The organism is Aeromonas sp. QDB31 (genome assembly GCF_027707605.1).
Classification (GTDB): domain Bacteria; phylum Pseudomonadota; class Gammaproteobacteria; order Enterobacterales; family Aeromonadaceae; genus Aeromonas; species Aeromonas media.
Genome location: NZ_JAPCIX010000028.1, coordinates 1 through 41,951 on the forward strand (window position 1 = coordinate 1; position 41,951 = coordinate 41,951).

The following is a 41,951-nucleotide window of genomic DNA, read 5'->3' on the forward strand; positions in this document are numbered from 1 at the left end:
CTCATGATGAACCCTGTTCCATGGCTCCAGATGACAAACATGATCTCATATCAGGGACTTGTTCGCACCTTCCCTAATACTATCGGGGTGATATCTTCACTAGATGCATCTAAAAATTCAAACATATCTCACCATAGAAATCTAAAACCTTCGATAGGAAGGTAAACAGAGCCGCATTACTTTTAAAGAAAAATTTAAAAATGAAATTTTACGTGTCGACTGGTTCATACGCTGTGCGGACAAACTCGTCGGCATCGCCCGCTTCGAAGGGGCGAATGACGAGATAGGCGCTGGCAAGGCGCTGGAATGGCATCACTTATCCTGCTTCTTCAAGAAATAACTCACATGCCCAGGCGGCATATCGGGCAGCTGGCCAAAGACTTCGTAACCCTGCTTCTGGTAGAAGGGGAGAGCCTGAAAGCTGGTAGTTTCCAGATGGTAATTGGTGATGCCTTTGCTCTGTGCGTACTGCTCCATGGCGCCGAGCAGGCGGCCGCCCCAGCCATCCTTGCGGATGCGTTCGTCGATCCAAAGCCAGTCGACGTGAAGCCAGCCCCACTTGATATCGGCGATGATGCCGCCGTGGACCTTGCCCTCTTCATCCTTGATAAAGCTGGCGATCCGTTCGCGCAGATGGGTGCCTGCGTGATCCAGGTTGTAGCCTGAGAGGCCAACTCGCAGCGCTTCGATCTCATCGTCCTGAGGGGGTTGGGGTGTGGTCAATTGCATAGTGCTTCCTGTTTGATTGTGGCTAGGGGATGGCTTCCAGCGCGGCTACCTGCCCGCTGCTGATCAATGCCACCTGTGAGCAGATCTGTTTCACCAGGTATAAAAGAAGGTGGATATCCCAACATGACAGTCCTGCGTATGGATGTGAATGAATGGTCAGGTTTTTTCGGCAGCCATTCGCTTAAGCCCCATACCAACACTGGCAGGAGCCGTGAGCGAGAAACCGAATTGTTGATAGAGTCGGTAAGCCTCCCCATCTGCCAACAAGCTGACATTGCCTGACTCCGGTACCTCGCGGGCGATATAGTCGGCGATCTCCGTCATGATCTTTTTGCCTACCCCTTGACCCTGATATTCAGGCAGCACTGCAATATCAACCACTTGATAAAATGTCCCGCCATCTCCGATGATGCGACCCATGCCGATGGCGGTCTGACCGCAAAACACCTGGACGGCAAACAGCGTATTGGGCAGACCACGCTCTGCGGCTTCAAGCGTCTTTGGGCTAAGTCCGGCTGAGGTTCGAAGATAGCGATAGGTTTCGACGGGCGGTGTTGAGTGGACGACAGTGAAAGCGGGTGTGGTCATGTTGATAACTCCAGTGGGACCTGATTGTTTTAAATGCCCATGTAACGCACTGATCTGGTGATGGATCCGTGCTCTCCAGGGCTGTTTGGGGAGGTTCTCCCGATGCCTCCAGGTGGGCAGCTATCACCCCGCCCTCTCCAACTCGCCAATTTCCCCACCGCCAATCAATTTCAAATTCCGGCTAATCTGCTTCACTGGCCAGTCCCACCAGGCGAGGGCGTTGAGGCGGGCTATGGTGTCGTCATCGAAGCGGTAGCGGATCAGCTTGGCGGGGTTGCCGCCGACGATGGCGTAGTCGGGTACGTCGCCGGTGACCACGGAGCGGGCGGCGATGATGGCGCCGTTGCCGACTTTGACGCCGGGCATGAGCAGGGCTTCGAAGCCGATCCAGACATCGTTGCCGATGACAGTATCCCCCTTGTAAGGAAGGGTGCCCGGTGCGGGGGCGGCGCTCTCCCAGCCGTTGCCGAAGATAAAGAAGGGGTAGGTGGAGAAGCCGGAGCTCTGGTGGTTGGCGCCGTTCATGATGAACTTGACCCCGCGGGCGATGGCGCAGAACTTGCCGATGATCAGCTTGTCGCCAATGAAGGGGAAGTGATAGAGGACGTTGCGCTCAAAGCCTACCGAGTCTTCCGGGTCGTCGTAATAGCTGTAGTCGCCCACCTCGATATTGGGCCCCTTGATGGTGTTCTTGATAAAGCACAGCTGGGGGAAGCCCTTCATGGGGTGGGGATTGGCGGGGTCGGGTCCGTGCATGGGGTGCTCCTCTGGGATTTGGGCTCAGGCTACCCTAACGGAACCGGACGGACCCTTGCCACCTTTTTGTACGCCCCGGTTCGCCAGCCTTTGTCGCCCCCGGCCCATGTGCGCATCGACCCGGAGCCGGTTTGTCTCTAGCATGGGAGGGATGCGGGGCTGGTGCTCCGCCCCCACGGGCTTTTGGCGAAGTCCGTCCTGCGGACTTCTGGTGGAGAGAAAAGATGAAGCTGCGTTCCTTGTTGATGGTGGGTGCCCTCTTGCTGGGCGGCTGTGCGGTCAATCCCTATGGAAGCACCCCGGCGCCGGTCGGCGAGCCGGACAAACCGGTGAGCCAGCCACAGAAACCGGTGGCCGAGCCCGACAAGGCTGAGCCTGTGCCTGCGCCCGAACCCGTGGCCCCGACCGGGCTGGCGCTCGCCATGGCGGATGCCTTTCTGAAGGCCCCGGAGGTGCAGGCGTTGAGCCAGGATGGCAGCCCTGTGCTGCTGCTGATGGCGCCCCAGAACGGCACGGGTGAACCCTTCAGTACCCAGCCCATGGCGGTGGCCATGAGCCAGCGCATTCAGGCAAACAGCGGCTTTCGCTTCGCCGATCCCGGCCAGGTGGCGGCCATCACGGGTCAGCTCGAGTACCAGCAGGGGGGCATGAACCCCGCCTCTTTGGTGCGTTTGGGTCGTCAGACCGGGGCCGGTTACATGCTCTACGGGGATCTTCTCTCCGAGGGGAGCCGCTACCGCCTCGCCATGAGCCTGATGGATCTGAAGAGCGGCGAGCTGCTCTGGAGCGGGAGCCGCTCCGCCAGCCGCTGATCCCGCCATCCCGGCCACCTAAAACGCCATCGAGCCTCTCTCGATGGCGTTTTCGTATCAAGGCTCCGTGGGCCTGGGGAAGGGCAAGGCGCCCACCTCGTGCCCTAGTCCCGCCGTTTCTTCAGGAAGTAGGTGATATGCCCGGGCGGCATGTCCGGCAGCTCGCCGAAGACGGCGTAGCCCTGTTTCTGGTAGAAGGGCAGCGCCTGGAAACTGGTGGTTTCCAGATGGACATTGGTGATGCCCTTGCTCCCGGCATACTGCTCCATGGTGGCGAGCAGGCGGCCGCCCCAGCCCTCCTTGCGAATGCGCTCGTCTATCCAGAGCCAGTCGACGTGCAGCCAGCCCCACTTGATGTCGGCGAGGATGCCGCCCAGCACAAGCCCCTGTTCATCCTTGATAAAGCTGGCTACCTGCTCGCGCAGATGGCTGCCGGCAACCGCCTGGTTGTAGCCCGACAGGCCGATGCGCAGGGCGTCGAGATCCCGCTCAATGGGGGGCAGGGGTGGGGTCAGTTTCATCTAGGGGCCTCCTGGGGCAGGCAAATCCCATTAATATCCAAACGGCATCCACCAGGTCAAGGCTGGCGGCGGTTTGCCACGGCATTCTGGCCGTATGCGATACTGAACGGGTCGTGTATAACAGACGACACAGGGCCCTCCCCGCAGATAAAAAGGAGCACCTATGGCTCTCTCAGTGGCACAACTCTATGAAGTGATGACCCAGTTGCCCGACCCCGTCTTCATCCTCAGTGAAGATGGTCACTACATCGAGTACATAGGCGGGGTGGAGCAGCAGTCATATCAGGATGGCAACCCCCTGATCGGCAAGCGGTTGTTCGATGTGCTGCCGGCAGACAAGGCGTTCTGGGTGATGGAGGAGGTGGCGCGCGCCCTGGCCAGCGGCCAGGTGCAGGTGGTGGAGTACGATCTCTCTCCCGCCGAGGTGGAGGGCATAGATGCCGAGGCTGGCCCCCAGGGGATGCAGCGCTTCGAGGGCAAGATAGCGCCGCTGCCCTCCCTCTATGACGGCAAGCGGGCGGTGGCCTGGATGACCCGCAACATCACCCGCCAGCACGAGCTGCAACTGCGGCTCAAGCGGCTCGGCGAGACGGATCAGCTGACCGGCCTCTACAATCGCCACTTCTTCTTCGATCAGTACCACCAGAGGGTGCAGGGTCAGCCGCTCACCGGCCTCATCATGCTGGATCTCGATCACTTCAAGCAGATCAACGATCGTTACGGCCATCAGGCCGGGGACAGGGTGCTGTGCCGCGTCTGCGACTGCGTGTCCGCCCAGTTGCGGGGAGAGGATCTGTTCGTGCGCAGCGGCGGCGAGGAGTTTCTGATCCTGCTGCCGCAGATAGACGAGGAGATATTGCTGAAGGTGGCGGAGCGGATCCGCGCCGCGGTGGCGGCCATGGAGCCGGATCCTGCTCCCGTCACCGTGAGTCTGGGCACCACCCTGATCCGGCCGGGGGAAGATCTCGGCACAGTGCTGGCCCGGGCGGACGAGTGGCTTTATCGGGCCAAGCGGGGCGGGCGCAACCAGGTGGCCCATGACGGGGATCCCTGAAAATCACCCAGGCTTGCAACGAAGGAGGGCGACCCTGTGTCGCCCTCCTTCATTTGTCTGTGTCTGCGCCCGTCTCAGCCAAACAGCGTCGAGATGTTCTGGCCCGCCATCAGCAGGCCGATGGCCAGCACGCTGAACCAGACCAGGGTGGCGCTGACCAGGGCGTAGCCGAGGGCGACGAAGAGGCCGTCCCGTTGCAGCATGCCGATGGCCAGCAGCAGTATGGCCCAGGCGGGCATGGCGTTGGTGAAGGGAATGGCGCCGAGCGGCAGCATCAGCAGCAGGGCCGCCAGCATGATCAGCAGGCCGTTGCAGCGATTGATTGTGGAGCTGCCGGTCAGCAGCAGCAGGCGCGGCCGGATGAAGCGGTCGATGCGGGCCAGCAGATCGGCCCCCTTGTGCAGGGCTGGCTTGAGGTGCTCGGCGGCGAAGCGGCGCTCCATCAGGATGGCGGGCAGCCAGGGTACCCGGTTGAGGGTGATGCCGATGCCGATGAAGAGGATCAGCAGGCCAAACGGCGTACTGACGCCCGGGATGGAGACCGGCAGCAGGAAGGGGACTGTGAGCAGCACGCAAAACAGCAGCATGCCCTGTTCCCCCACCAGAGCCAGCATCTGGCGCAGGCTGATGTGGCTCTCCTCGATGGCGTGGGCGGTGGCCCTCAGGGTATCGGAGAGCGTGCTTTGTGGGTCGTTGAGTTGCGCGGCAACCATTCCTGAGATCCTCGTCCTGTTGATGCCACCGCTGTGGCGCCGTCAGCTTACGTGGCAGAGGTTAATCCCAGATGAATAATGTGAGCCGGCGCAAGCTTTGATGGAAAGAGAGGGCAGGGAAGGGGGGCGGGTCGCCAAAATGGGGCGATACAGCCTCCGTCAAGGGTTGGATGGAACAGGCTCTGATATGCTTTTGACGCCATCCATGCAACCAGGGAGAAGAGCGTGACGCGAGCGACTATGATGCTGCTGGGACTGGGCTTGCCGCTGACGGCCTGGGCGGCCGAGCCCGCCGCCTCGGGCTGGCAACTGACCCCTTTCCTGGGGTACAGCTCCTCCATCGACTTCGAGGCCATGGATGAACCTGCCCCCACGCCGAACTCGACCGGCATCGACTCGCTGCAAGGGGAGAGCTCGGGCAACTGGGGCCTCTTCATCAGCCGGGAGGTGGATGATCCCGGCATGGTGGAGCTGCTCTACAGCCATCAGTCCACCCCCATCTCCCCGGATCAGCCTGACAGGCTGAGGGTGGATACCCTGCACTTCGCCGGGGCCCTCACCCTCTCGGACAACCTGATGGCGCCCTATCTGGGTGCCGGGATCGGGGTGACCCGCTTCGATGCCTACGACAGCGAGACGGCCCCCTCCATGTCCCTGGCGCTCGGGGTGCAGCCGCGCCTGGGGGAACATCTGGCGCTGCGGGCCGAGGTGCGCGGCTACGGCTCCCTGCTCAATGACGATAGCGCCTTTCTCTGCAACCCCGAGGTCTGCGCCTTCAGAGTGCGGGGGGATCTGCTCACCCAGTGGCAGGCCAATATCGGCTTGACCCTGAGGTTCTGAGCCCGTTTTCCGGGCCGGTTTATGGGATGCCCTTGGTGATGCGGCTCAGGGGCTCGTTGACGTCGAATACCTTGAACTGCACCGCGCTGGCGCCCATGGCGAGCACCCGCTGCTCGTGCATGGTGGCGTAGGCGAGGGCGCTCTCCTCATCTTCGAACAGATAGATGCCCCCCGCCTCGCCGGTGCGCGGATTCTCGGTCCAGATCTTGGAGATGAAGCCCGGCTCCCGGGTGATGGACTCGGCCAGCGGCAGGGCGGCGGCGGTGAGGGCCGGCCCCATCATCTCGGCGGGGAAGGTGAAATGGATCTGCAGCAGGCTGGGCATGACGAACCTCTTGGGCGTTGGATGACGGAGTCCGCATCATAGGAAGCCGGCATTTTGACTGCAAGATGGCACATTTTGGTGGCATAGTTACCCCAAAGTAACCAGTCGCGAGCCATCCCTTGTCCCCACTCCCTTGCCCCGCCTATCAGGTGCTGCGCCTGCTCGCCGGTAAATGGAAACCGGCCATCCTGTTTCATCTGCGCGCCCAGACCCTGCGCTTTGGCGACCTGCGCCGCTGCCTGCCCGAGGTGAGCCAGAAGGTGCTGACCGCCCAGCTCAAGGAGCTGGAGGCGGACGGCGTCATCCTGCGCACCCTCTATCCCGAGGTCCCGCCCCGGGTCGAATACGCCCTGAGCCCGCTCGGGGTAGCCCTTCTCCCCCTGCTGCAACAGATGCACGACTTCGCCCTTGCCCACGCCGACCTGCTGGCCGGGGAGGGTGGATCCGCAGCGGCCAGCGCTAGCCCCCTCAGCGAGCCCGCAGCAGCCAGCCACTGATCCGGTTCGTCGCCAGCAGTCGACAGGCGAGCAGGGAGAGCGTCAGCAGCACCGGCACCTTGACGAGCTCCCACCACAGCAGCTTGCCCTGGGGGCCGAACACCATCAGCCAGACCACCAGCATCATGTGCAGGCAGTAGAGACCCAACACTTTGGGGGCCTGGCGTTCCAGCCAGCTGCCCCGGCCCCAGTTTGGATTGGCCAGCAGCAGGCCGAAGAGGCCGAGCGCCCAGGGCAGGGAGCCCAGCAGGAAGTCGTGACGGTTGAGGGGCACGGCGGCAAAGCGCAGCAGGCCCGCGGCCTCCAGGGCATAGAGACCCATCCCCGCCACCATCAGCAGGGCGCTGCGCCTGGCATCCGGTTGCCAGCCACGCAGGCGCAGCTCGGCGCCAAGCGCCACGAACAGCAGCGAGAAGAAGGGGCCGTTGCGGGTCAGCAGGGCCCACTCGCCCCCTGGCAGCAGCGGGCCATAGGAGCCGCCGATCAGGGCCAGCCCGTAGAGCAGGGCGCCCGCCACCAGAGCCAGTCGGGGCAGCCTGACTCGCCAGCAGAGGGCCAGCAGCAGGACGGCCAGCATCAGGGCGGGCAGGAACCAGAGGTGGATCATGCCACCCACCCACCAGGCGTTGAGAGGATCCCCCAACTGCATCTGCCACTGGCCCGCCATGCTGGTCAGATAGCCTTCCGTCATGGCCGCGACCGGGTTGAAGGGCACCAGTAGATAGAGCAGGCTCCAGGCGAGCCAGAGTCCCAGCAGGGGGCGGCAGTAGCGCAGCGCCACCACAATGGTCTTGCCTGCGGCGAGGGCGGGTTGCAGGAAGTAGCCGGCGCACAGGAAGAACAGCGGCACCGCGAAGCGGCACAGCTGGTTGATGATGGCCCCGAGCCAGAGGTAGGGGGTGCCGTCCCAGAGGGTGGGATCGAACGGATTGCTGAAGGGGGAGAGGTGAATGGTCATCACGGCCAGGATGGCCAGGACACGCCCGCACTCGATGCTGGAGATGCGCATGATGGTTTCCGACGGCTGAAACCCGGCACCCTAGCAGCCGGGCACATGCCTCTTCCAGCCGGGGGGCCGCCAACTGTGACCCCCATCGGTGCCCGGTTACCCTTTGTTACCCGGGGGATGGGCAGGGTTACCCCGGGTGGGAGGTGGATCCCGTTTTGGTGTCGGTAAACCCGTCAGAGCAGGGCCACCAGCAGGGTGACGAGGGCGCCCGTCAGCAGCAGGGTGATGCCACGGCCGGCCGGGCCGTGCAGCTTGTTCCACATCAGCAAACTGGTGAGGGCCAGCAGCAGCATGGAGAGGGCCGCCAGATCGCCGAACAACTGCCAGGAGAGGCCGGTGCCCATGCCGCGATGCAGCCGGTTTAGGCTGGCGGCGAGGTTGGCCTGCTGCAGTTCGGTCTGCACCAGCAGGGTACCCTCCACATAACTGGCGGCCAGGCTCTGGCTGAGGGTGACGCCGCGCAGCTCCCAGCGCGCCGGCAGGGTGAGGGGGCCTGTGGGGGTGGGCAGGGTCCGGGCCGGGGTGATGCTGATCCGTCCCTCCTCCAAGCCCTCGGGGTAGTGCTGTTGCAGCAGGGCTTTCAGCGCGTCCGGGCTCGCCAGCGGCGCGGCCAGCGTTATCTCCTCGCTCGACTTTTCGGTGTGGGGGCCGGGCAGGGGCAGCACGGCCCTGTGCTGGAGCCAGAGGCCGGTCAGACCGTAGAGCAGCATCAGGGTGAGGGTGGCAAAGCCGGCCCAGGCGTGGATGCGGCGCACCCACTTGTTGTTGTGAAGGGGGAGTCTCTTGGGTTTCATCATGGTGGCGCGTCATAAAAAAACTGGCCAGCAGAGGCTGGCCAGTTTGGCTGTGGGTAAGGAGGATCAGAAGCGGTAGGCGGCGGTGAGATTCAGCTGACGGGGGCTGCCCGGCATGATCTGGGCCGCGCTGGTGGCGCTGACGAAGTAGTCGTGGTCGGTCAGGTTCTCCACGCTGAGCTGGGCATCCCAGTGCTGCCAGCGGTAACCGGCGCGGGCGTCATAGCGGGCGTAGCCCGGCAGCACTGTGGTGTTGGCGTTGTCGGCGAAGCGATCCCCCACCGCCGTCACCCCGGTTTCCCCATACCAGCCTCGGGGGCCGCTCTGGTAGCCGGCGAACAGCTGGCCGTTCTCGCGGGAGACGTTCATCGGCCGCTTGCCCTGCAGATCCGCATCCGCCTTGACCTGCTCCGCGTCCTGGATGGCGATGCCGCCGTGCAGGTAGAAGGCGTCGGTGAGCTGGGCGCGGGCGCTCAGCTCTATGCCGTCGGTGCGCTGCAGGCCGGTGAGGAGCACCTTGGTGGGATCCAGCGGATCCTTGCTGCGCTTGTTGTACATCTCCAGCCGGTAGAGGGAGAGGGTGGTGGCCAGGCGGCCGTTCAGCCAGTCGCTCTTCACGCCCCCCTCGTAGAGCCGGGTGTGCTGGGGATCCAGGTTGTTGTTCTTGTCCCCCGGGGTGATGCCGATCAGTTCCCCACCCACTGGGGTGAAGGTCTTGCTGTAGGAGGTGTAGAAGGCGTGCTCCTCGATGGGGTTCCACACCAGGCCCAGACGGGGGCTCAGGCTGGTGACCGAGAGGGTCTCCTCCTTGTCGAGGTCGTTGCGGCGGCTGGTGACGGTGAACGCGTCCCGGCGCAGGCCGCCGAGCAGGTGCCAGTCCCCCAAGCTGAGCTGATCCTGCACATAGAGGCCGTAGCCGCGCACCTTGTGCCTGGCGTCGCTGGAGAGCTTCATGGCGCCGTTGTAGCTGGGCAGTGAACCCGGATCGTACAGGTTGCCCGGGGGGATAGGGCTGGCGTTCTGATAGAGCTTGGGGGTGCGCTCCTGCCAGCTCTGCTCCAGGCCCATCAGCAGGCGATGCTCGATGGGACCGGTCTGCAGCTGGCCTTCCGCTTCCGTGTTGCTGGTCAGGTTGTTGGCCTTGAGATCCTGCTGCCAGCGGGCGCGGGTCACCTGGTCGCCCTTGACGCTGGTGACATAGGTATTGTCGAACTGGCTGTCGAGGCTGGTGTAACCGAGCTGCTGGCGCAGTTGCCACTGCTCGTTCAGATCCCAGGTGAGCTGGGAGCGGGTGGACTGGGCCACGTCATCTATGAAGTCGCGGCTGGTTTCGCTGTAGACGCTCTCGATGGGCACGTCGGCCGGGCGACCGTTGACGCCGGGGATGCCGCGATCCGGTGTGCGATCGCTGCCGTTGCGCTCGTACTGCACCAGCCAGTTCAGCTTGTCGGTGATCTCCCAGTTGGCGGACGGTGCCAGCAAGGTGCGCTTGCTGGTCACGCCGTCGCGAAAACTCTCCTTGTCCTCCTGGGCCAGGTTGAGGCGCAGCTGCACCCGCTCGCCTGCCTCGGCATTGAGATCCGCGGCGAGGCGCTGGCTGTCGAAGCTGCCGACCCGGGCGGTGACGCTGGAGGCCTGGCCCCGTTGCGGCTTCTTGCTGACCCGGTTGATGATGCCCCCCGTGCTGCCACGGCCGTAGAGCACGGCGGCCGGCCCCTTGAGCACCTCGACCCGCTCTATGTTGCCGAGATCCCGGGTGTACTGCATGTCGTCCCGCAGGCCGTCGAGGTAGAAGTCGTTGCTGGCGTTGAAGCCGCGGATGTTGACGCCGTCGAAGCGGGTGTCGCCGCTGGCGTTGACCCCGGGGATGCCGCTCAGGGCCTCGCTCAGGGTCGGTTGGCCGTAGGCGGTCAGCTCGCTGGCGGAGACGCTCTCTATGCTCTGGGGCACCAGCTTGGCCGGGGTGCTGGTACGGGTGGCGGTGGCGACTTCCTCGTGTTGGCTGCGTTTGCCGACCACAGTGAGGGTTTCGTCTTCGGCCTGGGCGCTGGCGCAAAGGGACAGCAAGGCGACGCCCAGCAGGGCGCGCGGGGAGTTGGGATTATGCATCTGCGTGTGACTCTTCTAATCGACCTGTCGGCCTGAACTTATTGATTTATTTGTAGTTATTAGTATCTCCCGTTTCGAGAGGACGCTAATGATATTGATTTTCATTTGTCTTGCAAGGCAAAGATGCAAAAATCCCACACCTACGAGCAGTTGTGCGGTCAGTTGAGGATCATTGCCCTGATGCAACCCATCGGATGAGTCTTGGTTGCGGCAAAGGGCTGGTTTACCATCCGGGTTCGGTGGCGCCTATGCCACCCCAGGGAAACAGGAAACGGAACATGGAAGAGATCATCAGGGCAGACCTTCATAACCGGCAGCACGGCGAGGCGCTGGTCTATCTGCTCAACGAATACGCGAAAGACGAGATGGGCGGGGGCAGCCCCCTCGCCGATGAGGTGAAGGCCAATCTGGCGCAGGCCCTGGCGGTGAGAAGTGGTGCCCATGTGTTGCTGGCCTGGGTCGATGGGCAGCCGGCCGGGGTGGCCACCTGCTTCGAGGGCTTCTCGACCTTCGCCTGCCGGCCCCTGCTCAACCTCCACGACCTTGCGGTGCACCCGGATCATCGCGGGCGCGGCCTCGGCAAACGGCTGCTGGCGCAGGTGGAGCAGCTCGCCCGGGAGCTCGACTGCTGCAAGCTGACCCTGGAGGTGCTGGAGGGTAACAGGGTGGCGCAGGCCGCCTACTTGGCCAGCGGTTTTGCGGGCTATGAGCTAGATCCCGAGGTGGGCCGGGCCCTGTTCTGGCAGAAGAAGCTCTAGCCTCTGTGGCTCAGCCCCCAGGCGGGAGGGGAGAATGAAAAACGGCGCGCAGAGGGATCTGCGCGCCGTTTTGTCTGGGGCCGGAGTTAGAAGTCGTAACGGGCCGCCAGCTGGAAGTCATCCTTGGTGTTCAGCTTGCCGCTGTCATTGCTGTCGAGGTTGTTGATGCGGTACTCGCCGATGACGCGCAGGTTCTTGTTGAACTTGTACTGGGCACCCAGGGTGTAGTAATCGATGGAGTCGTAGTCGGACTTGCCGCTCTGCTCCACCTTCTGCTTGTTCCACAGGGCCATCAGGCCGAAGCCGCTCTCGAAGTTGTAACCCAGCGCCCCTTCCCAACCGGTGTGATCCTTGCCGGTTGCCAGGAAGTCGCTGCCGTCGGCGTAGCTCAGGGCGGCATAGACGGCCTTGTTGTCGTACTTGGCGGAGAGCAGCCACAGCTTGGCATCCTCTTCACCGCTCTTGTCGCGGATACCCACGTTGTAGGCGGTACCCAGGGCCAGGTTGAACGGGAAGGTGTAGGCCAGGGCGGCGCCGTAGGCGGCATCGCTGTCCTTGCTGGTGGTCTCTTCGGTGTCACCGCCGTCGAACTTGTAGCTGGTATCGACCTGGAAGCCGTTGAACAGGCCCGAGTATTTCAGCACCGAGCCGGCACGGTTGGTGGCGAAGGTGTCGGTCTTGGCACCCAGCGCCTCGTTGCCGTAGCCGTCGGAGAGGGAGACGTCGGTCCAATCGGCCAGCAGGCCGGGGGCGCCTTTCTGACGACCAAAGGTGACATTGCCCCAGTCGGCACCCACACCGGCGAAGGCCAGGCGGGTGCGCATGTTGTCGGAGTTCTCGCTGACGGTCTTCTCGCTGTCATTGACGTAGATCTGCAACTCGTACTGGGCCAGGGCCTTGAGACCCGGATTGATCTCGCTCTCTACCTTGGCACCCAGGCGGACGAACTGGTTGGCGCCCTGCTTGTCGCTGTATTCGTTCTTGATGTCGCCATTGGCATCCAGCTCTTTCTTCTCGCCGAAGAACTGGCCGGCGTAGATGCGGCCGTAGAGGTCGAGCAGGGTGCTCTCGTTTTTGTACACTTCAACGGCTTGAGCCTGGAAGGCGGCGGTAAGAGCCAATGCTACTACTGTCAGCTTTTTCATCATGATCCCTTGTGTTGCAAGCTTTTGTTTTAAAAGACGGGGCCATGCTAGAAGTGACAGATGACAGTCGGGTGACCGTGCAATGAACAAACCGTGTCGATTCCATGTCAGCGGGATGAAAACCGGGATTTATGTGGCAAGCCGCCACTTTTGCGCGCAAAGGTTTGCCCTTGTGGTAGAATGCCGCCCGTTTTCGAGCTCCTAAGGTTGGATATGCGATGAGACGTGAACTGGCAATCGAATTTTCCCGAGTGACGGAAGCGGCTGCACTGGCTGGCTACAAGTGGCTCGGACGTGGTGACAAGAATATCGCCGATGGCGCGGCCGTGGCGGCCATGCGTCACATCCTCAATCAGATCCAGATCGATGGCGAGATTGTGATAGGCGAAGGCGAGATCGACGAAGCCCCCATGCTCTACATCGGCGAGAAGGTGGGCACGGGTCAGGGCGACGCCGTGGACATCGCGGTCGACCCCATAGAGGGCACCCGCATGACCGCCATGGGGCAGTCCAATGCCCTGGCCGTGCTGGCCGTGGGCGACAAGGGCTCCTTCCTCAAGGCTCCCGACATGTACATGGAGAAGCTGATCGTGGGTCCGGGTGCCAAGGGCGCCATCGATCTCGATCAGGCCCTGGAGCTGAACCTCAAGGCCGTGGCCAAGGCGCTCGGCAAGCCGCTCTCCCGCCTGACCGTCATCACCCTGGCCAAGCCGCGTCATGACAAGGCGATCAAGGAGATGCAGGGGCTGGGCGTGCGGGTGTTCGCCATTCCCGACGGCGACGTGGCCGCCTCCATCCTCACCTGTCTGCCGGACAGCGAAGTGGACATGCTCTATGGCATCGGTGGCGCCCCGGAAGGGGTGATCTCGGCGGCGGTGATCCGTGCGCTGGACGGTGACATGCAGGCGCGCCTGGTGCCCCGTCATCAGGTCAAGGGCGACAGCCCCGAGGTGCGTGCTCTGGGCGAACAGGAGATTGCCCGTTGCCAGGAGCTGGGCATCGATGTGAGCAAGGTGCTCAAGCTGGAAGATCTGGCCAAAAATGACAACGTCATCTTCTCGGCCACCGGCATCACCAAGGGTGATCTGCTGGAAGGCATCACCAGCAATGGTGTCATGGCGACCACCGAGACTCTGCTGATCCGCGGCAAGTCACGCACCATCCGCCGCATCAAGTCGATCCACTTCCTGGATCGCAAAGACAGCGTGGTGCGCGACATCATTCTCTGATGCGCTGAGGCCCTGCCACTAAAAAGCCCGACCGCTGTTGCCGTCGGGCTTTTTGTTGCCCTGCGTCCGGGTCTGGACTATTTAGCGGGACAGGGCGGATAAGGCTAAGGGGAATCGGGGCCCTTTGATAGACTGCTTCGCCATGCACAGGAATGCATCATATGGAATGTCGTCAAGGTTGCGGTGCCTGCTGCACAGCCCCCAGTATCAGCAGTGCCATTCCCGGCATGCCGGAGGGCAAGCCAGCCGGCGTTCCCTGTATTCAGCTCGACGCGTGGCTGGGCTGCAAGATCTTCGGCCAGCCTGAGCGGCCTGCGGTGTGCAGCAGCTTTCGGCCCATGCAGGACGTGTGCGGCTCTCACCGCCAGGAGGCCGTCTGGCTTATCGGCGAGATGGAGCGGCTGACGGCCTGAGCACTTGACCCTCTCCCTCAGAGATAGGAGGGTGGTTGCTTGTTTCCCCCTCATCCCCAGCCCTTCTCCCGCGAGGGGAGAAGGGCGCTGAGAAACACCCCGAATCAACGCGGGAACACGGAATAGAAAAAGGCCGCAATTGCGGCCTTTTTGATTCTCTCTGTCGAGCTGGGATCAGACGTCGGCCAGTTGCAGGGCCTGACGATAGTACTCGTTGGCCTTGTTGGTGAGACGGCGCTTGTCCATCACCTGCCCGAGGGCATGGTAGAGGGCTGCATCCGGCCGCTTCGCCACTTCCTGCTCCAGCAGGCGCTGGGCATCGTCCAGCTGGCCAGCCAACAGGTAGACTCGCGCCAGTGCCGCCTCGGCGCCCGGCTGATCCTGGATCTTCTTGAGCAGGGTCAGCATGGGCTGATAGTCATCCAGCCTGAGTTTGGGCAGACGGGCGAACAGCTCGGGGGAGGGATCCTTGCGCAGGGCCTCCAGCCAGAGGTCGGCAGCCTCGCTGTCGGCACCGAGTCGGCGCAGACGATCCCCGTAGCTGGCCAGCAGTTCGGTGTCCTGACGCAGCTTGCGGGGCAGCGCCTGCCATACCGGGCGCAGTGTCTCGAGGGCGCCGCTGGCTGCCTCGAGACGGCCAATCCAGGCCTGGTGCAGCAGGGCTTCTTCCTGCACCGACGTCAACTTGCCCACCTTGCGCAGGGCCGGGGCGAGATCGATGAGGGCCACCCAGTCTTCCCGGGCCAGATAGACCTGGCGCAACTGATCAAGCACCATGGGGTGGCGCGGGTGCAGGGCGTAGACGGACTCGAGCCGACCGAGGGCACTGTCGTACTGACCCTGCTCTATCTGCAGCTGGGTCTGGATCAGGGTCAATGCCAGCTCGGCCTTGGGGTTCTCCTCCTGCGCCTTTTGCAGGTAGTGATCCCGGCGTACGTCATCGCCCCGGGCCTGGGCCACTCTGGCGGCACTCAGGTAGTTGAGCAGCGGGGTGTCGCTGTTGTCAGCGCCCTTGATCAGCAGCTTCTCGGCCTGGTTGTAGTGCCCCTCGGCCATGGCCAGGGTGGCATTCACCGTTTGCAGGTTCGCCTTGCGGCGACGGCGCGAGCCGAACCAGCCTTGCGTCTTGCGGCGCAGGCCGAAGACCCGACCGAGCACCCACTCGACGATGAGCAGGGCACCGTAGAAGAGTACCGCCAGGATCACGGCGCTGGTGACCGAAGACTCCACCGTGTAGTTGCCAAGCGAGATGAGCACATAGCCCTTGTTGCCGGACGCTTCTGGGCCGAAGATCAGGCCCGCGACCATCACGGCCACCACGACGATCAGACGAATCATGGTCTCCTCCTCAGTTGCCGGCCAGGATGCGTTGCAGGCGCTCGGTCAGCACCTGTTCCAGCATGGCCTGGGTCTTGAACTGATCCGGGTAGTCAAACTGGATCTGCTCGCTCTTGAGCTTGTCGAGCTCGGACTGCATGTACTGGGTGGCGCTGTTGTCGGTATCGAAGTACTGGGTCAGCCAGCGCTGGGCCTTCTCCAGGCTGTCGGTATAGAGCGCCTGCTGCTCGCGATAGACGGCGAGCTGGGCCTGCAACAGTTTGGTCTTGAGGTTCTCCCGCAGGAAGATCTCCTGCTGCGGTGAGAGCAGGGCCTCCACGGCGCCGTCGCGGCGACGTATGGTGATGAAGTTCTCGGTGAACTTGACCCAGTTCTTCTTCAGATTGCTTTCCCACTCGTCCGGATTGGCACTGACCGCCTGATCCGGTTCGGCCTTGGCTTGTGGCATGCTCACGGTGGAGAGGGGCAGCAGCTCTATCTGGTCGGACAGCGCGGCCAGCTTCAGGGTCAAGCCTTCGCGATCGACTCGCGGCATCCCCTTGAGCTGGGCTATGTCTTCCGCCAGCGCCTTGCGAATGGGCATCAGGCTGGGGTCGTTGAGCGCCTTGATCCGCTCGTCGGCGTTGCCGAGCAGGGTGATGGCGGAGACGATGTCGTGTTCTAGCCACAGCTTGCGGCCCGCCATGCGCACCAGGTATTCGGATTCGGCGAGCATCCAGTCGTTGGGGCGCTTGTCGTCGAGATCCAGCACCTTGGTCTGCAGGGCGTCCAGCGCCTCCTGCAACTGCTGCTGGTTTTTGCCGAGGGCGCCGATCTGTTCGGCATCCTTGCTGTTGCTCTGATCCAGCTTGCCCATGGCCTCGGCCAGTTGCAGCTTGAGGGCGCCGAGTTCGGCCTGCTGGGCGACGGCATTCTGGTGGCCGTGCAGATAGAGGCCGCCGGTCAGCCCCAGGGCCAGCAGGATGGCAACGCCACCGAGGACGACGCCGGCGCCGCCCTTCTTGTTGCTGGCGGCCTTGTTCTCGGGCTTGTTGTTGTCGGCCGCGGGGGCCGCAGCACTCGGCTGGACTTCTTGCTGTTCAGTCATTCCATCTTCCTCAGTTCCAGGGCGGCCACCAGAGCCTGGTTGGATGCACCTTGGGCAATCACGATACGGGTAAAACCAGCTCCCTCGGCCATCTCGGCCACCCGGGGACTGGGCACCACCAGCAGGCGGTCATAAAGCCAGGGTCGCTGCGGGCCGGGCACCAGGGCCAGCAACCGCTGCAAGAGTTCACCACTGGTGATGAGCAGGCTGTCGAGGCCGGCTGCCTGCCAGTGGCGGGTCAATGCGTCCCCGTCGAGCTCGGGGTAGTGGCGCTCGTAGGTGGCACAATAGTGCACCAGTGCGCCGCGTGAGGCCAGCGTTCGGGCGATGAGATCCCGCCCGTCGTTGCCGCGCAGTATCAGCACCCGCTTGCCGCTCACCCCTTGCAGGGGCGGCAGGGCCAACAGGCCTTCACTGCGGGGATCGGTCGGGCAGAGGGCCTGGACACCCACCTCGCTGAAGGCATCCGCGCTCGCCTGACCGACCGCAAAGTAGTCAATATGTGGCCAGGTCAGACCAGTTTGCAACAGAAAATGATGAGCAAATTTAACGGCATGGGCGCTGACGGCGATGATGATGTCCGTTTGGGGCAGCCATTCGGGCAGGTGGGGGAGTTCACTGCCCGGTCGGGTTTCCAGCAGCGGGCAGCACAGTGGTGCATGACCGTGCTGGCGCAGCAGTGCTGCCAGCTCGGCGGCCTGGGCGGCCGGGCGCACCACCAGCGGGACCATCAGGCCACGCTCGGTGGTTGTGACCATGAGTAGACCCGATTCGCACTCATGCCCGGTAGACCTCGGCAAGAATGCCGTCGGCACCATCGGCCAGCAGGCGCTGGGCCAGGGTGTGGCCGAGTGCCTCGCCATCGGTCAGGGGTCCGCGGATCTCGTCCCGGATCACCTGGGTTCCATCCGGGCTTCCCACCAGGCCGCGCAGCCAGATCTCGTCCCCCTGCACCAGGGCATAGGCACCGATAGGAACCTGACAGCCTCCTTGCAGGGCACGGTTCATGGCGCGCTCGGTCAGCACCCTGATCCGGGTCTCGGTGTGTTCCAACGGTGCCAGCAGGGCGTGCAGCTCAACATCGTCCAGACGACACTCGATGCCGACGGCACCTTGGCCGTTGGCGGGCAGGCTCTGCTCCGGCTCGATGAAGGCGGTGATGCGATGGGCCATCTCCAGCCGTTTCAGGCCGGCGGCGGCGAGTATGATGGCGTCGTACTCGCCGGCATCCAGCTTGGCGAGGCGGGTATTGACGTTGCCGCGCAGGTCGCGGATCACCAGATCAGGGCGGGCGGCCCGCAGCTGGCACTGGCGGCGCAGGCTGGAGGTGCCGACCACGGCCCCTTGGGGCAGCTCGTCTATCTGCTTGAAACGGTTGGAGACGAAGGCATCGCGCGGGTCTTCGCGTTCACAGATGGTGTGCAGGCCTAGCCCCTCGGGGAACTCCACCGGTACGTCTTTCATGGAGTGGACGGCGATGTCGGCCCGGCCTTCCAGCATGGCAGTCTCCAGCTCCTTGACGAAGAGCCCCTTGCCGCCGACCTTGGCCAGCGGGGTATCCAGGATCTTGTCACCCTGGGTGCTCATGGGGACCAGTTCGACTCGCAGATCGGGATAGAGGGCTTCCAGCCGATCTTTTACAAAGTTGGCCTGCCACAGGGCCAGTGGGCTCTTGCGAGTGGCAATTCTCAGGGTTCGGGCTGCCATATCAATCAGTTGTTTCATCTTTAGTGAGGAAAACGATCTTACCACCCTTTGCATGGGCTTTCATGACGCAGCCGGCAAAAGCGGGGCCAAGCTCAAAAAGGGTCGCTGAAAATAATTTTCACTCGGTCATTATATGATGGCAACTAATTGAAAATATTATTTTTTATTACTTTCTACTGATACCGTCACTGGGCGTGCCAGAAATAATCCGGTGATTGTGTGCGGGCTTGTTTACCACTGCTGTTTGCATTGTTAACATGATCACACTTTTTTGACGTCTCCCCGTTTTGGTGCGTCATTTCTCTTCCCCATAGGTAGGGCATTGCTGGTAAAACTGGACACGCTGGTGGCGCGCTACGACGAGCTGAATCGTCTCAAGACGCAACGAGCGTTGGATCTCATGAGTCGCTATGGGCAGCAGGTCTTTCAACTGCTGCCTGTCATGCTGCACTTCAATCATCCCCTCCTGCCCGGTTATGTGGCAGGGGACGTGCCTCATGGTATCTGGAGTTTCGTCGCCAACGAGGCCCAGCAGGCCTTCATCCAGGATCTGTGCCAGAACGCGAACTGTCAGGGCGGCCTCAGCACCCACGACAAGTCGATCCAGGGTCTCTACTCCATGGGCAGCACCTCCTCCATCGGCCAGTGCTGCCACTCGGATCTCGACATCTGGGTCTGTCACGTGGCCGGTCTGTCGAGTGAGCGCCTCGCCCTGCTGGAGCAGAAGTGCCAGCACCTCTCCCTGTGGGCCGAGCAGCGCGGAGTCGATCTCAACTTCTTCCTGATCCCCGAAGACAAGTTCCGCCAGCGCAACGATGCCCAGATGCAGGGGGAGAGCTGCGGCAGCGCCCAGCACCTGCTGCTGCTCGACGAGTTCTATCGCAGTGCCATGCACATCGCGGGCAAGCGGCTGCTCTGGTATCTGGTGCCGGCCGAATATGACGATCACTACGACGACTACGTCAACGGCCTGTTCGCCCACGGCAAGTTGAGCCAGGATGACTGGCTCGACCTCGGGGGTTTTGACCGTATCCCCGCCGAGGAGTACTTCGGTTCTGCCCTGTGGCAGCTCTACAAGGGCATAGATTCCCCCTACAAGGCGGTGCTCAAGTCGGTGCTGATGGAGGCCTACTCCCACGAGTATCCCAACACCCGACTGCTGTCGGTGACCAGCCGCGACTGGTTCCAGCACAACGAGGGGATGCACTACCGACTCGACAACTACTGCCTGATGCTGGACAAGGTGACCAACTACCTGAAATCCATCGGCGACATGCAGCGCCTGGATCTGGTGCGCCGCTGCTTCTATCTCAAGGTGTGTGACGGCCTGAGCCACCCCAAGGAGGATCACTCCCCGGACTGGCGCCGGGAGCAGATGGCCCAGCTGGTGGCTTACTGGGGCTGGAGCCCGGAGCGGCTGCATCATCTGGATCATCGCCAGGAGTGGAAGGTCGAGGACGTCAAGGTGGCCTATGCCGAGTTGCTGGAGGCCCTGATGCAGAGCTACCGCAACCTCATCCAGTTTGCCCGGCGCAACAACATCAGCGAGTCCATCAACCCGGAAGACATCGGCATACTGTCGCGCAAGCTCTATGCCGCCTTCGAGAGCCTGCCGGGCAAGGTGCAGCGGATCAACCTCAAGATAGCGCCGGATCTCGGCGAGCCGGATCTCAGCCTGGTGCAGGTGCCGCACGGTCGCCTGAATCGCGCCGGCTGGTATCTCTACAAGCATTCCCTGGAGCCCGCCGACATCATCGGCCGGGCGCCGCTCGAATATAACGGCTACATCAGCAAGCTGGTGGCCTGGGCCTATTTCAACGGCCTGCTGACCCCCCAGTCCCGGGTGCACCTGTTCAATCAGGGCTCGGATCTGCACATCGACAATCTGCACCAGTTCTGCCGCGATCTCTCCGGCACCTTCCCGGTCAAGTATCCCCGCGCCACCAACCTGGCGCTGAGCCGGCCGTGCGAGATCCGCCAGCTCTCCATCTTCCTGAACCTGGAGACGGACCCGTCAAGCCACTGGGTGGGGCAGGTGATCGAGTTCGATGCCAATGCCGCCGACGTCTTCTCCTTCGGCCGCAACCAGGAGTGTCTGGTGGGATCGGTGGATCTCGTCTATCGCAACTCCTGGAGCGAGATCCGCACCCTGCACTTCGAGGGGGAGGAAGCGGTGGTGGATGCCCTCACCACCATACTCGGCAAGATGCACCAGGATGCCGCCGCCCCCGAGATGATAGAAGTGTTCTGTTACAGCCAGCACTTCCGCTCCCTGGTGCGTACCCGCTTCCAGCAACTGGTGGCCGAGTGCATCGAACTGCGCCTGGCCCGGGACAAGCAGCAGTTGGTCAAGACGCTGGCGCTGGGGAAAGAGAAGTACGGCATCTTCTTCGAGCGGCGCGGGGTGTCGGTGAAGAAGCTGGAAAACGCCATCGACTTCTACCGCCACATCTCCCACAACAAGCTGGATCACCTGCCGCTGCGCCTCGACAAGACCCATAGCCAGCATCTGCCCGGCATTGTCGACGCCTACGCGAGCGAAGGGCTGGTGCAGTTCTTCTTCGACACCCGGGATGCGGGCACCAACATCTATATCCTGGACGAGGCGAATCGGGTGGAGATCTACCAGCACTTCGCCGGCAACAAGGATGAGCTGGTGCAGGGAGTGAACCGCTTCTACACCTCGGGCCACGAGCGCTTCAGCGATGCGGGCCAGTTCAGCAACTTCAACCTGCCCCAGTATTACGAGATCGTGCAGATGGGCGACAAGCTGGAGGTGATCCCCTACCGCAGCCAGAGTCCGCAGCGGGACAATCCGGGGGCGGCCCGGGAAGTCGGGTGAGGGAAGCGGGATGATGTGCCGGTGTATCGCCGGAAGGGATGAAAACAAACGGCCTGCTGATGCAGGCCGTTGTCGTATCCGCAGTGCGGGATCAGGCGCCGAGGCGGGCCAGCAGCCAGCGACGGATCTCGTCGAGCTGGGGGCGGCAGATCTCGTGGCGCATCGGGTACTCGTGCCACTCGGGGCTGAGACCCGCCGCCTCCAGCCGGTTCTTGGCATCCCAGCCCATGGAGAGGCTCACCACGTCGTCATAGATGCCGTGCATGTAGCAGATGGGCAGGACGCGGGCGGCCTCGCTCATCTCCTCGACCAGTTGCTCGGGCGTTGCCAGGTAGGTGGACATGCAGAGCAGGCCCGCCAGCTTTGCTTGATAGCGCAGCGCGGTGAAGGAGGCAATCACCCCGCCCTGGGAGAAGCCGGCCAGTACGATATGCTCGGGAGCGAAGCCCTCGGCCACCAGCTGATCCAGCAGGGCTGCGATACGATCGGCGGACTCGCGCACATGGGACTCCACGGCGCGATCCGCCGGATCCTCGAAGCTCTTGATGTCGTACCAGCCACGCATCTTGTAGCCCATGTTGATGGTAATGGGCCGTTCGGGGGCATCGGGCAGCAGGTGGCGCACCGGCAGGTCGGCAGGCAGGGCCAGCGCTTCCACCAGCGGCGCGAGCCCGGCGCCGGAATCCCCCAGCCCGTGCAGCCAGATCACCGCGTGACGGGCGCCCTGGGGATGCAGATCCATCATGGGAGACTCTGCCATCATGGGAACCGGACGGGCTCGCCCGCCTGGGTGGTGCAGGCCCGGGTCAGCAGAGCCTTGAGCTCGTCGCCGAAGCGGTTGTCGATCCAGCTGTCACCGCGCAGCTCGAAGTGGAAGCCGTTCTCCCGAGTGGCCACCCAGATCTGGTGCAGGGGCTCCTGCTTGTTGATGATGACCTTGGTCTTGTTCTCGAAGCTCAGGGTCAGCACACCGCCGGCCCGCTCGCAGTCGATATCCGGATACCCCTCGTCGATAACGTCTTCCACATACTGGAAAAAGGCGTCGGTCAGGGCGTGATACTCGTGATCCTTCATCGGTTTATCCTGTTGCTTTTAACAATGTGAGTGCGATTATAGAGGGCCAAAAATTTTTTCGCAGCGAACCATTATGATTACCCAGTTCACCAAGTGCCTGTTTGCCGCGTCGCTGTCGTTCGGGTTGGCCGCCTGCGGCCTGACGGGGCCGCTCTACATGCCACCGGCCGAGCAGCCCGTCTCCACTGAGCAAACGCCGGCACAGCCCAAGACAGAGAGTACACCGCAAGCCGCCTCGCCTGCGACCGCCAAACCGGCCTCCGAGGCCGCGCCGCAATAATCTAGGAAGGAACCGCCCCCTTGGATCACTTTAACTACGACGCCGACGGCCAGCTTCAGGCCGAGCAGCTTCCCCTGCAACAGCTCGCCGACCAGTACGGTACCCCGCTGTATGTCTACTCTCGCGCCACCCTGGAGCGCCACTGGCACGCCTTCGATCAGGCAGCGGGCGACATTCCCCATCTGATCTGCTACGCGGTCAAGGCCAACTCCAACCTGGCACTGCTCAACCTGCTGGCGCGCCTGGGCTCGGGCTTTGACATCGTCTCCGGCGGGGAGCTGTCACGGGTGCTGGCGGCGGGGGGAGATCCGGCCAAGGTGGTCTTCTCCGGCGTCGCCAAGAGCGAGTCCGAGATGCGCCTCGCGCTGGAGAAAGAGATCCTCTGCTTCAACCTGGAGTCGGAAGCCGAGCTGGAGCGCCTGAACCGGGTCGCTGGCAGCATGGGCAAAAAGGCGCGGGTCTCGGTGCGGGTCAACCCGGATATCGATGCGGGCACTCACCCCTATATCTCCACCGGCCTCAAGCAGAACAAATTCGGCATCCCCATCGAGCAGGCGCCTGCCATCTACCGCAAGGCGGCGGCCATGGCCCACATCGAGATCAAGGGGGTGGATTGCCATATCGGATCCCAGCTCACCGAGCTCAATCCCTTTATGGAAGCGGCCGACAAGCTGCTGAAGCTCATTGACGAGCTGGCGGCCGAAGGCATCCACATCCATCACCTGGACGTGGGCGGGGGTCTCGGGGTCAACTATGGCGCCGAGCAGCCGCCGCATCCGACCGAGTACGCCGAGGCGCTCAAACAGAAGCTGGCGGGCCGGGATCTGACCCTGCTGTTCGAGCCGGGCCGCGCCATCGTCGCCAACGCCGGCGTGCTGCTGACCCGGGTCGAGTTCTTGAAGCCCGGCGAGACCCGCAACTTCGCGCTGATCGACGCCGGCATGAACGATCTGCTGCGTCCCTCCCTCTACGGCGCCTGGATGAACATCATCGAGGTGGACAGCCGCACGATCCACGAGAAGGCGCTGTATGACGTGGTCGGCCCGGTGTGCGAGACCGGTGACTTCCTCGGCAAGGAGCGTACCCTGGCGATTGCCGAGGGCTCCTTGCTGGCGGTGCGTTCTGCCGGGGCCTACGGCTTCACCATGTCATCCAACTACAACACCCGTCCCCGTGCGGCCGAGGTGCTGGTGGACGGTGACCAGGCCCATCTCATCCGTGAGCGGGAACAGTTGGCCGATCTCTGGCGCGGCGAGCACCTGCTGCCGTGAGCCAGCCACAGGAACGCAAGACGGTGACAGATTTTTCCAGGATCCATGGGGCTGTGGACGACCTTCGTGACGGCCTGAACTGCGCAGGGAAAGAAGATGTTGATTGAGTTTTCCAAAATGCATGGCCTGGGCAACGACTTCATGGTGGTGGACGGCGTCACCCAGAAGGTGTTCTTCAGCAACGACGTCATCAAGAAGCTGGCGGATCGCCACTTCGGCATCGGCTTCGATCAGCTGCTGCTGGTGGAGCCGCCCTATGATCCCGAGCTCGACTTCCATTACCGCATCTTCAATGCCGATGGCAGCGAGGTGGAGCAGTGCGGCAACGGTGCCCGCTGTTTCGCCCGCTTCGTGCGCCTGAAGGGGCTGGTCAACCGGGATCGCATCGCGGTCAGCACGGCCCGTGGCCGCATCACCCTGCAACTGGAGGGGGAGAACCAGGTCACGGTCAACATGGGGGTGCCCCAGTTCGAGCCGGGCAAGATCCCGTTCCGTGCCCAGAAGGCGGAAAAGACCTACCTGCTGCGGGCGCAGGATCACACCGTGATGTGCGGTGCCGTCTCCATGGGCAATCCCCACTGCGTCATCGAGGTGCCCTCGGTGGCCGATGCCCCGGTGGAGACCCTGGGGCCCATCATGGAGCGCCACGAGCGTTTCCCCGAGCGGGTCAACGTCGGCTTCATGGAGATGGTCAGCGCCAGTGAGATCAAGTTGCGGGTGTTCGAGCGCGGGGTGGGGGAGACCCTGGCCTGCGGTACCGGCGCCTGCGCGGCCGTGGTGATCGGCATCAGCCAGGGCAAGCTCAGGGAGCGGGTCACCGTCACCCTGCCGGGTGGCAAGCTGACCATCGCCTGGAAGGGGCCGGGTCAGCCGGTCTACATGACGGGCCCGGCCGAGCATGTCTTTGATGGTCAGATAGAGCTGTAAGCCAGTGAGCGGGCCAGTCGAGCATATGACGGGCCCGGCCGAGCACATGTTCGACGGCCAGATAGAGTTATAGGCATCGAGCGGGGACCTCCTCCGCGCAGCCAAACGGTAATGTCGGGGCCCTGTGCCCCTTTTTCGGATGGATCAACCAAGTTATGAGCGAACTCAAACGGCAGGAGTCACTGTTGGACGAAGCCACAGTGCTGGAGTACCTGGCCCGTTACCCCGAGTTTTTCCAGCGCCACGGGGCCATGCTGGACAGGATCCGCATTCCCCATGAGCACAAGGGCACCATCTCCCTGGTGGAGCGCCAGCTCGACAGACAGCGCGAGCGCATCGAGCAGCTGGAGCAGGAGATCACCGAGTTGATGGGGATCGCCAGCGAGAACGAGCGGATCTTCCGGGTCTATGCGGATCTCTATGGCGAGCTGTATGGCTGTCAGACCCTGTTCGAGCTGAGCGCCGTGATGGGCAAGGCTTTCGTGCAGCGGCTGCGGCTGACCGGTCTGCGCCTCTGGCTCAGCCCAAAGAAATTCCAGCTGAGCGGCCCCGAGCAGCGCTTCCTGGCGGACTGCAAGCAGCTCGATCAGCTGCTGGGCCAGCGGCTTCCCGGGACGGATTACTACTTCGGACGGCTCAACCAGAGCGAGAAGCAGGCGCTGTTCGGCAGCGACGTGCTGGTCAACTCGGTGGCCCTGATGCGGCTCGGGGATCTCGGCGTGCTGGCTTTCGCGAGCTCGGACCCCAGCCACTTCACCCCCCACAACGACACCCTGCTGCTGGGTCAGCTGGGCCGTCTGCTGCAGATGCGTCTGCCCGAGCTGGTTCGTGGCTAAGGCCCCCCTTCCTGCCGCCGACCCTCTGCCCCCCGCCCTGGCGGGGGAGCTCACGGCCTTTATCGAATACCTGAGGGTCGAGCGCCAGCTCAGCCCCCACACCCGCAGCAACTATCAGGCCCATCTGGAGGCGATAGCCACCGAGCTGGTCAGGCTTGGTCTGAGCGATTGGGCCCGGCTTGAGGCGAGCCAGGTGCGCAGCCTGGTGACCCGAATGCACAAGGCAGGCCTCGCCCCCCGATCGCTCGCCACCAAGGTCTCCGCCCTGCGCAGCTTCTGTGACTGGCAGGTGCGCCAGGGGCGGCTCCCTGCCAACCCGGCCCGCGGCATCGTCACCCCCAAGCAGGGGCGGCCGTTGCCGAAAAACCTCGATGTGGACGAGATGTACCAGCTGCTCAACATCACCGACGAGCAGGATCCGCTGGCGGTGCGGGATCGCGCCATCATGGAGCTGATGTACTCCTCCGGCCTGCGCCTCGCCGAGCTGGTGGGGCTCAACCTCGCGGACGTGAAGCTCGACGAGCGCCAGCTCAGGGTCACCGGCAAGGGATCGCGGGAGCGGGTGTTGCCCATGGGCAGAATGGCGGTGGAGTGGTTGCACAAGTGGCTCACGGTGCGGCCAGCGCTGGCGGGGGACGAGGGGGAGGCATTGTTCGTCTCCAAGCGCCGTCAGCGGCTGTCGGCCCGCTCGGTACAGGAGCGGCTCGACGGCTGGGGCAACAAGCAGGCGCTCAATGCCCACGTCCATCCCCACAAGCTGCGCCACAGCTTCGCCACCCACATGCTGGAGTCCTCCGGGGACCTGCGGGCGGTGCAGGAGCTGCTGGGCCACGCCGATCTCTCCACCACCCAGATCTATACCCACCTCGATTTTCAGCATCTGGCCAAGGTGTATGACAGCGCCCACCCCAGGGCCAAGCGGGATCCCGACACCCCGGAAGATGAGTGACAGCAGGGAGCCCAGGCGCTCTTGTTGATGACGCAGAGGAGAATGCATGCATTTTTACCGTCGTTGGCAGCCGGTGGCCGCCATCTCGTTCGATCTCGACGACACCCTCTATGATAACGGCCCCGCCATCGCGCGGGCCGAGCAGTGGATGCTGAGCCACCTGCGCAGCGAATACCTGGCCACTGCCATGCTGGACAAGCCGCGCTGGCTCGAGCTCAAGCGCAACCTGCTGCTGGCCCGGCCCGAGCTGGGCCAGGATGTCAGCCTGGCGCGCCAGCACGGCATCCGCGAGGCCATGGTGCAGGGGGGCATGGCCGCCTCCCTGGCGGAACAGGAGGCGCAGCGGGTGTTCGCCGGTTTTCTGGCCGAACGCTCGAAGATAGCGGTGAGCGAATCGACCCATCGACTGCTGACCAGACTGGCGGAGCGCTACCCTCTGGCGGTCATCACCAACGGCAACCTGGATCTGGTACAGGCCGGGCTGAGCGACTACTTCACCCTGGTCTGCAAGGCAGGGGTAGGGGCCAGGATGAAGCCGGCGCCGGACATGTTCGTGCAGGTGCAGCAGACCCTCGGGCTCGCCCCCGGCCAGATCCTCCACGTGGGGGATCATCCCGAGACGGACGTGCTGGGGGCCAGGCTGCACGGCTTTCGAGCCGCCTGGCTCAACGAGCGCCGGCTGCCCTGGCAGTCACTGAAGTTGCTGCCGGATGTGGAGCTCGCCACCCTCGACGAGCTGGACGGGTTGCTGCTCTGATCCACCCCGAGCGGCAGAGAAAGAGGTGCACAGGCGAGGCCATTTATTTATCCTTGGCGCGGACTGACAAGGGAGTGCAGGGCGTGAGTGGAATGAAGAGTGTCATCTGGTTAGCCATCCCCATGGTGCTGGCGGGATGCGATCTGTTTCGCGACCACTACCGGATGGAGTTTCGGGATGGATCCTGGCGGGATATCGCCATTTCGCCTTTCTCGGATGAGGCCCGCTGGCGTGAGGGGTGCGCCACCGGCGAGATACTGGTGGACATGACCCTGCCCCTGAAGCGGGGCAAGGTGGTCGATGGCCGTGAACAGCTGTTGATCGGCGGCGAGCTGTTCGAGCTGGAAGAGGCCAGGCTCTATCGCGGCAACGGCATGGTGCTCGGGCAGGCTCCTGACCATGTCCAGCGGGGCCTCAAGGGGCTGGATGTCTGCCGTACCCTGCGCCCCGATCGCGGGGCCCTGCCCAAGTTGAAAGGCAAGGGGTTCGGCGACTAGCCCGCCCGCTGCCGATACTGGCGACAGGCGTCGCCGAAGGCGCGAAACAGCTTGATGGAGTGGGGGTTCTCTTTCGCCTTCCACTCCGGGTGCCACTGCACCGCCAGGGTGAACTGGGGCAATCCGGGGGCATGAATGGCCTCTATCAAGCCATCCTCGGCATGGGCCAGCGGCGCCAGCCCCTCGCCAAGCCGCTTGATCCCCTGGCCGTGCAGGGAGTTGACCGGGATCTGCGCCTCCCCCATCAGGTCGGCAAACCAGCTGCCGGGCACCAGGCTCACCTGGTGGCTGTGGCCATATTGTTCTTCTACCGGATCGTCCGCATCCTCCCTGTGATCCGCATAGCCGGGCTCGCAATAGACCTTCTGATGAATGTCCCCGCCGAGCGCCACGTTGATCTCCTGCATGCCGCGGCAGATGCCGAGCAGGGGCAGTCCCCGATCGATGGCGGCGCGCACCAGAGCTATGTCGAACAGATCCCTGTCTCTATCCTGGGCCTTCTCCGGGGTCAGGTTCTCCTGGCCGTAGAGGGCGGGATCTATGTTGGATCCGGCCCCGCTCAGGTAGACCCCATCGGCGAGATCCAGATACTGCTCCAGATCAGCTGTCCCGCAGCAGGTCGGCACCAGCAGGGGCACGCAGCCGCTGATCTCTACCAGGGGGGTGATGTATTTGTGGGTCATGACCTGGTAGGCATGGCCGCTGCGGGCCTGGGCCCCCATGGTCATCAGCACGACGGGTTTGGAATGGGAACTGGGGTTGGGCATAGGTCACCTTGGCTATCCTTGGCGGTCTCATCCTGCGCCTTGGGAAGGCCCTTGCCGCGTCACTCTCGCAAGGGCATGCCTCAAGGCATGGTCATGGGATCAGGGTCGTGCCGCAGTGCCAGAATCGTCGGTCAGCCTGGGCGATGACAGCCTGGATCCCGATCCCAGTCTGCCAAGGCCGTTCAATATGTCAAACGAAATGATGCCGCAATGTTAATTTTGATGATGGCAAAGCCAGACTGAGTCCCTTTATAAGGGGCTTTAGCCGCAGTTGGTGAGCTTCTGGGAGAAAGGCGTGGTGGATATATTAAACATTCGACCCTGATGGCCGGATAGCAGAAGGGGCCCGCAGGCCCCTCGTCGATTCAGGCATTGAGGATGAACTGCTCAATCACCCTGGCCACGCCGTCCTCGTCATTGCGGGCTGTGGTGTGCTGTGCCAACGCCTTGATCTCGTCGGTGGCGTTGCCCATGGCGACCCCGAGTCCGGCATATTCGATCATGTGGCGGTCGTTGCCCGCATCACCCACCGCGATGACCTGGGAGGCGTCCAGGCCCAGGTGCTCGGCCAGGGCGGCCACGCCGGTGCCCTTGTTGCTTCGCTTGTTCATGAACTCGAGGAAGTAGGGGGAGCTGCGCACCACTGTGTAGCGCTCATAGAGCTCTGCGGGCAGCTGGGCGATGGCGCGGGAGAGCTGGGGCTCGGGGTCTATCATCATCACCTTCATGATCTGCTCGTCGGCGGGCAGGGTGGCGAAGTCCACCAGGTTGATCGGCATCTTGATCAGTCGGGACTCGTGCTCGGTGTAGGTGCTGACCCTGGGGCTGATGAGGCCCTGGCGGACGGAGAAGCCGTGGACGTTGACCCCCAGCTCAAAGGCCAGATGGGCGATGGCGCTGGCATCGCTGCCGGTCAGCAGCTGGCTGCGCAGGATGCGTTGATCCGCGACCTGTTGCACCAGGGCGCCGTTGTAGCAGATGACGTAGTCATCCTGACCGGTGAGGCCGAGTTCGGCCAGATAGGTCGTCATGCCCTCCAGCGGGCGGCCCGAGGTCAGTACCACGGTGACGCCCTGGGTGCGGGCGGACGCGATGGCGGCATGGGTGCGGGGGGTTATTTGACCGTGCGGGTTCAGCAGGGTGCCATCCATATCCAATGCGATCAGCTTGTACATCTTCTCACTACCTGAGTCTGGCTGGCCCGCCCTATGGGGCCAAGGGGAGGCCGAGTGTAGCGAAAATCGCCGCCGGGATCACGCCACCATCGCCGAAGGGGAGAGTGGCGGCCATCAGCGTTGGCCCTCGTAAGGGGTCAGCTGCAACTGCTCGTCCCGGATGGCGAAGTGGATGGGGCCGTGCTCTATATCGACCCGACTGTGGTAGTGCGCCATCTCCACCTCGACGCCGGGGAAGAGGCGCTGGGTGGCGATGATGTCCATGCTGGCCATCAGGGCCTGCAGCGCGTGCTGTGCCTCGGCCAGTTGCTCGTCAAGGGACTTGCTCTCGTCCAGCTGATGGGTGCGGATCGCCTTGATCTTCTTCAGAGTCTCGGGATTGCGCTTGTCGCTGGGCTGTTGCAGCAACCGCAGGATGAGATCCTGCAGCTTGTCGAGTTGCTCCCGGCAGGCCTGCTTGCGTTGACGCAGGGCCTGCTCCTGCTCCTTGTGGCTGAAGTAGCCGCCGAGGATCTGCAACCGGGTCCGGTTCGCCGCCGAGGCCCCGAGCACGGGGGCCATGATCAGGCGGTTGGCGATGTTGATGCCGCCGATGAGGTGGCCCTTGCGCATAGCGCTGTCCCCGACCTTGAGATCCTGGCCGCTGCGGCAATAGCTGTGGCTGAGCTGGCTCTGGATATGGATGTCGCCGTCTGCTTCCAGCCTGGCGTACTGGGCATAGCTGGCGTGGATCTCGCCCCCGGCGCAGAGGTGGCAGAGGTATTCGTCCCCCTCCAGCTTGCGCCCTATGATGCCGTTGCGCACCGTGATGGTGCCGCCGGATTCGATATAGCCCCCTTCGACGAAGCCCCCTATCACCACATCGCCACTGGTCTTGATCCGCATGCCGGGCATGACATCCCCGGTCACCAGCAGGGAGCCCTCGAACTCGACGTGACCGTGGCGGATATCGACCTGTTTGACGCTCAGCACCTCGTCCACCCTCATGCCGGCCCGCTCCTGGCACGGTAGCCCGGCGCGGGTCGCCAGCAGCAGGTCCGGATCTTCGGGGGAGAAGCAGGTGCCTTCTCCCGCCGTCATGGCGCTCTCCTTGCCGGAGCGGGCCGCCAGCACCTGGCCCGTCACGGTGAAGCCATCTATGCCCTGGGTTGCGGGGTGGCGCCGCATCAGGGGGGCGCCTGCCTTGACGGTGAGCAAGGTACCGAGATCGCGCATGTCTACCCTGCCATGGTCCAGTTCCTGGGGTTTCAGGATCCGCTCGGCTGCGGTCTCCACCAGTCGCTCCAGGCGGGTATCCAGGCCGTGTCTGGCCGCCTTGCCCAGGGCGATGACGGGGTTGAGGCGGGTGCCGGGGGCGGCCTCGCTGGCGGCCTTGATGGCGGCGGCGAGCAGCCGCTCGCTCACTCCCTGCTTGACCGGACTCGTCGCCACGGCCTCCTGCAACTGCGCCAGGGTGAGGGAACTGCCGCCCCAGTCGGCGGTGATCTGGGCGCTGGCGCTCATCTGATCCTTGTCGATCAGGATCAGCAGCCGGGCATCCTGCCGCTGGGCGATGGGCACGGGCGGGTGAGAGGGGGCATCAGGCTGGGTCAGCAGGGTGTTGAGCAGGGTGACGGCCTGCCGGATCCCCTCGCCGAGGGGTTGATAGCGTCGGCAGTTGGAGAGCCGCAACAGGGCCAGGACATGGTGCTCCTGAACGGGCTCGGTGAGACCCGGGGCAATGCGCAGACAGACATAGGTCATGTCTGCCGACAGCTGAAACCACTCTTTGCTTAACACCGGGATCCTCCTTCGTTGTCCCGATCCGGCCAACCTCCCTGTGGCCGGGGGCGGGATCCTTGCCAAAAGCCAATGTCATCAGGGCGGCCCAGAACCGCAGTATTCTGGCATTTCTTCTTCCGGGTCAACGAGCCGAGTGCAAATGGGTGAGCCGGGTTGGGGAAATTGTGTCTGACGGCGGGTGACGGTGCCGTGATGACTTGTTTGGTGTCAAATGAGGTGTGTTTGGCGGTATCTGCTGACTATTTCACCGAAAGCGGACCCCGATGGGTATCAGGTTCAGGGTGGCGATACGATTCACCTTGCCAGAGGCGGTTCAAGGGATTTTAATCTGCCGCCGTCCCGAGGCGCTGATGCGGGTCGCTACCGATCATACTGCCCTCTTGTCCAACCGAACGAGCCCCATGACCGCCCAAGGCCACCTGCTGTTTTCCGTCACCTGCGCCCTGCTTGCCCACAAGGTCGAACTCACTCCGGCTCTGGCCGAAGGCAGCCTGTGGCACATAGTGCCCATGGCCCTGGCCAGCGCGCTGCTGCCAGACCTCGATCACCCCCACTCCCTGCTCGGTCGGCAGCTGCCCTGGATCTCGGGGCCCCTCTCCCGCCTGTTCGGCCATCGCGGCTTCACCCACAGCCTGCTGGCGGTGGGTCTGGGGATATGGGGGCTGGCGCAGTTTCAGGTATCCGGCCCGCTGTCTGGGGTCATAAAGGACGCGCTCATCGTCGGCTACCTCAGCCACTTGCTCGGGGACTGGCTCACCCCCATGGGCATTCCCCTGCTCTGGCCCTGGCGACGGCGCTTTCGGCTGCCCGGCCTGCCCCTCAAGAGCGGCGGGGGCTATGAGAAGGCCTTCTGCCTGCTGACCCTGGCGCTTGCCGGGTACTGGGTGCATGGGAATGGGGGCTTAGGCGCCTTCTAGCCCGGTATCAGTCGATGCGGCTGGCCGTTCTGGTCAGGGTGAGGTAGTCGGCGAGCACCGGCAGCCCCTGCAGGTGGCGGCGCAGCATGTCGAGGGCGGCGAAGGCGAGGATCCGGCGGGCGCTCTCTGGATCCGGGTGACTTAGCTTCACCTGCTGGCCGATTTGCTGCCCGTCGGCGCACAGCAGCAGTGGCACGCCGCCGGGGCCCGCACTGCCTATGGTCAGGCAGGGTTCTTGTCCGCCTCCCGTCAGTTGATCCAGTTCGCAGGGAAGGCAGTGGCTGAAGCTGGCCTCCAGCCCCGGATGCGGGTGGCACATGGCCAGCAGGGCACCCCGGCTCTCCCCTTCTTGCAGGCACAGCGGCCTTGCCCCCAGCAGGGACAGGATCTGCTGCGCCGGCTCCTCGTTGCCCTGTCCTACCAGCCAGGGGGTTATCTCCCCGAGCAGGCGTGCCTCGGCAGCATCCATGTCGGCGGCGCTGGCGCCGTGGCCGATGAGCTTCAGCTCGATGAGGGGCATGGAGGAGCGGTAGCCGAGCTCGATGCCCGCAGGCCAGGGTGTTGCATCCAGCTTGTCCGAGAGGGCGGATTCCGAGATGCCGAAGGTGTAGAAGCGGCGCAGCTCGGTGTCCGTCTCTTCCCCCGCCAGCGCCTTGAGGCGGGGCAAAATCTGCTCGCGCACCATCTGCTTGAACTCGAACGGTACGCCCGGAGTGAAGAAGAGCCGGCTCTGGCCGTAGCGGGCCGGGTGGTTGACCACGAAGCCGCAGGCGGTGCCCACCGGGTTGTCTAGGATCTCGCAGTCCCGGGGCAGCCAGGCCTGCTTGCTATTGCTCTGGGCCATGGTGCGGCCCCGGCTGGCGTAGCGCTCGGCCATGGTGGCGAGCCAGTCGGGGAACAGGGTCAGGGGCTGGCCAAAGGCCTCGGCTGCCGCCTGGGCGGTGAGATCATCCGCGGTGGGGCCGAGCCCCCCGCACACCAGCACCACCTCGGCCCGGCTGGCACTCTCCTGCAAGGCGGCCTTCAGATCGGCGAGGTTGTCCCCCACGGTCAGGCGGCGGCGCACCTGCCAGCCTTGCTCCAGCAGCAGGGCGCTGAGCCAGGCGGCGTTGGTGTCCACCACCAGGCCGGTCACTATCTCGTCCCCCGTGCTGATGATCTCGATACGCATGCAGACTCCTTGGGTGGTGAACCCCGATCAGGGTTTGTTGTGCTCGAAGTAGTAGCTGATCCGGGTGCGCGGGTTGAGGTACTCGAACACCGCCGGCGGCAGTCGCTTGGGGTGGATCACCTTGGCAATCGTCAGCTCGGCCTGCTCGAGATCTATGATGGCCGCCTCCTGGCGCGGGATGCGGGGGTCGTACACCAGCACGGCGGGGTAGAGCAGGCGGGAGGCGTTGACCGACATCACCAGCCCGACCTGGCCGTTGGAGAGCTGCACCACGCTGCCGGGGGGATAGATGCCCATCAGGCGGATCAGCATGCCGAGGTGGTCGGCGTTGAACTGGGCCTTGCGCTGCTTGTAGAGGTTGCCGAGGGCGGAATAGGGCACCTTGGCCTGCAGGTGGCAGAGGTTGTCGTACTCGTTGATGAGAGACACTATCTGGGTCAGCGGGTCGAGCTGATCCCCCCTGAGCCCCTGTGGCCCGCTGCCGTCAAGGTACTCGTGATGGTACTGCACTATGCGCTTCGCCGGCTCGGGGAAGCCACTGGTCAGGCTCAGCAGCTCCAGGCCGTAGCGCGGATGCTGGGCCATCAGGTTCTGCTCGGGTTTGGTCAGAGGGCCTGTCTTGCGCAGAATCTGGCTCGGGATCTTCAGCTTGCCGATGTCGTGGAACAGGGCTCCCATGCCGACCTGACGGATAGCCTCGGCCGGCAACTTGCATTCCCTGGCCAGCAGCATGCTGAGCACGCTGACGTTGAGGGAGTGGAACTGGAGGTTGTTGCCGTCCGCGCTGTCGGAGACCAGGTGCAGCACCATCTCGTCCACCGACAGCAGCTGCTCTGTCATGGCGTTGATCAGCTCCTGGGCCTCATTGATGGCGTTGAGGGGGCGGGACTGGATCTTGCCCATGAGGTTGCGCACCTGGGCCAGGGACTGCTGAAAATGCTTCTCGCACTGTTGCAGATCCCGGCGATAGCGCTGCAACTGCTCGATGCGCCTGGTCTTCTCCTGCTGCATCTCCTGCTGGCGGCCGACCAGATCGTCCGAACCATCCGGTGCGGGTTGTACCTGATCGAGGGGCTTGGGGGGGGCGTCGCTCTTGTCGGGAATGATGGTCACCAGCTTGAGGCCGAGCCGGCGGATGAGCTCTATCTCCTCTTCACTCTTGAGTTTGAAGCTGGAGAACAGGAAGGGGTGCTCACGCCACCCTAGTGGCAGGGAGACATAATTGCCGACTTGCAGCCGGTCTACTGAGATCTTGATTCCTGTCATGGGGTTGGGCACGAGAGACACACAGAGCCGTATGCTAGTCAAAGGCAGGGGTGAATACAAAAGGTATCTGATGACAGGATGAGTGCTTTATTATAGGCTTCTAGATGTCCAGACATATTTACCGATGCAGTACAGGGAGTCAGCATGCCGATCAAGATCCCGGACCAGTTGCCCGCCGCCGAAGTGCTGGGGCAGGAGAACATCTTCGTGATGACGGAATCCCGGGCCGTCACCCAGAACATCCGTCCGCTGCGGGTGCTCATCCTCAACCTGATGCCCAAGAAGATAGAGACCGAGATCCAGCTGATGCGGATGCTCTCCAATTCGCCCTTGCAGGTGGACGTGGATCTGCTGCGCATCGACGATCGGGAGTCGAAGAACACGCCCCAGGCACACCTCGAGAACTTCTATCACGACTTCGAGCAGGTCCGTGGCAACAACTACGACGGCATGATCATCACGGGGGCACCGCTTGGGCTGGTGGAGTTCGAGGAGGTGGTCTACTGGCCGCGCATCGTCGAGATCATCGAGTGGTCTCATCAGCATGTGACCTCCACCCTGTTCCTCTGCTGGGCGGTGCAGGCGGCGCTCAAGGCGCTCTACGGCATGGAGAAGCAGACCCACGGCGAGAAGCTGTCCGGTGTCTATCGCCACCACCGCCTCGATGAGCACGAGCCGCTGCTGCGTGGTTTCGATGATGAATTCGTTGCGCCCCACTCCCGCTATGCGGCCTTTGATGGGGATCTTATCCGCGCCCACACCGATCTGCAGATCTTCGCCGAGTCCGAGGAGGCCGGCGTCTATCTGGCGGCGACCAAGGATTGCCGCCAGGTGTTCGTCACCGGCCATCCCGAATACGATGCCCTGACCCTGGACGGGGAGTACCGGCGGGATCTGGCGGCGGGCCTCACCCCCGTCATCCCGGTCAACTACTACCCGGGCGACAATCCCGATCAGACGCCGCGCGCCACCTGGCGCAGCCACGGCCACCTGCTGTTTTCCAACTGGCTCAACTACTACGTCTATCAGCTCACCAGCTATCGGCTGGAGGACATCGGCAAGGTGTTCACTTACGAGCAGCCCAAGGGCTAGATGTAGGGCCGGCTCACCGGCTATGGTCGGAGGAGATCGGCAAGGTGTTCACTTGTCAGCAGCTCAAGGGTCAGGGCTTCCTTCAGTCGGCCCCGGCCAGTCGTCGTCCCCGGGTGTCGAGCCAGTGACGGTGGCAGGCCAGGGTGAAAGCGCCGGGCCGCCTGGTCCGGATGGTGGCCATGGCCTCCAGCTGGGGCTGGCCCTGGGCCATCAGCAGCAGGGCCGCCACCAGCCCGGTGCGGCCGCTCCCTCCGTGACAGTGAATGGCCAGGTGCCTGCCCTCGCGCAGCAGGGAGATCAGTTGCGGCAGCACGGGGGGCCAGGCTTGCTCGAAGGCTTCATTGGGGGCCTCGTCGTCCGCTATGGGCAGGTGGAACCAGGCCATGCCCCTGGCCTTGACCAGTGAGCCGAGGGACCCTGCGCCGCATGCGGCCAGCTCATCCTTCGTCATCAGCGTGAGCACACCGCCGGCACCGGCCAGTTGCAACTGGGCCAGGGCGAGCGGCAGGGCAACCTGCTGGTTGCCGGGGCAGGGAGTGAGCAACAGCTGGCCGTCGAGGCGCGGGACCTCCAGGCTCCAGAAGGGATGGGCACTGAGCATGAAGATCCTTGTCGGTGCTGAGCGGGTGTCAAAAGAACTTGTTGGCCCCCTGTTTGAGTGCGGCACAGCATAGAGGCGCCGGGGGCGATGTCAATCTGCGTTGTGTTCGGCCCGGTTTACGGGCAGAGTCTAAAAAAATTGAGCGATGGAAGGAGTAGAGATGAGAAACCTGGATCAACTGGACTTGGACATCCTGGCCCATCTGTTTCGCGATGCGGGCATGACCAACAAGGATTTGGCGGCCCTGGTCGGGGTGGCTCCCTCCACCTGTCTGGAGCGGGTGCGCAAGCTGCAACAGGACGGGGTGCTGAAGGGCGCTCACTGCGAGGTGGATTATCAGGCCCTGGGCGGCCATATCCAGGCCATGGTCTCCCTGCAGCTGGCGCGTCACAGCCGGCAAATCATAGATGCGTTTCGCGATGCCATCCTGGCGTTGCCCGAGGTGATCAGCCTGTTTCACATGGGTGGCAAGGATGATTTCCTGGTGCACCTCTGCGTCGCCGACACCGAGCACCTGCGCAATTTCGTGTTCGATCACTTCACCTCCCGGGAAGAGGTGGTACACCTCGAGACCTCTCTGGTGTTCGAGCACAGATTCAGCCGCTCCCTGCCCTGCTTCACCCACCCCTGACAACAAGTGGGTGCCGGCCCTGAAGTAGGTCTGCATCATTTCAACCGGCCTTGAACCCCTTGAGACCGAAACGAGAAAAGCCAATGAGTCGCCTCATTGGCTTTTTGCCTTGAGTGATGTTCAGGGTCTGGTCGGCTGGATCTCCTTGGGCTCCAGCGTGATGACCGCATTGCCGGCGGCACCGGGATACTGGTGGTAGCTCTGGTCCTGCTCCAGGGTGTAGAAGGTATCGAGATAGTCGTCGTTGTTGGTCATCCAGGAGTCGGGCAGCGCCTTGACGATGCGACCGCCTAGGTCGAGGAAGGGCAGGGCTTCCGGCACGCCGCCTGCGGTGAAGCCGAGCTTGAGGGCCTCGATCAGCAGGGCGCTCAGATCCTTGTAGTTGACGTTGTCATCCTGCTCCATCATGACGAGGTCGACGGCGCCCCAGCGATAGCGATCCCAGTACACCAGGATCTGGTTCGGGGTGTAGTCGGTGTTGTCATGGTCGAGATAGGGCATGTCGACTATGTCCACCACGGGTTCGTCCCGACCGGGATTGACCCCGGCCACGACGGCGTAGACCTCGGCGGCGCCGAGCAACCAGGGTTCCTGATCATCGCTGAGCCTGATCTTCTTGAGGATGCTGGTCTTGAGGGGGGCCGTGTTGCCGGCGACACGGGGGGCCACCTGCATGTCGGCGGCAGCCAGCGCCTTGCGCATCACCTTCAAGCCGGCATTCTTGGCCTTGACGGGATCGGCCTCCACTACCAGTACCGGTCGTGCCGGTGGCTGGTTTACATCGAGGTAGACCGGGTTGCCGGCGCTGTCGAAGGCTTCGATGGCACTCCAGCTCTTCTCATCTCCGCTCGGCACGTAGGCAACCAGGGGGTCGACTCCTTGTTGCAGTGCGGCAGCCTGCTCCGGGTTGGCCAGTCGCAGTTGCATCAGCTGCTTGATCTCGCCGTCCAGCCCTTGCCGGCTGATGGCGGCCTGGTTGGCATCGCTGGCCTGCCGCTTGAGGCGTGGACTCGCCTTTTGCAGCAGGTTTGGCAGCGGGCTCTGGTACTCCTGATTGGCGAGCAGGGGTAGCAGGTTCTTCTGTTGCAATGCGAGCTGGCGTGCCAGCTCCCTGTCCGTGTCGGCGGCATGGGCACTGGCGGTACCCAACAGGGTCAGCAATAAAATGACAGCCTGATTCCTCATTCTTCTTCTCCAGTATTGAGTCTGACAGCGGCGCGTATCGGGAAGAATCTGCGCCTCCTTCTCACTAAACGGGAATGGGGTTCGCCTGTGAACCACCTTTGCCGAATTGTGTGCAGCGTCTCACTGGAGTCTCCCCAGATGGTCAGGTCAGGCGCGGAGGCGGTTGACTTGATGCAGCGTCACGCCGACCAGCAATCCCCAGCAGGCAGAGCCGACACCGAGCAGGCTGATCCCCGAGGCTGTGATGAGGAAGGTGAGCAGCGCGGCTTCCCGCTCTTCATCCTGCTGCAGTGCCGCGTGCAGGCTGCTGCCTATGGTGCCGAGCAGTGCCAGCCCGGCCACGCAGGTCACCAGAGCGGTGGGAAAGGCGCTGAACAAGGCGACCACAGTCGCTCCGAAGCAACCGGTCAGCAGGTAGAAGCAGCCCGCCCACACGGCGGCAGGCCAGCGGCGAGCCGTGTCGGGATCCACCTCCTTGCCCATGCAGATGGCGGCCGTGATGGCGGCCAGGTTGAAGGCGTAACCACCGAACGGGGCCAGCAGCAGGCCGGTAAGACCGGTCCAACCGATCAGGGAAGAGGTTGCCGGTTGATAACCATGGGCACGCAGGATAGTAATGCCGGGCATGTTTTGCGACGTCATGGTGACGATGAAAAGCGGCAGCGCTATCCCCAGCAAGGCGTTGATGGAGAAGGTTGGCGAGATCCATACCGGACTGGAGAGTTGCCAGTGGACCTCGGCAAGCTGCAGCTCGCCCCTCAGGGTGCAGAGCAGCATGCCGGCACCCAGGACCAGCACCATGGTGTAGCGGGGCCAGAGGTGGCGCCCAAGCAAGAACGCCAGCAGCGAGGCGCCAAGCAGCAGGGGATCCTGTGGGGCGACTTTGAATAGATCCAGCCCGAATCTGAGCAGCACACCGGCCAGCATGGCGGCGGCCAGGGGCGCTGGAATGTGGCGCATCAGCCTGTCGAACCAGCCGCTGATGCCACACAGGGTGATCAGCAAGGAGGAGGCGATGAAGGCACCGATGGCTTCCGACAGGCTGAAATTGCCCAGGCTGGTGATGAGCAGGGCGGCCCCGGGGGTAGACCAGGCGGTCAGCACGGGTATGCGGTAATAAAGGGAGAGGCCGATGCAGCTCACTCCCATGCCAATACCCAACGTCCATAGCCAGGAGGATACCTGGGCGGCATCGGCACCAGCGGCGGTGGCCGCCTGAATGATCAGCACAACCGAACTGGTATAGCCAACCAGAACGGCGATAAGGCCTGCGACCAGATGGGGGAAAGCAAAGGGCATGGTGACTTCCTTGTGTATGTCGATAGCTTGTGCGTTATTACGTACAATATGACTTTGACTATAACCTTGTGCGCTATAGCGCACAAGGTGACATACCGCATTCGGGAGAGGGCGTATGCAGGAGATGAATCGACATCTGGCTCAGCGATTGAAAGGGCTGCGCAGCGAACTGGGGTGGAGTCTGGATGTGGCTGCCCGTGAGACCGGGGTGAGCAAGGCCATGCTGGGGCAGATCGAGCGGGGGGAATCCAGCCCGACGGTGGCGACTCTGTGGAAGATCGCCACCGGGTTTCGGGTCTCCTTTTCCAGCTTTATCGAGCCGACCCCGGCAGTGGCGGGGGAGACGCTCTATCGCACCGCCGATGACATTCGCCAGCAACCGGCGGGCGAAGGCATGCAGGTGGCGCCGCTGTTTCCCTATGAAGGCCGCTTCGGTTTCGAGTTGTTTGAATTGACCCTGCTACCTGGCTATCAGCGGGAATCGGAACCCCATGAGACCGGGGTGACCGAGCATGTCATCGTCATCAGCGGGGTAATGGAGGTGCTGGTCGATGGGCAGTGGCGTTCACTGGAGCAGGGGGAAGCCGTTCGCTTCGTCGCCGACCGCCCCCATGGTTACCGCAATTTGGGAATAGCCCCGGCCGTTTTTCACAATTTGATCCACTATCCCGCCACTCGTGCCTGATGGCTAGCCAGGACGACCGTCCACTCTGGGGCGGGTCAGGATGGGGGTGTAAACCCAGACAAACAGACCATAGGCCGCTATCCAGCTCCAGCCGCTCAGGTTCCATCCCGTCAGCGTCAAGGTAGGCCAATAGAGAGGGATCGAGACCCGCACGAGCGCAGAGACGATCACCAGAGCGAATGCCATGGTGATCCTGCGCCCTACGTGCAGGGCTCTGCCGCTGTGACCGAGCGACACTCTGGCAATCATTCCGAGGATCATGGTGCCCATGCAGCCAGCACTGAGCAGGTGACTGGCCAGCGACAAGCTGAGGGGCAGCCCAGCAGCCTGAGCCGTGAGGGCGAGCAGACCAAGGGGAATAAACAGGTAAGCCAGGTGCAGCGACCATAGCAGGGGGTGTGCCAGGGTGTCACCGGGTTGCCAGCGCAGTTGCCTGCACAGGTGCAAGCCAGCCGCCACTATATATAGAGGCATTGTATATAAAGAGTTGGCCCATGAGCCGGGCAGAAGTAGCCAGAGCAGCAGGATCAGCCAGAGAGAGGCCAATGCCCCGCGCTCCAACCAGGGGCGGGGAGGTGCCTTCTCCTGACCCGTGCCTCTGGCTGTAAAGAAGGGAATGACCCGTCCACCCATCACGGCAATCAGGGTAGTGAACAGCAATACCGTCGTGATCAGCAGATGTTCCACTGTGTTCCAGTCATCTCGCCATAACCAAGTGGCGGCATTGAGCAGCGTCAGTATGAGGAGCAAGGGGACAAAGAAGAGGTTGCGCCATTGGCGTGTCATGATGATGGGCTTGGCGAGGAACCAGGCACAGAGCGGTAGCCAAGCCAGATCCAACGCCATCAGAATGATATTGTCTTCTCCCAGCCAGGGTAGCAGGCACCTTGGCAGCGCCCACAATCCCACGACCAACGCTAATGGCCAGCTGCGAACGCCGGGATGAGCCGTCCAGTTCTGGACAGCGGTCAACAGAAACCCCGCGACGATGGCGGCGCCAAAGCCGAACAACATCTCATGAGCGTGCCACCAGATGGGATTGCCAATACCGGGCAGAGCGAACCAGCCGTTAAGCTGCCCCAGCCAGCCCAACATGGCTAGGCAGGAAAACAGAGCTCCAAGCAGGAAGAAGGGACGAAACCCCAGACGGAACAGCGGGACTATCTGCTCTTCCTTGTGGCTATCGAGGATCTGGTGCATGACAGCGACCTTAATTGAGTATTTGAAAAGCCAATTATAAAGTGGCTTTTCAAATACTCAATTTAAATCCAGTCAATGCCGATTTAGGAATCGGAATGGCTGAAAAGAGAACGACTTGCTGTAGAACTGAGCGAACAAACGGTTAAGGTGAAAAAGCCCTTGTCATCCCGGCGCGGCTCCCTATAATGCGCCCCTACCAGCACGGCGGAACACGCCGGACTGATGAGCTAGCTTCTTAATGAAGTGGGCGCCGAAAGAAAAGCGAAAACAACCGCTTGACTTTCGAAGTGAGGAGCGTAAGATGCGCCTCCTCAACGCGATAA

Annotated in this window: 44 protein-coding genes and 1 pseudogene; 19 read left to right on the plus strand and 26 right to left on the minus strand. The window is 63.1% G+C overall.

Annotation, left to right across the window (positions count from 1 at the left end):
• Window positions 1–211: 211 nt before the first annotated feature.
• From PG898_RS18805 to PG898_RS18820, 4 genes and pseudogenes are all read right to left on the minus strand, one after another.
• Window positions 212–313: pseudogene (locus PG898_RS18805) on the minus strand (GNAT family N-acetyltransferase); the annotation flags it as partial.
• Window positions 313–729 (minus strand): GNAT family N-acetyltransferase, encoded by a 417-nt coding sequence (locus PG898_RS18810; RefSeq protein ID WP_270824845.1) that lies wholly within the window; start codon window positions 727–729, stop codon window positions 313–315. The gene PG898_RS18810 and the pseudogene PG898_RS18805, both read right to left, overlap by 1 nt.
• A 156-nt stretch (window positions 730–885) precedes the next feature.
• Window positions 886–1,317 carry a GNAT family N-acetyltransferase gene (locus tag PG898_RS18815; protein ID WP_270824846.1) on the minus strand — a complete coding sequence of 144 codons (432 nt, stop codon included), beginning with the start codon at window positions 1,315–1,317 and terminating at the stop codon, window positions 886–888.
• Window positions 1,318–1,440: 123 nt separating this feature from the next.
• Window positions 1,441–2,073 carry a Vat family streptogramin A O-acetyltransferase gene (locus PG898_RS18820; protein ID WP_270824847.1) on the minus strand — a complete coding sequence of 211 codons (633 nt, stop codon included), beginning with the start codon at window positions 2,071–2,073 and terminating at the stop codon, window positions 1,441–1,443.
• Between the two features lie 224 nt (window positions 2,074–2,297).
• Here PG898_RS18820 and PG898_RS18825 point away from each other — a divergent pair, with 224 nt between their 5' ends.
• Window positions 2,298–2,885 (plus strand): penicillin-binding protein activator LpoB, encoded by a 588-nt coding sequence (locus PG898_RS18825; protein ID WP_171276978.1) that lies wholly within the window; start codon window positions 2,298–2,300, stop codon window positions 2,883–2,885.
• Window positions 2,886–2,989: 104 nt separating this feature from the next.
• On the opposite strand, the gene PG898_RS18830 is transcribed toward PG898_RS18825, so the two are convergent.
• A complete protein-coding gene (locus PG898_RS18830) occupies window positions 2,990–3,406 on the minus strand; it encodes a GNAT family N-acetyltransferase (protein WP_270824848.1) in 417 nt (138 codons plus the stop codon).
• Between the two features lie 163 nt (window positions 3,407–3,569).
• Between PG898_RS18830 and PG898_RS18835 the strand changes: the two genes are divergently transcribed.
• Window positions 3,570–4,460 carry a sensor domain-containing diguanylate cyclase gene (locus PG898_RS18835; protein WP_270824849.1) on the plus strand — a complete coding sequence of 297 codons (891 nt, stop codon included), beginning with the start codon at window positions 3,570–3,572 and terminating at the stop codon, window positions 4,458–4,460.
• A gap of 74 nt (window positions 4,461–4,534) precedes the next feature.
• On the opposite strand, the gene PG898_RS18840 is transcribed toward PG898_RS18835, so the two are convergent.
• Entirely contained in the window at window positions 4,535–5,173 is a 639-nt protein-coding gene (locus PG898_RS18840; protein WP_270824850.1) for an exopolysaccharide biosynthesis protein, read from the minus strand.
• 243 nt (window positions 5,174–5,416) lie between these two features.
• Here PG898_RS18840 and PG898_RS18845 point away from each other — a divergent pair, with 243 nt between their 5' ends.
• Window positions 5,417–6,013, plus strand: a complete 597-nt coding sequence (locus tag PG898_RS18845; RefSeq protein WP_193353989.1) for an outer membrane beta-barrel protein — start codon at window positions 5,417–5,419, stop codon at window positions 6,011–6,013.
• 19 nt (window positions 6,014–6,032) lie between these two features.
• Here the strand turns inward: PG898_RS18845 and PG898_RS18850 are convergent, their stop codons facing one another.
• Entirely contained in the window at window positions 6,033–6,338 is a 306-nt protein-coding gene (locus tag PG898_RS18850) for a monooxygenase (protein ID WP_270824851.1), read from the minus strand.
• A gap of 119 nt (window positions 6,339–6,457) precedes the next feature.
• On the opposite strand from PG898_RS18850, the gene PG898_RS18855 reads away from it, so the two are divergent.
• On the plus strand, window positions 6,458–6,835 hold the full coding sequence (locus tag PG898_RS18855) for a winged helix-turn-helix transcriptional regulator (RefSeq protein WP_168236290.1): 378 nt from the start codon (window positions 6,458–6,460) through the stop codon (window positions 6,833–6,835).
• Here PG898_RS18855 and PG898_RS18860 read toward each other — a convergent pair.
• From PG898_RS18860 to PG898_RS18870, 3 genes are all read right to left on the minus strand, one after another.
• Window positions 6,807–7,844: an acyltransferase family protein gene (locus PG898_RS18860; protein WP_270824852.1), complete on the minus strand. Its 1,038-nt coding sequence runs from the start codon at window positions 7,842–7,844 to the stop codon at window positions 6,807–6,809. The two genes, PG898_RS18855 and PG898_RS18860, sit on opposite strands and share 29 nt — an antisense overlap.
• Before the next feature lie 173 nt (window positions 7,845–8,017).
• Window positions 8,018–8,638 carry a PepSY-associated TM helix domain-containing protein gene (locus PG898_RS18865; protein WP_270824868.1) on the minus strand — a complete coding sequence of 207 codons (621 nt, stop codon included), beginning with the start codon at window positions 8,636–8,638 and terminating at the stop codon, window positions 8,018–8,020.
• A 66-nt stretch (window positions 8,639–8,704) separates the two neighbouring features.
• Window positions 8,705–10,747, minus strand: coding sequence for a TonB-dependent receptor (locus PG898_RS18870; protein ID WP_270824853.1), 2,043 nt, complete (start codon window positions 10,745–10,747; stop codon window positions 8,705–8,707).
• 278 nt (window positions 10,748–11,025) lie between these two features.
• Here PG898_RS18870 and PG898_RS18875 point away from each other — a divergent pair, with 278 nt between their 5' ends.
• Window positions 11,026–11,505, plus strand: coding sequence for a GNAT family N-acetyltransferase (locus PG898_RS18875; RefSeq protein WP_005328993.1), 480 nt, complete (start codon window positions 11,026–11,028; stop codon window positions 11,503–11,505).
• A gap of 86 nt (window positions 11,506–11,591) precedes the next feature.
• Here the strand turns inward: PG898_RS18875 and PG898_RS18880 are convergent, their stop codons facing one another.
• Complete coding sequence (locus PG898_RS18880) at window positions 11,592–12,650, minus strand: porin (RefSeq protein ID WP_218410543.1); 1,059 nt, start codon at window positions 12,648–12,650, stop codon at window positions 11,592–11,594.
• Window positions 12,651–12,868: 218 nt separating this feature from the next.
• Between PG898_RS18880 and glpX the strand changes: the two genes are divergently transcribed.
• Together glpX and PG898_RS18890 are read left to right on the plus strand one after the other, a co-directional pair.
• Window positions 12,869–13,879 (plus strand): class II fructose-bisphosphatase, encoded by a 1,011-nt coding sequence (gene glpX, locus PG898_RS18885; protein WP_041206766.1) that lies wholly within the window; start codon window positions 12,869–12,871, stop codon window positions 13,877–13,879.
• Between the two features lie 161 nt (window positions 13,880–14,040).
• Window positions 14,041–14,292, plus strand: a complete 252-nt coding sequence (locus PG898_RS18890) for a YkgJ family cysteine cluster protein (RefSeq protein WP_043130633.1) — start codon at window positions 14,041–14,043, stop codon at window positions 14,290–14,292.
• A gap of 174 nt (window positions 14,293–14,466) precedes the next feature.
• Here PG898_RS18890 and PG898_RS18895 read toward each other — a convergent pair whose 3' ends face one another.
• From PG898_RS18895 to hemC, 4 genes are read right to left on the minus strand one after another with little or no spacing between them, the layout of a single operon-like run.
• The gene (locus PG898_RS18895) at window positions 14,467–15,630 is read right to left on the minus strand and encodes a heme biosynthesis HemY N-terminal domain-containing protein (RefSeq protein ID WP_270824855.1); all 1,164 of its coding nucleotides are present in this window, start codon (window positions 15,628–15,630) and stop codon (window positions 14,467–14,469) included.
• 10 nt (window positions 15,631–15,640) lie between these two features.
• Window positions 15,641–16,717 (minus strand): uroporphyrinogen-III C-methyltransferase, encoded by a 1,077-nt coding sequence (locus PG898_RS18900; protein WP_161507599.1) that lies wholly within the window; start codon window positions 16,715–16,717, stop codon window positions 15,641–15,643.
• Entirely contained in the window at window positions 16,714–17,448 is a 735-nt protein-coding gene (locus tag PG898_RS18905) for a uroporphyrinogen-III synthase (protein WP_270824869.1), read from the minus strand. The genes PG898_RS18900 and PG898_RS18905 overlap by 4 nt, the downstream gene beginning before the upstream one ends.
• Window positions 17,449–17,494: 46 nt before the next feature.
• Window positions 17,495–18,424: a hydroxymethylbilane synthase gene (gene hemC, locus PG898_RS18910; RefSeq protein ID WP_270824856.1), complete on the minus strand. Its 930-nt coding sequence runs from the start codon at window positions 18,422–18,424 to the stop codon at window positions 17,495–17,497.
• Window positions 18,425–18,746: 322 nt separating this feature from the next.
• Between hemC and PG898_RS18915 the strand changes: the two genes are divergently transcribed.
• Window positions 18,747–21,266, plus strand: a complete 2,520-nt coding sequence (locus PG898_RS18915) for a class I adenylate cyclase (RefSeq protein ID WP_263685758.1) — start codon at window positions 18,747–18,749, stop codon at window positions 21,264–21,266.
• Window positions 21,267–21,357: 91 nt separating this feature from the next.
• On the opposite strand, the gene PG898_RS18920 is transcribed toward PG898_RS18915, so the two are convergent.
• Complete coding sequence (locus PG898_RS18920) at window positions 21,358–22,011, minus strand: alpha/beta hydrolase (protein WP_226170567.1); 654 nt, start codon at window positions 22,009–22,011, stop codon at window positions 21,358–21,360.
• Between the two features lie 14 nt (window positions 22,012–22,025).
• The gene (gene cyaY / locus PG898_RS18925; RefSeq protein WP_005330957.1) at window positions 22,026–22,340 is read right to left on the minus strand and encodes an iron donor protein CyaY; all 315 of its coding nucleotides are present in this window, start codon (window positions 22,338–22,340) and stop codon (window positions 22,026–22,028) included.
• Window positions 22,341–22,413: 73 nt separating this feature from the next.
• Here cyaY and lptM point away from each other — a divergent pair, with 73 nt between their 5' ends.
• The 7 genes from lptM (at window position 22,414) to PG898_RS18960 (ending at window position 27,857) form a co-directional block, all read left to right on the plus strand.
• On the plus strand, window positions 22,414–22,620 hold the full coding sequence (gene lptM / locus PG898_RS18930; protein WP_025325500.1) for an LPS translocon maturation chaperone LptM: 207 nt from the start codon (window positions 22,414–22,416) through the stop codon (window positions 22,618–22,620).
• 20 nt (window positions 22,621–22,640) lie between these two features.
• Window positions 22,641–23,891, plus strand: coding sequence for a diaminopimelate decarboxylase (gene lysA / locus PG898_RS18935; RefSeq protein ID WP_226170564.1), 1,251 nt, complete (start codon window positions 22,641–22,643; stop codon window positions 23,889–23,891).
• A gap of 96 nt (window positions 23,892–23,987) precedes the next feature.
• The gene (dapF, locus tag PG898_RS18940; RefSeq protein WP_025325502.1) at window positions 23,988–24,818 is read left to right on the plus strand and encodes a diaminopimelate epimerase; all 831 of its coding nucleotides are present in this window, start codon (window positions 23,988–23,990) and stop codon (window positions 24,816–24,818) included.
• 155 nt (window positions 24,819–24,973) lie between these two features.
• Window positions 24,974–25,654, plus strand: a complete 681-nt coding sequence (locus PG898_RS18945; protein WP_270824857.1) for a DUF484 family protein — start codon at window positions 24,974–24,976, stop codon at window positions 25,652–25,654.
• Window positions 25,647–26,603, plus strand: coding sequence for a tyrosine recombinase XerC (gene xerC, locus PG898_RS18950; RefSeq protein WP_226170561.1), 957 nt, complete (start codon window positions 25,647–25,649; stop codon window positions 26,601–26,603). The genes PG898_RS18945 and xerC overlap by 8 nt, the downstream gene beginning before the upstream one ends.
• A gap of 46 nt (window positions 26,604–26,649) precedes the next feature.
• Window positions 26,650–27,360, plus strand: coding sequence for an HAD-IA family hydrolase (locus PG898_RS18955; protein WP_270824858.1), 711 nt, complete (start codon window positions 26,650–26,652; stop codon window positions 27,358–27,360).
• A gap of 92 nt (window positions 27,361–27,452) precedes the next feature.
• Complete coding sequence (locus tag PG898_RS18960) at window positions 27,453–27,857, plus strand: hypothetical protein (protein ID WP_005327724.1); 405 nt, start codon at window positions 27,453–27,455, stop codon at window positions 27,855–27,857.
• Here PG898_RS18960 and PG898_RS18965 read toward each other — a convergent pair.
• From PG898_RS18965 to PG898_RS18975, 3 genes are all read right to left on the minus strand, one after another.
• Window positions 27,854–28,624 (minus strand): gamma-glutamyl-gamma-aminobutyrate hydrolase family protein, encoded by a 771-nt coding sequence (locus tag PG898_RS18965; RefSeq protein WP_042649011.1) that lies wholly within the window; start codon window positions 28,622–28,624, stop codon window positions 27,854–27,856. The two genes, PG898_RS18960 and PG898_RS18965, sit on opposite strands and share 4 nt — an antisense overlap.
• A 365-nt stretch (window positions 28,625–28,989) precedes the next feature.
• Entirely contained in the window at window positions 28,990–29,799 is an 810-nt protein-coding gene (yidA, locus tag PG898_RS18970) for a sugar-phosphatase (protein ID WP_270824859.1), read from the minus strand.
• Between the two features lie 114 nt (window positions 29,800–29,913).
• Window positions 29,914–31,578 carry a DUF342 domain-containing protein gene (locus PG898_RS18975; protein WP_333563619.1) on the minus strand — a complete coding sequence of 555 codons (1,665 nt, stop codon included), beginning with the start codon at window positions 31,576–31,578 and terminating at the stop codon, window positions 29,914–29,916.
• A 404-nt stretch (window positions 31,579–31,982) separates the two neighbouring features.
• Here PG898_RS18975 and PG898_RS18980 point away from each other — a divergent pair, with 404 nt between their 5' ends.
• Window positions 31,983–32,498, plus strand: a complete 516-nt coding sequence (locus PG898_RS18980; protein WP_270824860.1) for a metal-dependent hydrolase — start codon at window positions 31,983–31,985, stop codon at window positions 32,496–32,498.
• A gap of 7 nt (window positions 32,499–32,505) precedes the next feature.
• Here PG898_RS18980 and PG898_RS18985 read toward each other — a convergent pair whose 3' ends face one another.
• A complete protein-coding gene (locus PG898_RS18985) occupies window positions 32,506–33,669 on the minus strand; it encodes a competence/damage-inducible protein A (RefSeq protein ID WP_270824862.1) in 1,164 nt (387 codons plus the stop codon).
• A 27-nt stretch (window positions 33,670–33,696) separates the two neighbouring features.
• Window positions 33,697–34,935 (minus strand): HD-GYP domain-containing protein, encoded by a 1,239-nt coding sequence (locus PG898_RS18990; protein ID WP_270824863.1) that lies wholly within the window; start codon window positions 34,933–34,935, stop codon window positions 33,697–33,699.
• Between the two features lie 144 nt (window positions 34,936–35,079).
• Between PG898_RS18990 and metA the strand changes: the two genes are divergently transcribed.
• Window positions 35,080–36,027: a homoserine O-acetyltransferase MetA gene (gene metA / locus PG898_RS18995; protein WP_005327747.1), complete on the plus strand. Its 948-nt coding sequence runs from the start codon at window positions 35,080–35,082 to the stop codon at window positions 36,025–36,027.
• A gap of 82 nt (window positions 36,028–36,109) precedes the next feature.
• Here the strand turns inward: metA and PG898_RS19000 are convergent, their stop codons facing one another.
• A complete protein-coding gene (locus PG898_RS19000) occupies window positions 36,110–36,628 on the minus strand; it encodes a phosphatase domain-containing putative toxin (RefSeq protein WP_270824864.1) in 519 nt (172 codons plus the stop codon).
• Window positions 36,629–36,788: 160 nt separating this feature from the next.
• Between PG898_RS19000 and PG898_RS19005 the strand changes: the two genes are divergently transcribed.
• On the plus strand, window positions 36,789–37,259 hold the full coding sequence (locus PG898_RS19005; RefSeq protein ID WP_025325515.1) for an Lrp/AsnC family transcriptional regulator: 471 nt from the start codon (window positions 36,789–36,791) through the stop codon (window positions 37,257–37,259).
• A gap of 120 nt (window positions 37,260–37,379) precedes the next feature.
• Here the strand turns inward: PG898_RS19005 and PG898_RS19010 are convergent, their stop codons facing one another.
• Both PG898_RS19010 and PG898_RS19015 read right to left on the minus strand, forming a co-directional pair.
• On the minus strand, window positions 37,380–38,444 hold the full coding sequence (locus PG898_RS19010) for a DUF3103 family protein (protein ID WP_270824865.1): 1,065 nt from the start codon (window positions 38,442–38,444) through the stop codon (window positions 37,380–37,382).
• A gap of 147 nt (window positions 38,445–38,591) precedes the next feature.
• Complete coding sequence (locus PG898_RS19015; RefSeq protein WP_270824866.1) at window positions 38,592–39,743, minus strand: benzoate/H(+) symporter BenE family transporter; 1,152 nt, start codon at window positions 39,741–39,743, stop codon at window positions 38,592–38,594.
• 115 nt (window positions 39,744–39,858) lie between these two features.
• Between PG898_RS19015 and PG898_RS19020 the strand changes: the two genes are divergently transcribed.
• Window positions 39,859–40,428, plus strand: coding sequence for a helix-turn-helix domain-containing protein (locus PG898_RS19020; protein ID WP_005327753.1), 570 nt, complete (start codon window positions 39,859–39,861; stop codon window positions 40,426–40,428).
• 3 nt (window positions 40,429–40,431) lie between these two features.
• On the opposite strand, the gene PG898_RS19025 is transcribed toward PG898_RS19020, so the two are convergent.
• Window positions 40,432–41,628 (minus strand): NnrS family protein, encoded by a 1,197-nt coding sequence (locus PG898_RS19025; protein WP_270824867.1) that lies wholly within the window; start codon window positions 41,626–41,628, stop codon window positions 40,432–40,434.
• Window positions 41,629–41,951 lie beyond the last annotated feature (323 nt).

Bases quoted from the DNA above. Each gene is read 5' to 3' on its own strand.
- PG898_RS18810 (WP_270824845.1), bottom strand. From the start codon at position 729: ATGCAATTGACCACACCCCAACCCCCTCAGGACGATGAGATCGAAGCG.
- yidA (WP_270824859.1), bottom strand. From the start codon at position 29,799: ATGTACAAGCTGATCGCATTGGATATGGATGGCACCCTGCTGAACCCG.
- PG898_RS18850 (WP_270824851.1), bottom strand. From the start codon at position 6,338: ATGCCCAGCCTGCTGCAGATCCATTTCACCTTCCCCGCCGAGATGATG.
- PG898_RS18890 (WP_043130633.1), top strand. From the start codon at position 14,041: ATGGAATGTCGTCAAGGTTGCGGTGCCTGCTGCACAGCCCCCAGTATC.
- PG898_RS19015 (WP_270824866.1), bottom strand. From the start codon at position 39,743: ATGCCCTTTGCTTTCCCCCATCTGGTCGCAGGCCTTATCGCCGTTCTG.
- PG898_RS18845 (WP_193353989.1), top strand. From the start codon at position 5,417: ATGCTGCTGGGACTGGGCTTGCCGCTGACGGCCTGGGCGGCCGAGCCC.
- glpX (WP_041206766.1), top strand. From the start codon at position 12,869: ATGAGACGTGAACTGGCAATCGAATTTTCCCGAGTGACGGAAGCGGCT.
- PG898_RS19000 (WP_270824864.1), bottom strand. From the start codon at position 36,628: ATGCTCAGTGCCCATCCCTTCTGGAGCCTGGAGGTCCCGCGCCTCGAC.
- PG898_RS18985 (WP_270824862.1), bottom strand. From the start codon at position 33,669: ATGCGTATCGAGATCATCAGCACGGGGGACGAGATAGTGACCGGCCTG.
- metA (WP_005327747.1), top strand. From the start codon at position 35,080: ATGCCGATCAAGATCCCGGACCAGTTGCCCGCCGCCGAAGTGCTGGGG.
- PG898_RS18965 (WP_042649011.1), bottom strand. From the start codon at position 28,624: ATGCCCAACCCCAGTTCCCATTCCAAACCCGTCGTGCTGATGACCATG.
- PG898_RS18880 (WP_218410543.1), bottom strand. From the start codon at position 12,650: ATGAAAAAGCTGACAGTAGTAGCATTGGCTCTTACCGCCGCCTTCCAG.
- lptM (WP_025325500.1), top strand. From the start codon at position 22,414: ATGATTACCCAGTTCACCAAGTGCCTGTTTGCCGCGTCGCTGTCGTTC.
- PG898_RS18960 (WP_005327724.1), top strand. From the start codon at position 27,453: ATGAAGAGTGTCATCTGGTTAGCCATCCCCATGGTGCTGGCGGGATGC.
- PG898_RS18840 (WP_270824850.1), bottom strand. From the start codon at position 5,173: ATGGTTGCCGCGCAACTCAACGACCCACAAAGCACGCTCTCCGATACC.
- PG898_RS19025 (WP_270824867.1), bottom strand. From the start codon at position 41,628: ATGCACCAGATCCTCGATAGCCACAAGGAAGAGCAGATAGTCCCGCTG.
- hemC (WP_270824856.1), bottom strand. From the start codon at position 18,424: ATGGCAGCCCGAACCCTGAGAATTGCCACTCGCAAGAGCCCACTGGCC.
- PG898_RS18980 (WP_270824860.1), top strand. From the start codon at position 31,983: ATGACCGCCCAAGGCCACCTGCTGTTTTCCGTCACCTGCGCCCTGCTT.
- PG898_RS19010 (WP_270824865.1), bottom strand. From the start codon at position 38,444: ATGAGGAATCAGGCTGTCATTTTATTGCTGACCCTGTTGGGTACCGCC.
- PG898_RS18825 (WP_171276978.1), top strand. From the start codon at position 2,298: ATGAAGCTGCGTTCCTTGTTGATGGTGGGTGCCCTCTTGCTGGGCGGC.
- PG898_RS18860 (WP_270824852.1), bottom strand. From the start codon at position 7,844: ATGCGCATCTCCAGCATCGAGTGCGGGCGTGTCCTGGCCATCCTGGCC.
- PG898_RS18955 (WP_270824858.1), top strand. From the start codon at position 26,650: ATGCATTTTTACCGTCGTTGGCAGCCGGTGGCCGCCATCTCGTTCGAT.
- PG898_RS19020 (WP_005327753.1), top strand. From the start codon at position 39,859: ATGCAGGAGATGAATCGACATCTGGCTCAGCGATTGAAAGGGCTGCGC.
- PG898_RS18820 (WP_270824847.1), bottom strand. From the start codon at position 2,073: ATGCACGGACCCGACCCCGCCAATCCCCACCCCATGAAGGGCTTCCCC.
- PG898_RS18835 (WP_270824849.1), top strand. From the start codon at position 3,570: ATGGCTCTCTCAGTGGCACAACTCTATGAAGTGATGACCCAGTTGCCC.
- PG898_RS19005 (WP_025325515.1), top strand. From the start codon at position 36,789: ATGAGAAACCTGGATCAACTGGACTTGGACATCCTGGCCCATCTGTTT.
- PG898_RS18815 (WP_270824846.1), bottom strand. From the start codon at position 1,317: ATGACCACACCCGCTTTCACTGTCGTCCACTCAACACCGCCCGTCGAA.
- PG898_RS18920 (WP_226170567.1), bottom strand. From the start codon at position 22,011: ATGATGGATCTGCATCCCCAGGGCGCCCGTCACGCGGTGATCTGGCTG.
- PG898_RS18875 (WP_005328993.1), top strand. From the start codon at position 11,026: ATGGAAGAGATCATCAGGGCAGACCTTCATAACCGGCAGCACGGCGAG.
- dapF (WP_025325502.1), top strand. From the start codon at position 23,988: ATGTTGATTGAGTTTTCCAAAATGCATGGCCTGGGCAACGACTTCATG.
- PG898_RS18990 (WP_270824863.1), bottom strand. From the start codon at position 34,935: ATGACAGGAATCAAGATCTCAGTAGACCGGCTGCAAGTCGGCAATTAT.
- PG898_RS18830 (WP_270824848.1), bottom strand. From the start codon at position 3,406: ATGAAACTGACCCCACCCCTGCCCCCCATTGAGCGGGATCTCGACGCC.
- PG898_RS18865 (WP_270824868.1), bottom strand. From the start codon at position 8,638: ATGAAACCCAAGAGACTCCCCCTTCACAACAACAAGTGGGTGCGCCGC.
- cyaY (WP_005330957.1), bottom strand. From the start codon at position 22,340: ATGAAGGATCACGAGTATCACGCCCTGACCGACGCCTTTTTCCAGTAT.
- PG898_RS18945 (WP_270824857.1), top strand. From the start codon at position 24,974: ATGAGCGAACTCAAACGGCAGGAGTCACTGTTGGACGAAGCCACAGTG.
- PG898_RS18895 (WP_270824855.1), bottom strand. From the start codon at position 15,630: ATGATTCGTCTGATCGTCGTGGTGGCCGTGATGGTCGCGGGCCTGATC.
- PG898_RS18870 (WP_270824853.1), bottom strand. From the start codon at position 10,747: ATGCATAATCCCAACTCCCCGCGCGCCCTGCTGGGCGTCGCCTTGCTG.
- PG898_RS18905 (WP_270824869.1), bottom strand. From the start codon at position 17,448: ATGGTCCCGCTGGTGGTGCGCCCGGCCGCCCAGGCCGCCGAGCTGGCA.
- PG898_RS18900 (WP_161507599.1), bottom strand. From the start codon at position 16,717: ATGACTGAACAGCAAGAAGTCCAGCCGAGTGCTGCGGCCCCCGCGGCC.